At 65.4% G+C, this 51143-nt stretch carries 42 protein-coding genes and 1 pseudogene; 20 read left to right on the top strand and 23 right to left on the bottom strand.

The annotated features are described in order from the left end of the window. Positions 1 to 583: 583 nt before the first annotated feature. The gene (locus QZX93_RS09150; RefSeq protein WP_295385606.1) at positions 584 to 1981 is read left to right on the top strand and encodes a phospholipase D family protein; all 1398 of its coding nucleotides are present in this window, start codon (positions 584 to 586) and stop codon (positions 1979 to 1981) included. A gap of 258 nt (positions 1982 to 2239) precedes the next feature. Here the strand turns inward: QZX93_RS09150 and QZX93_RS09145 are convergent, their stop codons facing one another. After that, on the bottom strand, positions 2240 to 2530 hold the full coding sequence (locus QZX93_RS09145) for a hypothetical protein (RefSeq protein ID WP_295385604.1): 291 nt from the start codon (positions 2528 to 2530) through the stop codon (positions 2240 to 2242). A gap of 434 nt (positions 2531 to 2964) precedes the next feature. On the opposite strand from QZX93_RS09145, the gene QZX93_RS09140 reads away from it, so the two are divergent. Further along, positions 2965 to 4071 (top strand): hypothetical protein, encoded by a 1107-nt coding sequence (locus QZX93_RS09140; RefSeq protein WP_295385602.1) that lies wholly within the window; start codon positions 2965 to 2967, stop codon positions 4069 to 4071. Between the two features lie 707 nt (positions 4072 to 4778). Here the strand turns inward: QZX93_RS09140 and QZX93_RS09135 are convergent. The 9 genes from QZX93_RS09135 to trxC all read right to left on the bottom strand — a co-directional run bounded on the left by QZX93_RS09135 (position 4779) and on the right by trxC (position 14730). Next, the gene (locus QZX93_RS09135) at positions 4779 to 5396 is read right to left on the bottom strand and encodes a membrane integrity-associated transporter subunit PqiC (protein ID WP_295385600.1); all 618 of its coding nucleotides are present in this window, start codon (positions 5394 to 5396) and stop codon (positions 4779 to 4781) included. Next, a complete protein-coding gene (locus QZX93_RS09130) occupies positions 5393 to 7072 on the bottom strand; it encodes an MlaD family protein (protein ID WP_295385598.1) in 1680 nt (559 codons plus the stop codon). The genes QZX93_RS09135 and QZX93_RS09130 overlap by 4 nt, the downstream gene beginning before the upstream one ends. Further along, positions 7065 to 7703 (bottom strand): paraquat-inducible protein A, encoded by a 639-nt coding sequence (locus tag QZX93_RS09125; RefSeq protein WP_295385596.1) that lies wholly within the window; start codon positions 7701 to 7703, stop codon positions 7065 to 7067. Before QZX93_RS09125 ends, QZX93_RS09130 begins: the two co-directional genes overlap by 8 nt. Further along, complete coding sequence (locus QZX93_RS09120) at positions 7700 to 8365, bottom strand: paraquat-inducible protein A (protein ID WP_295385594.1); 666 nt, start codon at positions 8363 to 8365, stop codon at positions 7700 to 7702. The genes QZX93_RS09125 and QZX93_RS09120 overlap by 4 nt, the downstream gene beginning before the upstream one ends. Positions 8366 to 8723: 358 nt before the next feature. Beyond that, positions 8724 to 9200 carry a transcription elongation factor GreA gene (gene greA, locus QZX93_RS09115; protein ID WP_295385592.1) on the bottom strand — a complete coding sequence of 159 codons (477 nt, stop codon included), beginning with the start codon at positions 9198 to 9200 and terminating at the stop codon, positions 8724 to 8726. Between the two features lie 11 nt (positions 9201 to 9211). Next, positions 9212 to 12418: a carbamoyl-phosphate synthase large subunit gene (gene carB, locus QZX93_RS09110; protein WP_295385590.1), complete on the bottom strand. Its 3207-nt coding sequence runs from the start codon at positions 12416 to 12418 to the stop codon at positions 9212 to 9214. Positions 12419 to 12511: 93 nt separating this feature from the next. Beyond that, the gene (locus QZX93_RS09105; protein WP_295385588.1) at positions 12512 to 12925 is read right to left on the bottom strand and encodes a GxxExxY protein; all 414 of its coding nucleotides are present in this window, start codon (positions 12923 to 12925) and stop codon (positions 12512 to 12514) included. Then, positions 12922 to 14076: a glutamine-hydrolyzing carbamoyl-phosphate synthase small subunit gene (carA, locus tag QZX93_RS09100; RefSeq protein ID WP_295385586.1), complete on the bottom strand. Its 1155-nt coding sequence runs from the start codon at positions 14074 to 14076 to the stop codon at positions 12922 to 12924. The genes QZX93_RS09105 and carA overlap by 4 nt, the downstream gene beginning before the upstream one ends. 219 nt (positions 14077 to 14295) lie before the next feature. Continuing rightward, the gene (gene trxC, locus QZX93_RS09095) at positions 14296 to 14730 is read right to left on the bottom strand and encodes a thioredoxin TrxC (protein ID WP_295385584.1); all 435 of its coding nucleotides are present in this window, start codon (positions 14728 to 14730) and stop codon (positions 14296 to 14298) included. Positions 14731 to 14844: 114 nt separating this feature from the next. Between trxC and trxA the strand changes: the two genes are divergently transcribed. Then, on the top strand, positions 14845 to 15708 hold the full coding sequence (gene trxA / locus QZX93_RS09090) for a thioredoxin (protein WP_295385581.1): 864 nt from the start codon (positions 14845 to 14847) through the stop codon (positions 15706 to 15708). 372 nt (positions 15709 to 16080) lie between these two features. Here the strand turns inward: trxA and QZX93_RS09085 are convergent, their stop codons facing one another. The 3 genes from QZX93_RS09085 to QZX93_RS09075 all read right to left on the bottom strand — a co-directional run bounded on the left by QZX93_RS09085 (position 16081) and on the right by QZX93_RS09075 (position 20322). Next, positions 16081 to 17670 (bottom strand): aminotransferase class V-fold PLP-dependent enzyme, encoded by a 1590-nt coding sequence (locus QZX93_RS09085; RefSeq protein ID WP_295385578.1) that lies wholly within the window; start codon positions 17668 to 17670, stop codon positions 16081 to 16083. 281 nt (positions 17671 to 17951) lie between these two features. Next, entirely contained in the window at positions 17952 to 19340 is a 1389-nt protein-coding gene (gene tilS, locus QZX93_RS09080) for a tRNA lysidine(34) synthetase TilS (RefSeq protein ID WP_295385577.1), read from the bottom strand. A 25-nt stretch (positions 19341 to 19365) separates the two neighbouring features. Then, entirely contained in the window at positions 19366 to 20322 is a 957-nt protein-coding gene (locus QZX93_RS09075; RefSeq protein WP_295385610.1) for an acetyl-CoA carboxylase carboxyltransferase subunit alpha, read from the bottom strand. A gap of 144 nt (positions 20323 to 20466) precedes the next feature. Between QZX93_RS09075 and QZX93_RS09070 the strand changes: the two genes are divergently transcribed. Beyond that, the gene (locus QZX93_RS09070) at positions 20467 to 20874 is read left to right on the top strand and encodes a hypothetical protein (protein WP_295385575.1); all 408 of its coding nucleotides are present in this window, start codon (positions 20467 to 20469) and stop codon (positions 20872 to 20874) included. A gap of 221 nt (positions 20875 to 21095) precedes the next feature. Here the strand turns inward: QZX93_RS09070 and QZX93_RS09065 are convergent, their stop codons facing one another. After that, positions 21096 to 21836, bottom strand: a complete 741-nt coding sequence (locus QZX93_RS09065; protein ID WP_295385573.1) for a metal-dependent hydrolase — start codon at positions 21834 to 21836, stop codon at positions 21096 to 21098. Between the two features lie 6 nt (positions 21837 to 21842). Beyond that, positions 21843 to 22253 carry a hypothetical protein gene (locus QZX93_RS09060; RefSeq protein ID WP_295385571.1) on the bottom strand — a complete coding sequence of 137 codons (411 nt, stop codon included), beginning with the start codon at positions 22251 to 22253 and terminating at the stop codon, positions 21843 to 21845. A 144-nt stretch (positions 22254 to 22397) separates the two neighbouring features. Here QZX93_RS09060 and QZX93_RS09055 point away from each other — a divergent pair, with 144 nt between their 5' ends. Both QZX93_RS09055 and QZX93_RS09050 read left to right on the top strand, forming a co-directional pair. After that, positions 22398 to 22769: an Mth938-like domain-containing protein gene (locus tag QZX93_RS09055; protein ID WP_295385569.1), complete on the top strand. Its 372-nt coding sequence runs from the start codon at positions 22398 to 22400 to the stop codon at positions 22767 to 22769. A gap of 71 nt (positions 22770 to 22840) precedes the next feature. Further along, entirely contained in the window at positions 22841 to 23530 is a 690-nt protein-coding gene (locus QZX93_RS09050) for a hypothetical protein (RefSeq protein ID WP_295385567.1), read from the top strand. Between the two features lie 420 nt (positions 23531 to 23950). Here the strand turns inward: QZX93_RS09050 and QZX93_RS09045 are convergent, their stop codons facing one another. Then, on the bottom strand, positions 23951 to 24232 hold the full coding sequence (locus tag QZX93_RS09045) for a hypothetical protein (protein ID WP_295385565.1): 282 nt from the start codon (positions 24230 to 24232) through the stop codon (positions 23951 to 23953). A gap of 64 nt (positions 24233 to 24296) precedes the next feature. On the opposite strand from QZX93_RS09045, the gene QZX93_RS09040 reads away from it, so the two are divergent. Further along, positions 24297 to 24740, top strand: a complete 444-nt coding sequence (locus tag QZX93_RS09040) for a hemerythrin domain-containing protein (protein ID WP_295385563.1) — start codon at positions 24297 to 24299, stop codon at positions 24738 to 24740. A gap of 312 nt (positions 24741 to 25052) precedes the next feature. On the opposite strand, the gene glgC is transcribed toward QZX93_RS09040, so the two are convergent. Beyond that, the gene (glgC, locus tag QZX93_RS09035; RefSeq protein WP_295385561.1) at positions 25053 to 26324 is read right to left on the bottom strand and encodes a glucose-1-phosphate adenylyltransferase; all 1272 of its coding nucleotides are present in this window, start codon (positions 26322 to 26324) and stop codon (positions 25053 to 25055) included. A 135-nt stretch (positions 26325 to 26459) separates the two neighbouring features. Here glgC and glgB point away from each other — a divergent pair, with 135 nt between their 5' ends. From glgB to QZX93_RS08990, 9 genes are all read left to right on the top strand, one after another. Next, complete coding sequence (gene glgB, locus QZX93_RS09030) at positions 26460 to 28733, top strand: 1,4-alpha-glucan branching protein GlgB (RefSeq protein WP_295385559.1); 2274 nt, start codon at positions 26460 to 26462, stop codon at positions 28731 to 28733. Positions 28734 to 28783: 50 nt separating this feature from the next. After that, positions 28784 to 29242 (top strand): YaiI/YqxD family protein, encoded by a 459-nt coding sequence (locus QZX93_RS09025; RefSeq protein ID WP_295385557.1) that lies wholly within the window; start codon positions 28784 to 28786, stop codon positions 29240 to 29242. 476 nt (positions 29243 to 29718) lie between these two features. Beyond that, positions 29719 to 30645: a class I SAM-dependent methyltransferase gene (locus QZX93_RS09020; RefSeq protein ID WP_295385555.1), complete on the top strand. Its 927-nt coding sequence runs from the start codon at positions 29719 to 29721 to the stop codon at positions 30643 to 30645. A 55-nt stretch (positions 30646 to 30700) separates the two neighbouring features. Then, a complete protein-coding gene (locus tag QZX93_RS09015) occupies positions 30701 to 31354 on the top strand; it encodes an endonuclease (protein WP_295385553.1) in 654 nt (217 codons plus the stop codon). 9 nt (positions 31355 to 31363) lie between these two features. Next, entirely contained in the window at positions 31364 to 32995 is a 1632-nt protein-coding gene (locus QZX93_RS09010) for a SagB/ThcOx family dehydrogenase (RefSeq protein WP_295385551.1), read from the top strand. Positions 32996 to 33197: 202 nt separating this feature from the next. After that, on the top strand, positions 33198 to 33500 hold the full coding sequence (locus tag QZX93_RS09005; protein WP_295385548.1) for a hypothetical protein: 303 nt from the start codon (positions 33198 to 33200) through the stop codon (positions 33498 to 33500). Beyond that, complete coding sequence (locus QZX93_RS09000; RefSeq protein ID WP_295385546.1) at positions 33493 to 33933, top strand: PIN domain-containing protein; 441 nt, start codon at positions 33493 to 33495, stop codon at positions 33931 to 33933. Before QZX93_RS09005 ends, QZX93_RS09000 begins: the two co-directional genes overlap by 8 nt. A gap of 44 nt (positions 33934 to 33977) precedes the next feature. Then, a complete protein-coding gene (locus tag QZX93_RS08995) occupies positions 33978 to 34286 on the top strand; it encodes a hypothetical protein (protein ID WP_295385544.1) in 309 nt (102 codons plus the stop codon). Positions 34287 to 34575: 289 nt separating this feature from the next. Next, positions 34576 to 36870 carry a response regulator gene (locus tag QZX93_RS08990; protein ID WP_295385542.1) on the top strand — a complete coding sequence of 765 codons (2295 nt, stop codon included), beginning with the start codon at positions 34576 to 34578 and terminating at the stop codon, positions 36868 to 36870. A gap of 242 nt (positions 36871 to 37112) precedes the next feature. Here QZX93_RS08990 and QZX93_RS08985 read toward each other — a convergent pair whose 3' ends face one another. After that, positions 37113 to 37826: a response regulator transcription factor gene (locus QZX93_RS08985; protein WP_295385540.1), complete on the bottom strand. Its 714-nt coding sequence runs from the start codon at positions 37824 to 37826 to the stop codon at positions 37113 to 37115. A 244-nt stretch (positions 37827 to 38070) separates the two neighbouring features. Here QZX93_RS08985 and QZX93_RS08980 point away from each other — a divergent pair, with 244 nt between their 5' ends. The 3 genes from QZX93_RS08980 to QZX93_RS08970 all read left to right on the top strand — a co-directional run bounded on the left by QZX93_RS08980 (position 38071) and on the right by QZX93_RS08970 (position 46243). Continuing rightward, positions 38071 to 39783, top strand: coding sequence for an ATP-binding protein (locus QZX93_RS08980; protein WP_295385538.1), 1713 nt, complete (start codon positions 38071 to 38073; stop codon positions 39781 to 39783). 147 nt (positions 39784 to 39930) lie between these two features. Further along, positions 39931 to 41160 carry an EAL domain-containing response regulator gene (locus QZX93_RS08975; protein WP_295385536.1) on the top strand — a complete coding sequence of 410 codons (1230 nt, stop codon included), beginning with the start codon at positions 39931 to 39933 and terminating at the stop codon, positions 41158 to 41160. A 427-nt stretch (positions 41161 to 41587) separates the two neighbouring features. Further along, complete coding sequence (locus QZX93_RS08970) at positions 41588 to 46243, top strand: PAS domain S-box protein (protein WP_295385533.1); 4656 nt, start codon at positions 41588 to 41590, stop codon at positions 46241 to 46243. A gap of 55 nt (positions 46244 to 46298) precedes the next feature. On the opposite strand, the gene QZX93_RS08965 is transcribed toward QZX93_RS08970, so the two are convergent. From QZX93_RS08965 to glp, 5 genes are all read right to left on the bottom strand, one after another. Further along, a complete protein-coding gene (locus QZX93_RS08965) occupies positions 46299 to 46712 on the bottom strand; it encodes a nuclear transport factor 2 family protein (RefSeq protein ID WP_295385531.1) in 414 nt (137 codons plus the stop codon). 52 nt (positions 46713 to 46764) lie between these two features. Beyond that, the gene (locus QZX93_RS08960) at positions 46765 to 47565 is read right to left on the bottom strand and encodes a lytic transglycosylase domain-containing protein (RefSeq protein WP_295385529.1); all 801 of its coding nucleotides are present in this window, start codon (positions 47563 to 47565) and stop codon (positions 46765 to 46767) included. A gap of 351 nt (positions 47566 to 47916) precedes the next feature. Further along, a complete protein-coding gene (moaA, locus tag QZX93_RS08955; protein ID WP_295385527.1) occupies positions 47917 to 48909 on the bottom strand; it encodes a GTP 3',8-cyclase MoaA in 993 nt (330 codons plus the stop codon). Positions 48910 to 48928: 19 nt separating this feature from the next. Continuing rightward, positions 48929 to 49180: a molybdopterin converting factor subunit 1 gene (moaD, locus tag QZX93_RS08950; RefSeq protein ID WP_295385525.1), complete on the bottom strand. Its 252-nt coding sequence runs from the start codon at positions 49178 to 49180 to the stop codon at positions 48929 to 48931. A gap of 13 nt (positions 49181 to 49193) precedes the next feature. Next, entirely contained in the window at positions 49194 to 50453 is a 1260-nt protein-coding gene (gene glp, locus QZX93_RS08945; RefSeq protein ID WP_295394525.1) for a gephyrin-like molybdotransferase Glp, read from the bottom strand. 343 nt (positions 50454 to 50796) lie between these two features. Between glp and QZX93_RS08940 the strand changes: the two are divergent. Then, positions 50797 to 51143, top strand: a pseudogene (locus QZX93_RS08940) (transposase); the annotation flags it as partial.

Genomic DNA, 51143 nt, shown 5'->3' with positions numbered 1-51143 from the left:
GTTGACGCTCGCGATCGGTTACGAGGACAGGCGCAGGACGAAGCAAGGGCATCGAAAAAACCAGAGTAGATCACGAAGTTTGCATCTTACAACGCGCTCTTCAGAAACGGTATTAGGATTTTCATCCTGCGGTACTAGGTTTTCTGTTCCGTTGCGCCCTAGACCCCTTGCAGCAAATGGAGCGGCTGCAACACTGGTTGGAGCCCGTGCGGCACCCGGTGGTCATCGAATTGGGGGCCGGGACTGCGATTGCCACGGTGCGGCACTTCAGTCAGGAGGTGATTCATGACTGGGGCGGGAGACTCATTCGCATCAACCCGACAGAATGTCGAGTGTCGGGCGGGTTAGATGTAGGGCTGGCATGTGGGGGGCTGGAGGGCTTGAGTATGATAGATAAATACCGGAAAGGCTAAGTAAACCACGCGTCTATATTATGTCTTAACTGAGATCTGAGTAATTGATCTGAGTCTGGATATTTTCCTCTTCATCAATGGGGTCGCATGGGCGCTTTGAACTGCTAACAAGAGCAAGCCTCCGGACTTTTGGGGGTGGTTAACTCAATGACTGGTCTAAAGAGAAAAACATGGAACTGCAATCCTCGCAGCTAGTGAACAATACAAGTCATAGCATCGACGAACTGCTGGCAATCGCCGGCGCGGTGCGCAGCATTCTTGTGATATCAGCATACACTGACATTTATACAATAGATAGGCTTATTTCCTTTGCAAGGACAGCTCATGATAACCGAACTCTGCCGACCCTTCGTGTTTACATCGATTATTCGTCCAGCGGATTTACTACCAATCCTGAGATAGAGACTGCTCTGAAGCGTTGCGCTTTGAGAATCGAAAGGTATTGTGACGAGGATAGCGGCATCTATCTCGTACGCACTGGGGGCTTGTTCCATAGCAAATGCTATTTGGTGCAAGGTAACCTGGAGCAACGCCTGATTGTGGGGTCCATGAACGCTACGCATAAAGGGCTAACCGAAAACGAGGAACTCGTTTTCAATGGCGTCTCACGCATCGGCGCTAACGGCTATGTTGGTCATATGATTGAGTGGGTGAATCAGGTATATGTTCCTCGACTTACGGAGCGTTCCGATAAGATCACTCAACAATCAGAGATTTATCATTACCCAACTACGATGCGTCAACTGCTATTAGACGGCTGGCTCTATTACGAGACAAAAGAGCAAGATCCTTTTCGCTTTACCCTGAATCTGCCAGAGGAAATACTGGAGTCACGTGCGGCGCTTCATCCAATGCTTCCCGCAACGATTGTCGATGCAGTTTCTGTAGTGGATTTGATTACTGGAGAAATAGAAAATGGCGGGTTGGGCCATAGCTTTCGAGAAAAAGGGAAAAGCAAAGAGTCATGGCGTCGCTACTGCGTCGAAACCTGCTACGGTTTCTGGTCGCCGAGTTGGTATGAGGATGAGATAGAGCAAATTCTGAAAAATCGTTTCGATGCGCGAGAACCCTATTATTCTGATTTAAAAGACTACTTGGAGAACAATAAGGAAAAAGTCAGCACTCAGTTCAAGGCTTTTTCCGAGCAACTCCGCAATCACATAACGAGGGACTTCCATCAGGCTAAGTGGGATGCGTATGACGGCGGGCGACTCATGGAGAGCTGGTTGAAATGGTACGATACAATGCTAAGAAAGCTGAGTAACGAGCAGCATTATTTTCGTATGGTGTTGGGTATTTCTTGGGCATCGGTACCCGATGTTTGGAGCGACCCCATCGCTACCGATGAGTTTCAAAACTCATTTCTTGAATCGTTGAGGTATTATTGGTCAAAATCTTATGCTATGAAAACGTCAAAGGTGGCGGCATGCGCTATCGCGTCAAATCTTGAGATCGACATGCAAGATGCTGATGATATCGAAAACGCAAGACTAAAGAGTCGCATTGAAAGATGGTGTCGAAAAAATAGGAGTCATAGCATATTTGAATCCGCCCGTAGGGCGCAATAGCGCAGCGTATTGCGCTGAATGTCGGCAAAATGCGTCGGCTTGATCCTTGAAGTCGCCATGCGACGCAATATGGGTGTCGCCGACATCGGCGCCTGTCCTCATGCTCCTGGTGGGCGCCTTATTTCACCCTACGACAATCCAGGCGTTCGAGGCTTAGGGGGAGCAGGTTGAAACTCGCCGGAGTCGATAGATACTGCGTGGCCCAACGTCGTCCTCATCTAGAGATAGACAGCAATGTATCCACCTGTCCGGCTGGGTCTAAAATAGTCCTATTCTGACATAATGCGCTTCATCCCGCGGAAACGGATCTTGCTCTGTCCACCCTTCTTGCTTTAGGTCGGAAATGATATGTTGCCTTGCAACGGGGCCTGCTTCTTCACCAAACAGCCCGATTGCCTGTTTTATTCCTGCCTCGTGATGCCTGACTCGGCGGTGTCGCATCTTATATTGTTCGCTGGTATGGAATTCGTCTAACCAGCGATGCACTTCATCATAAGGCTTGCCGAAAAGCGTTATCGACTCTCTGCAATGCTCTTCAAATGTTGACATTTTTTCACCTTGACCTGAGCAGTGGGCAATGCTATTAAGTTAAGCCGTTCGTGGTTCGACAAGCTCACCACGAACGGCTTAAGCTCAGTGGGTTAAGGATTCGCCGTTCACCCTTCGACAAGCTCAGGGCGAACGGCGAATCCTTAACTTATTGGCATTGGGGCAGTGGGTGCATCGTAGCCTGTCGGTTGTGATCGCGCAACGTATTGCCCCGAAAGTTGGTAATGCGGAATTCGCTTGGTGATTAGCCTCGAAACGCAGCGGCCGGCTGCGAGATTGCCGGCCTTGGTCATCACACGGGCCGGTGCATCAACCGCGAGGTCGCTGGTCCGCACAGCGGACCCTACGGGCGCGGCGCAGGCCGTAGGGTCCGCTGTGCGGACCGATCGCCGCTGACAGGAACGATGAATAAGGTCCACGCTCGCGAGACAACCATGATGTTTAAGCTACCCTTTAAGTTGGCCTTGCTCTTGCTGGCCGCCGTCTCCGGCGGCGTACTCTGGCAACAGGGCCAACTGGCCGTGCTTGCGTTGAGCCGCATCGACCCGGTACCGGAAACCCGGGAGATGGTGGCCGTGGGGCACTATGCCGAAGCGGCAGGCTATCTCGATTTCTTCATGGAATACGACTACGTCAACCAGGACCCCGCCGCGCAGGCCCTCCACGCGCAGATCGAACAGGAGCGTGGTCGCGTCGCCTATCAGGCCGGAAAGTTGAAAGAGGGGCTCTTTGATGGGACGAGCGACGAGACCATCGGTCAGGCCGTCGGGGTCGCGAGCGACTTGTTTGTCATCGGCGATCTGCGTGACCTGACCAAGCAGGCGATCAACTGGGGGCAGGGTGGGGAGGTGGATGAGGTGGTTGCCGCGCTCGCCGGCATCGGTGTCGCTGCCACCACGGCGCAGGTGGTGAGTGCGATGGCCACCGTGGGGACCGGCGGGGCGGCGGCACCCGCAGCGGGGGCGACGACGGTGGTCAAGGGCGGGGTCATCATGCTGAAGGCCGCGAAAAAGCTCGGTAAGTTTCCGCCCTGGCTCGGTAAGGCGGTGCTCGATGGCGCCGCGGCGGTCAAGCGGTCCGGTAAGCTGGATCCGGTGTCCGACCTGTTCGGCAATGTCTATACGTTGGCGAAGACGCGCGGCGGTTTCGAGCTGTTGAGTCATACCATCGATGCCTCATCGCTGCGGCGCATGGCGACATTCACCGAGACTTTCGGCAACCAGAGTGCGACGCTCTACCGGATCGGCGGCGACCAGGCGCTGAAGGTCGCGCAGCGTGCCGGGGATCTGGGGGTCGCAACGATTAAACAGGCGGCGACCTTTGGCCAGGGCGGATTGCGATTGCTGGATAAGCTCGGTACCTTCCGCTTTATAAAGTTCTCGGCCCGCGCCGGGAAGATTGCCTATAAGGGCGATGCGATCCAATTGCTCGCGCGCCTGCTCATGGGGCTGCCCAATTGGCTGTTGTATCTGTTTGTTGGGGTCGGTGCCGCGGTCTGGGTTCCTTGGGGCTGGGTGGCAAGGCTGCATAAGCCTGGGTGATTGGCACTGAAACGCAGCGGGGCCTTGTACCTCAATTCGGCACGTTCGCCCTATTCTGCGAGCCCGCGACCGCCGAGAGGTTGCCTTCCCTGGACTGGATTCCGGCGTCCCGGCCGGAATGACGCCTCGCGGCCGCAATGATGATCCTAGAAAGAGCGGTTTGTCGCGCCAAGGCGCCAAGCTCGCCAAGGCTTGTTAGTGCGTTATCCGCGCTGCGACAGTCACCCGGGGGGTGAACTGGATAGTGGCTCTACGCGATTGCATTTCTTGGCGAGCTTGGCGCCTTGGCGTGAGCAATTCCCGGGTTTAGGATAATCAAGACCCTCAGCGGCCGGCTGCGCGGCGTTGGTCATCGTTCCGGCCACTCGCCCCAGAGACAAGCCAGATTTTAGCGTTCTCTGCGTCTCGACGCCTCTGCGTGAGACAGTATTGACTCACGCAGAGACGCGGAGGCGCAGAGGAAGATGAGAATGGCGGCGGCTGGCCGGAACGATGACCAAGGCCGGTTCATGGTGCCTGACGTCGGGGTCGCGAGCGATTCATCGGCGATTCATCATCTGGGTCCGTGGGAACCAACCCCGCTTAGTAACGGTGCAGAAACAAGTTATACACGATAATTCGACGCGAAACCTTGTAAAACAGTCTGTTGCGCTAAAGCAACGCGCCACTTGTTAGTGAACCGTCCCTTAGGGGGTGCCGGCCACCGCTTATTTCGCGTTGCCCGCGTCGCCCGCGGGGGCTGCGGCGATCAGCCGCCGCAGGGCGTCCGCAATGTCGCGACTCAGGGTCCCCAACGCGCGGCTGTGGGCGGCGGCGAGGGCCTCATAACCCGCCCCAGTGACCGGTTCGCGCACGCGGGTGCGCCCGGTCTCGCTGCGCCCGTCCTGGGTCCGGCGCACCGTCCAGACGGCCCCCAGGGTGGCCGCCTGGTCCGGGACCGAGGTGAATCCCTGCACATCGATCAGCACCCGATAGGCGGCCGCCATGTCGGTCGTCTGGGGAAAGCGCGTCACCCGCGCGGTGGCGAGCAAGTCGGCCAGATTCTCCGCCACCACGCGCGCAATGTTGTCCGCGAGCGGGGCGGCCCAGCGCTCGGTCTCCTGCGGGCGTACCCGATTCGCTCCCTCGCTGACCAGGATCTCGGGGCGGTCCACCTGCGCCGGGATGGACACGGGCCCCACCGCCACGGCCACCCCCCCGGACGGAGGGGCAACCCCAGCACCAGGGGCCAGGGCGCTGCTCAGGGTGTAGAAGTGCGACGGCGGCGAGGCACAGCCGGCGATGAAGAGCCCCAGGGCGGCGAGTGCGATGCGTGGACGGGTCATTGGTTCTCCTGGCCCTTGCCCCGGATCAGGGCCTCGGGGTGGCGCTCCAGATAGTCGGTCAGGACCCGCAGTGAGCGCGCCGTGCGGGCGACCTCCTGTAAGGCGTCGCGCAACTCCTGCTGGCCCGGGGCATCCGGACTCAGCAGGGTCGCATTGGTATCCTTGAGCACGCGCTGCGCGGTGGCGAGCGTGCGGTCCAGGCCGGCCAGGGTCTGGCTCACCTCGGGCAGGGTCTTGGTATCCGCCGCCTTCAGCACGGCGTCCAGCGTCTTGATGGTCTTGTTCAGTTCGTCGGCGATGCCATCCAGCGGCATCTTGTCCACCTTGACCAGGATCTTGTCGACCTGAGCCAGGACGCCCTGCACCTGCGCCTCGATCGCGTCGAAGCCGCCCGCCAACACCGGGATCACCAGGGGGTCCTGGTCCCAGTCGAGCTTCTCCCGGGGGGCCTCGGGGTGATAATCGAGCGACACAAAGCGCTCACCGGTCAGCAGATTGCCGCTCTGCACCTGGGCGCGCAGCCCCAGGTCATCCACCTGGTGGCGGATCAGCTCGAGCCGCGCCGCCGGCCCCGCGTCCATGAAGGCCCGGCCCGCGCCCGCCTGGGCCCCGGCCAGACGGGCGAGCAGTCGCTCGGGAAAGAAGGTAATGAGCACGCGCGGGCGAAACTTCCGGGTCTTGGGGTCCAGGGCGACGCCGATCTCCGACACCTCCCCCGCCGACAGACCCAGGAGCTTCACCGGTGCCCCCACCCTGAGCCCCGCCGCCGACTCGGGGTAGAGTAGATAGCGGCGGGCGACCGGGTCGGGCTGCCGCATGGCCGCGGCGCGGGAGCCGTAGAGGGTAAAGACGGCATTCTCTGAGGCCGGCTCGCCGCCGGTCGCGAAGGCCGGTGCGTCGAAGGCCAGGCCGCCGGCCAGGATCGACACCAGGGACTGGGTACGCAGTTCCAAGCCCTCGGCGTTCAGGGTCAAGTCGATGCCGCTGGCGTCCCAGAAACGGGTCTCGGTGGTGACATAACGCTCGTAAGCGGCGTTGATGAAGACCGTGACGTCGATCCCGTCGCCGTCCGGCGCCAGGGCATAGGCGGCGATCTCGCCCACCGTGAGTCGGCGGTAGTAGATCGGTGCCCCGATCCCGAGCGAGCCCAGGTCATGGGCCTTGAGCAGGAACCGCCGACCCGGTTGATCGGTAATGGCGGGCGGGGTCTCCAGCCCGACGAACTGGTGCTGTTCCCGGGTGGACCGCCCGACCTGCATCCCGATGTAATTGCCCGAGAGCAGGGTGCCCAGACCGGAGACCCCGCTCAAACTGACGCGCGGCGCAACGATCCAGAAGCGGGCATCCTCCACCATGAGGCCGCGCGCGCTGCGGTCCACCTTGACCGTCACGGCGACCTTCGAGAACTCCTGGGCCAGTCGGACCTCAGTCACCTGGCCGATATCGACGTCCTTGTATTTGAGCACGGTCTTGCCGGCCGCCAGACCGCCCGCCGCGTGGAACAGGATGGTGATGGTCGGGCCCTCGGTCAGCACCCGCTGGACGGCGATGCCGATGGCCACCGCGGCGGCCAGGAGCGGGACGATCCAGACGAACGCGACCCGCCGCCGCGGCGGCTCCACGATGGCCTGCGGCAGGTCGCCGGCGTTTAAGGGTTGTTCCGCGGGTTCAGTCATGGGTGGATTCCAATGGGTTGCGATCCCAGAGCAGCCGGGGATCGAAGGACTCCGCCGCCAGCATGGTCAGGACCACCACGGCCCCGAAGAACACCACCCCGAGGCCGGGCTGCACCGACATCAGGGGCGCGAGTTGCACCAGGGCCACGGTGAAGGTATCGACGAAGATATCGAGCATGGACCAGCGCCCGATGAGACGCACCAGCCGGATCGTCCGCATCCGCGCGCGTTCGCCCCCGAGCGCGCGGCGCTGCACCGCGATCAGGAGCCAGGCGATCGCCAGCAGCTTGCCAAGCGGGATCAGCACGCTCGCAATCAGCACGATCAGGCCCAGGGGCCAGGAGCCCGAGGTAAAGAGAAACACCACCCCACCCATAATGGTGTCGGGGGTCGCGCTGCCCGCGACGGTGGTGATCATCACGGGCAATGCGTTGGCGGGGATGTAGCAGATGGCCGCGGCGATGGTCAGCGCCCAGGTGCGCTGGATGGCGTCCGGGTGCCGCCGGTGCAGGCTGGCACCGCAGCGTGGGCAGTGACCCGGCACCGTGTCGCTGGCCGGACGCGACAACAGGCCACAGGTGGCGCAGGTGGTCAGGCCCAGGTGGGCGGCAGTGAGGCCGGCGCTCGTCACCGTGGCGCTATCCGGGGCGGCGTCTCGTTGCCGACCCAGGTCACCCGCTCCCAGATCGCGCCGGGGTCGAAGCTGACCGCGATGGCCGCCAGCAGCACCGGCAGGGCGCCGGCGGCATAGAGTCCGACCCCGGCGGTCACCGTTGCCAGCTCCGCGATCTTGACCAGCGCCACCAGCAGGCCGAGCAGCATCACCTCCGGCATGGCCCAGGGTTGCAGGTGTCCAGCCAGTCGCAGCAGGGTGCCGACCCAGGGCGGGGCGGGCGGGCGCCGGACGGCGGTCAGGACCGCGAGCATGAACAGCAGGTAGGCGCCCGGGGCGATGGCAGCGCAGATCGCCACCAGGGCGCCGGTGAGCGCCTGACCCTGGCTCCACATGGTGAGTGCTCCGCCAAGGATGGTCGTCTGCGCGGCGCGTCCCGCGACCGCGAGCCCCATCAGGGGCGTGGTATTGGCGACGATCAAGACGATCGCCGCCGCGACCGTGAGGGCGAGCGGTCGCTCGATGGGATCGACCGGCGCGGTGGCGAGGACCTCACCGCAGCGCGGGCACCGGACCCGGGCGCTGGGCCCCAGCCTGGGCAGGCATTGGAGCAGGTCGCAACCCGGGCAAGCGACCGCCGGTTGCCTTGACGCCGACGCCGCCCGGTCGGCGTCGTCCAAGCGAATTTTCCCATCGGTTCCAAGCATCGCGGTCTGTTCGGGGTTGTCTTAGTCAGCGATCGTCTGCGCTAGTTTGCCGGACTACACAGGCCTTGTACAGACGTCGAGCGGATCGCTCCCGCCGTCCGCCTTGGAGCAAAACCTCATGCATCCGCCTGCCATCGCCTCCCGGGCCTTGATCAATATTCCGGCCACTTGGGCTCGCCGGCTGCGTGGTCAGGCCATCTTGGCCTGACACCGTCAGGGCTGGAAGCCCTGACTACGCACGCCACTGGCCGGGATTATGATCGACGCTGCCTCCCGCACCTCCGCGGATCGTCGTGAGGCGTGACACGCGGGGCGGCGGACGCAATGCGGGCTAGATGTACTTCACTTCCAGGATTTCCAACTCACGCTTGCCGCCGGGGGCATCCACCAGGGCGACATCGCCCTCGCTCTTGCCGATCAATGCGCGGGCGATGGGTGAGTTGATGGAGATCATGCCTTGCTTCAAATCGGCCTCGTCTTCGCCGACAATCTGGAAGGTACGCTCCTCATCCTTCTCGACCTCCAGCACCTGAACAGTGGCACCGAACACCACCCGCCCGGTGGGCGGGAGTTGGGTGACGTCGATGATATGGGCGTGACTGAGCTTGCCGTCGATGTCCTTGATGCGACCCTCGATAAAACTCTGCTGCTCCCGGGCGGCGTGGTATTCGGCGTTCTCCTTGAGGTCGCCGTGGGCGCGCGCCTCACTGATCGCCTCGATCACCCGCGGGCGCTCGATGCGCTTGAGCCGCTCCAATTCATCACGCAATTTCTCAGCGCCCCGCGCCGTGAGAGGTACCTTACTCATCAGTGCAATCCTCAGTGTAGATCTTGTAACCGATTGACGCTCAAGATGTCCAATTGTTTCAGGGCCAGGCAGGTAGCCTCTGCACCGGCAATCGTCGTCGTATAACTGACCTTGTGCTGAAGCGCGGCGCGGCGAATCTCGGCCGAATCGGCAATCGCCTGGGCGCCCTCGGTGGTGTTGACGATAAAACTCACCTCACGATTCTTGATCATATCGACGATGTGAGGGCGCCCCTCCATGACCTTGTTGACAATGACACAGGGCAGTCCGGCCTCATGCACCGAGATGGCCGTACCGCGGGTGGCATAGAGGGTGAAGCCCAGGGCCAACAGGTCGCGGGCGACCCGGATCAAGCGCGGCCGGTCGGCCGCCCGTACGCTCAACATCGCGTTGCCCTTGACTGGCAGCAGGGTGCCGGCCCCTTCCTGGGCCTTGGCATAGGCCTCGCCGAATGACTCGCCGACCCCCATCACCTCGCCGGTGGACTTCATCTCCGGACCCAGCACCGTATCGACGCCCGGGAATTTGATGAAGGGGAAAACGGCCTCCTTCACGAAATAGTGCTTGGGCTTGATCTCCTTGGTGCAGCCCTGCTCCGCCAGCGACTTACCCGCCATGCAGCGGGCGGCGACCTTAGCCAGCGGCAACCCGATGGCCTTGGAGACGAAGGGTACGGTACGCGAGGCGCGGGGATTGACCTCTAAGATATAGATGTCGTCCCCCTTGATGGCGAACTGGGCATTCATCAGCCCCACCACATTGAGCCCATGCGCCATCTGCGCCATCTGCACGCGCATCCGGTCCTGCAGCGACTGCGATAGGGTATAGGGCGGGAGCGAACAGGCGGAGTCGCCGGAATGCACGCCGGCCTGTTCGATATGCTCCATGATGCCGCCGATCAGCACATCCTTGCCGTCGCAGATAGCGTCGACATCGACCTCGATGGCATCATCCAGAAAGCGATCCAGGAGCACCGGCGACTCATTGGAGACGCGCACCGCGTATTTCATATAGCGGTTCAGCTCAGTCTCGTCGAAGACGATCTCCATCGCCCGCCCACCCAGGACATAGGACGGTCGGACCACCAGCGGATAGCCGATGCCGGCGGCCTTCGCCACCGCCTCGGCCTCGCTGCGGGCAGTGGCATTCGGCGGCTGCATCAGCCCCAATTGGTGGATCAACTGCTGAAAGCGCTCACGGTCCTCGGCCCGGTCGATGGCGTCCGGGGTCGTGCCGATGATGGGCACCCCATTGGCCTCCAGGGCGCGGGCGAGCTTCAACGGCGTCTGGCCGCCGTATTGGACGATGACCCCCAGGGGCTTCTCCTTGTCCACGATCTCCAGCACGTCCTCCAGGGTCAGCGGCTCGAAATAGAGCCGGTCGGAGGTGTCGTAGTCGGTGGAGACGGTCTCCGGGTTGCAGTTGACCATGATGGTCTCATAGCCGTCCTCGCGCATGGCGAGCGCGGCATGGACACAGCAATAGTCGAATTCGATCCCCTGACCGATCCGATTCGGGCCGCCCCCCAGGACCATGATCTTTTGCCGATCGGTCGGGCGCGACTCGCACTCCTCCTCGTAGGTGGAATACATGTAGGCGGTGCTGGAGGCGAATTCCGCGGCGCAGGTATCCACCCGCTTATAGACTGGGCGCACCCCCAATGCGCGGCGCAGGTCGCGGATCGCCTGCTCGGTGTCCCCGATGAGGCGCGCCAGCCGGCGGTCGGAGAAGCCTTGACGCTTCAGCGCCAGGAGACGGTCGGCATCCAGTGCCGGCAGACCGGCCGCGCGCACCTGCGCTTCCGTCTCCACCAGGTCTTCAATCTGGGCGAGAAACCAGGGATCGATCTGGCACAGTGAATGGATCTCGTGGCAGTCCATACCGAGACGGAAGGCGTCCGCCAGATAGAAGATGCGCTCGGCCCCGGCCTGACGCAGCTCGTGTTTGATGATCTTCCGGGCATCCTGGTGCTTGAGATCGACCACCTCATCGAGCCCGTAGCGGTCGGTTTCCAGCCCCCGGAGGGCCTTCTGTAACGACTCCTGGAAGGTCCGCCCGATCGCCATGACCTCGCCCACCGATTTCATCTGGGTGGTGAGCCGCGCGTCGGCCTGGGGGAATTTCTCAAAGGCAAAGCGCGGGATCTTGGTGACCACATAGTCGATCGACGGCTCGAAGGAGGCCGGGGTCGCCCCGCCGGTGATGTCATTGCGCAGCTCATCGAGCGTATAGCCCACCGCCAGCTTGGCCGCGACCTTGGCAATGGGGAAGCCGGTCGCCTTGGAGGCCAGGGCGGAGGAGCGTGAGACGCGCGGATTCATCTCGATGATGATCATGCGCCCGTCGTCCGGATTGATGGCGAACTGGACGTTGGAGCCGCCGGTATCCACCCCGATCTCGCGCAATACCTTGAGCGAGGCGTCGCGCATGATCTGATATTCTTTATCGGTCAGGGTCTGGGCCGGGGCCACCGTGATGGAATCACCGGTATGGACCCCCATAGGGTCGAAATTCTCGATGGAACAGATGATGATGCAATTGTCCGCATGGTCGCGGACCACCTCCATCTCGTATTCCTTCCAGCCGAGGGCCGATTCCTCGATCAGCAACTCATGGGTGGGCGACAGGTCCAGGCCGCGCCGACAGATCTCCTCGAACTCCTCCTGATTGTAGGCGATGCCGCCGCCGCTCCCACCCATGGTAAAGGAGGGCCGGATGATGGACGGGAAGCCGATGGGGGCCTGGACCTGGATCGCCTCCTCCAGGCTGTGGGCAATGGCCGAGCGCGGCATATCGAGCCCGATCTTGCGCATGGCCTTGCGGAAGAGATCCCGGTCCTCGGCCTTGTCGATGGCCTCGCGCGAGGCCCCGATCAGTTCCACCCCGAAGCGTTCCAGCACGCCCTGGCGCACCAGATCGAGTGCGCAATTGAGCGCGGTCTGCCCGCCCATGGTGGGCAGCAGGGCGTCCGGCCGCTCCTTCTCGATGATGGCGGCCACCGCGCGCCAGGTGACCGGCTCGATATAGGTGGCGTCCGCCATCTCCGGATCGGTCATGATGGTGGCGGGATTGGAGTTCACCAGGATGACCCGAAAGCCCTCCTCGCGCAGGGCCTTGCACGCCTGCGCCCCCGAGTAATCGAACTCGCACGCCTGGCCGATGACGATCGGCCCGGCGCCGATGATCAGGATACTATGAATGTCGGTACGTTTTGGCATTCTGGATTTATTGTCCGCAAATGAACGCGAATGAACGCAAATTTAAGAGAAGAATGCCTTTCGCTCGGCTGCTTGGTTGGCATGGACAGGCGATCAAACGCAGTCAGCGTCGTCATGACGCCAAACCAGCCGCCGCATTTCCAGTTTCGGCGCACCGAAATTGAGCAATAGACCGACACTCAGCCCAGATGCCCGCAGATAATTCATGACCTGCGCCTCATGATCGGCTGTCAATAGCTTCAGGGCCTTGAGTTCAACCAGCAAGCGGCCTTCAACTACCAAGTCGGCAATGTAGTTGCCAACCAGCCGACCCTTGTAACTCACTTTCAGCGGGGCTTGGCGCTCGAACCGGATACCTTGGTCTGCCAACTCGATGCAGAGGGCATTTTCATAAACAGCCTCCAAGAACCCGACGCCCAACGTATTACTGACCGCAAATGCACACCCGATGACACGTCTGGAGATGGGCACGGGAATGCCGCTGCCCCCCTCCCCATTTGCGTTCATTTGCGTTCATTTGCGGACACTATTTTATCTTTCTGCATCAACGCGATGAAGTGGTCAAAGACGGGCGCCACGTCGTGCGGTCCCGGGCTGGCCTCGGGATGGCCTTGGAAGCTGAAGGCCGGGCAGTCGCGGCGCTGGATGCCTTGCAGCGAGCCGTCGAAGAGCGAGCGATGCGTCGCCTCCAGACAGTCCGGCAGGCTCGACTCGTCCACCGCAAAACCGTGGTTCTGGCTGGAGATCATGACCTGCCCGGTGCGCAGGTCCTGCACCGGGTGGTTGGCCCCGTGGTGGCCGAACTTCATCTTGACGGTTCGCGCCCCACTCGCCAGCCCCAACAACTGGTGCCCGAGACAGATGCCGAAGACCGGGATACCGGTGGCGAGCAGTTCGCGAATGGCGGCGATGGCATAATCGCAGGGCTCCGGGTCACCGGGTCCGTTGGACAGGAAGACGCCGTCCGGCTGCTGGGCCAGCACCGCGTCCGCCGGCGTGCGCGCCGGCACCACGGTCACCCGGCAGCCGCGGGCCACCAGCATCCGCAGGATGTTGCGCTTGATACCGTAGTCATAAGCAACGACATGGTAGGGCGGCTCACCCTCCGGATCGCGATGTCCATGCGCCAGGCTCCAGACCCCCTGGGTCCAGACATAGGGCTCGGTGGTGCTGACATGCTGGGCCAGGTCCATCCCCTTGAGCCCCGGGAAGGCGCGCGCCGCGGTGAGGGCGGCGGCCTCGTCGACCCCCTCGCCGGCCATCAGGCAACCGCTCTGGGCGCCCTTCTCACGCAGGATGCGCGTCAACCGGCGGGTGTCGATGCCGGCGATCCCCACCACCCCCTGACGGAGCAGATAGGCATCCAGGCGCTCGCACATCCGGAAGTTGCTGGGCAGGATCGGCAGGTCACGGATGATGAGTCCGGCCGCCTGCACCCCCGGGGACTCCTCGTCCTCCGGGTTCACACCGGTGTTGCCGATGTGCGGATAGGTCAGGGTCACCAGTTGGCGCAGGTACGAGGGATCCGTCAGGATCTCCTGATACCCACTCATGGCGGTGTTGAAAACGACCTCGCCGACGCTCGAACCGTCGGCGCCGATCGAGGTTCCCCGGAAGACTGAACCGTCTTCCAGGACCAAAACTGCGGGCTTTTTCAAGGGTTTCTCCGAACCGGGAGACGGCGTGGCCGGCGCTAAAAGGGGGCCGCGGGGGACCACCGGGACTACAGCGCATACACGCGCAGAAGATTCGGACAAAGAGGCACCGAATCCGCGGGGATTCTAAAGGTCTGGCGCCCGACTGTCCATGCGCAGGGGCCGGGCGAATGCCGACCCGCTCGCGATCCGTTACGGCGAGGCAGTCACCGCGGTCTGACCTTAGCCATGTTGCCTGGCCCAAGCGACGATGCTGCGGGCATCCATGGCCCCAGCGCTGCGGGCCACCTCGGCACCGCCACGGAACAGCGCGAGCGTGGGGATGCTGCGAATCCCCAGACGGGCACCCAACCCCTGCGCCTCCTCGGTATTGACCTTGGCCAGGCGGAAGGCCGGCTCCAGGGCGCGGGCGGCGGACTCAAAGGCGGGGGCCATGGCGCGGCAGGGGGCGCACCAGGGCGCCCAGAAATCCACCAGCAGAAGGAGTTCGTCGCGACTCAGGAAGCGGGTAAAGCGGGCCTCGTCCAAGGCCGCCGGGGTGCCGCTGAACAGGGGACGGTGACAGTGACCGCACTTGGGGTCGGCACCCAGACGCGCACGTGGCACCCGATTGACCCCGTCACAGGCAGGGCAGATGATGTGAAGACTGTCGGACATGGGGTCATACCTCGGGTGAAGGGTCGGGCGGTGCGGCGCGCGGGTTGATTCCCCACCCGCCAGCACCTATTTTGCGGCCAAGTTATCGATCACCAAGCCCCGGAGTGTCAGTCCATGGCCCTTTCGCCCTATATCGTCACCGTCACCGCCGAGAATTTTGAGTCGGTGGTGATCGATGGTTCATTCGACCGCCCGGTACTGGTGGACTTTTGGGCCGACTGGTGCGCCCCCTGCAAGGGCCTGATGCCGGTACTGGCCAAACTGGCGGAGGCCTACGGCGGCAAGTTTATCCTGGCCAAGGTCAACACCGAGGAGGAGCAGGCACTGGCCGCGCACTTCGGCATCCGCAACCTGCCGACGGTGCAGTTATTCAAGTCTGGGGAAATGGTGGATCAGTTCATGGGCGCCCTGCCGGAGTCCCAGGTGCGGGAGTTTCTGGAGCGCCACCTCCCGCGCGCCGGTGACGGGCTGCTGGCGCAGGCGCAGGGGCTGATGGCGGCCGGCGACCTGGATCGGGCCGCGACCCTGCTGGAGCAGGCACGCACCGAGGACCCGGACAACGCCCGGGTGGCGCTGGCCGAGGTGCAACTCACGGCGGCGCGGGGCGACATTGCGGGGGCGACGGACGGGCTTGAACGGCTGCCGCTGGAACTCGCACACGACCCGGAGGTGGCCTCACTGCGCGGCCAGTTGCGCTTCGCCGCGGCCCTGGTCGGGGCCCCGGCGCCCGCCCAATTGGCGGAGCGCCTGGCGGCCGACCCCAACGACAGCGAGGCGCGCTATCGACTCGCCGCCCACCGGGTGCTGGCGGGCGATATCGAGGGCGCCCTGGAGGACCTGCTGGCGCTCATGAAGCGCGACCGCAAATACGGTGAGGACGCCGGACGCAAGGGGATGGTCGCAATCTTCGACCTGCTAGGCGGACAGGGTGAACTGGTCAGCCGTTACCGGGCGAAGATGATGACCGCACTGTATTAGCGAAGGCCCCGGACGGGACGAAGGCTCGTCCGGCAAGCGCGGCGGCCTTGATCAAGATTCCGGCCACTTGGGCTCGCCGGGTGCGTAGTCAGGCCATCTTGGCCTGACACCGTCAGGGCTGGAAGCCCTGACTACGCACGCCACTGGCCGGGATTATGATCGACGCCGGCGCGGCGGTCGCCCCGAAGGGCGACCTCACAGATCAACCTAGAAAGAGCAGTTGTCACGCCAAGGCGCCAAGCTCGCCAAGGCTTTTCAGCGCGTTATCAGTGTTGCGCCAGTCACCCGGAGGGTGATCTGCATAGTGGATCTACCCGATTGTATTTCTTGGCGAGCTTGGCGCCTTGGCGTGAGCAATTCCCGGGTTTAGGGTCAAGGATGCGGCACGACCATCAGCAGCGCATCGATCACCCGGTCCACGTCCGCGGGAGAGTGGAACAGGTGGGTGGAGATACGCAGCGGCGCGGAGAAGGTCCCAGGGGCCGCGTTCTGGGTCGGGTTACTGCGCAGCGCATGGGGCACCGAGTTGTTGCGGATCACGATCTGGTGGTCGGTCTTAAGCTGGGCCACCGCGGCCGCAGAGGCGGCACTCTGGGCACTCGACTGGGCGGCGGTCAGGTCCGCGTTATAGTCGAAGCCGGGCGAGAAGGGATTGAACGAGGTGAGCCCGGTGCGTGCCGAAGCGTCCGCGAAGCCCGCATAGGGGATCGAGAGCGCGTCGAAGCCCCAATGGTCGACGATGCGCGAGCGCAGGTATTGGGCGAGCGCAACGACATAGTCCTCGATCGCCTGCCGGCCCCAGGCGTCCCACAGTTGACAACACTCGACCAAGGCGTTCTGGCTCGGCCGGCTGCCGTTGCCGATGAGTTGTAGCACCGCGGCGATATTGTGGTTGGGGTCGCGTACACCGTTCGCCAGGATGCCCGCCGCACCATAGATCAGGGTATTGGTCGCATAGTAGGTGGGCAGCGGGTTGGTATTGGTGTAGCCGGGGACCGGGATGTCCACCATCGGCGAGGGCACGCCGAAGGGGGCGTAATCGCTGGTCGGGCGCTGCAACACCTGGGGCGAGGGATCGAAGCCATTGCGAATATACATAAAGCCGGTCTGCCCCGGCCCACACTGCCACTTGTGTCCGGAGCCGGAGAAGAAGTCGCAGCCCATGTCGTGCAGGTCGAGCGCCACCATCCCCGGCAGGTGGGCGCCATCCACGATAGAGATGATCCCTTTCCTGGCCGCCCATTTGCAGAGCCGCTTGGCGGGCAGTCGTGCGCCGGTCAGATAGATCGGCGAGGAGAACAGGATCGCCTTGGTCTTCTCGGTGTACTGGGCCTTGAACCGGGCCAGCACCTCCGCGTCGCTGTAGGCGTCGTTGGTCGGGATATTGACGGTCTTGATGACGACACCAAACCGCTCCGCCAACATGTTGTAGACGGAGATGCCGGCGTCCTCCTCCATGTTGGTCGTGATCAGCTCGTCGCCGGGCGCAAAGGGGATGCCCATGACGATGCGCCACAGACCGTCGGTGGTGTTGAAGCTCAACACCAGCTCATAGGGATCGCAGCCAAAGCCTTGGGCGATGGTGTTGCGCATCGCCTGCTGGCCAAAGAAATAGGCGGTCGGGTTGCCCGCAATCGCCTTGTAATCCTGATTGGCGTTCTTGACCACCTGGGTGGGGGAGGACCCGGTGGTGCCGATATTCATGTAGAGCAGGCCAGGGTCGAAGCCGAAGGCCTTCTCGTAGGGGCTCTTGCCGGCGGCGGCCGCCGCCTCAGGGATGAGCCCGGGCAACCCGTCCTCACCGATCGAGAGTCCGCCCAGCATCAGGCCGGCGCTCCCGTAGCCAAAGAGCTTCAAGAAATCGCGACGGGCCGTCTGGACCCGCCCGGCGGCGTCCTCGACGGCCGCCTTGGCGGCGGCAACATCGCCCACCGCCGGGCCAGCATTGATCGATTCGTTCACGAGTATCCTCCGTCGGGCGATAGTCTTGGATGCACGTGAGAGTGTACGTGCCCAGCGTTACAGTCGAGTGCCTTACCGTGAAAGTCGCGCCGGGAGCGCGGTCCAATCCCCCCCCCCTCGGGGGGGAGGGCGGGGAGGGGGAACGGCCAAGGCGCCCGCCACTTTCATCTTGCGGGGTGGTGCGAGCGCCATGGCCGTTAGCGTTTGTAAAGCCGGTTAACGGTAACAGATCCAGTGCAAGAGAATGAGCCGCCCGTCACGAAAACAAGAGCCCGGATAGGCTAACAAAAAAAGCCAAGCAGCTCCCAAGGGTGCCCGCTCCAGCGCACGGCCGGCAGTAGCGGCGGGAGTGCGGTGAGGGGCGTCTCGGCGGAGGCGGCATCCGCCTCCGGCGCCGCGGCGTCGGCAGCGGTACACCGACAGACCCCGGCAACCGCCACCAGGTCATCGCCGTCGAACACCAGGGGGACATAGGGCCGCAACCAAGGCGGTACCCCGGCATCCTGAAACAGCTTCTTGAGCGGACGGTTGCAGGCGCCCCCCGCGGGCCGACAACTGAGCTCGGAGACCCCAAAACGCACCCGCCACGGCGGCAGCGGAGCATCCCGCCGACCCGGATCGCAAACCCGTTCCAGGGTGCCCAATCCGTGCGGCAATTCCAGCACCGCGCCCGCCCACGCCAACGTCTGCCCAACCGACACCGGGGGCGATGGGCGGAGCGCAAAGAGGTCCTGGCGATAGCGGCGTATTTCACAGCCCCGCCAGGCGACCAGGGGGTCGGCGTCCGGGCGCGCCGGCAGGACCTCCGCGAGGATGCGCCCCAGGTGTGTGGTGTCGGGCACCATAAAACTACGCCGTCGCAGCCACAGGCGCAGCACGGCCTTGCACAGCTTGGGCTCCAGCCGCACGAGCCCGGGAATCGACAGGGTCCCCGGACGCCCGCCGCTCAAGCCCGCCAGTTCGCGCCCCGCCGCCAGGTCCACCAGGTCCGCCGCCTCCGCGCAGTGCGCGGCGCTGCGCGCCAGGGTGGCGGAGACCGCCGGCCAGCGCTCACGCACGAGCGGCAGGACCAGATTGCGCAGATAGTTGCGATCCATGGCCGGCTCGCGATTGGTCGGGTCATCCAGCCAGGTCAGCCCCAGGGTGCGGGCATACTGCTCCAGGGCCGCACGCGGGTAGTCGAGCAAGGGGCGCACCAGCCGGCCGAGCCCCAGGTCGGCCACCACCGGCATGGCGGCCAGACCGTGAACGCCGCTGCCGCGGATCAGTGCGAGCAGCAGGGTCTCGGCCTGGTCGTCCTGATGATGGGCGGTGAGCAGCAGGTCGCCGGGGGCCAGCAGGGAGGAAAACTCACCGTAACGCGCCGCCCGGGCCGCCGCCTCGGGGCTCTCACCACGCCCCGGCTTGGCCGTCACGCGCCGGGTCAGCAGCGGGATGCTGAGATCCTCGCAGGTGACCCGGCAGTGCTCGCCCCAGCGCGCGGAGTCCGGATGCAGGCCGTGATCGATATGCACGGCCCACAGCGCCCCGGGCAGGCGCTCGCGCACCGCGGCGGCGGCGCGCAGGAGCGCGGTGGAATCGAGCCCGCCACTATAGGCGATCCAGACCCGCCCGACCGGATCGAAGCCGGCGAGGGTCGCGACCAGTGCTTGCGGAGCGAAAACCGCCATGGCAGATACCCCCCGGTGAAGCGAACTATTCCTTGAACTTGCCGTAGCCCATCAGACGCGTGTAACGCTCGGCAATCAGTTGATCGAGATCGATCTCTTGGAGTTGTTCCAACTGCTCGGAGAGCGCCGTCTTCAGCGCCAGGGCAACCGCGTCCGGGTCCCGATGGGCCCCGCCCAGGGGCTCCGGGATGATCTGGTCCACCAGCCCCTGCTCCCGCAGCCGCTCGGAGGTGATCGCCATGGCCTCGGCGGCGAGCTGGGCCTTGTCCGCGCTCTTCCACAGGATGGACGCGCAGCCCTCGGGTGAGATCACCGAGTAGGTGCTGTATTGCAGCATCAGCAGCCGATCGCCAACCCCGATCGCCAGCGCCCCGCCCGAGCCGCCCTCCCCCACCACTGTACACAGGATCGGGGTACGCAGCCCCGCCATGACCTGGAGGTTACGAGCGATCGCCTCGCTCTGACCGCGCTCCTCCGCGCCGACCCCCGGATAGGCCCCAGGGGTGTCGATGAAGGTCAGGATCGGCAACCGGAAGCGCTCGGCCATCCACATCAGACGCAGGGCCTTGCGATAGCCCTCGGGGCGCGGCATGCCGAAGTTGCGGTAGATCTTCTCCTTGGTGTCGCGCCCCTTCTGGTGGCCGATCGCCATCACCGCTCGGCCATCCAGGCGCGCCAGACCGCCGACCATGGCGGGGTCGTCCGCGTAGGCGCGGTCCCCGTGCAGTTCGTGGAACTCATCGAACAGGCGCCGGGTGTAGTCCAGCAGGTAGGGCCGCTGGGGGTGGCGCGAGAGTTGCGAGATCTGCCAGGAGGAGAGTCCGGCGAAGACCGACTCGGTCAACGCCCGACTCTTCTTCTCCAGCCGCTCGATCTCCTCGGCGATGTTGATCTCATTGTCGTGCCCGACGAGGCGCAACTCTTCAATCTTCGCCTCGAGCTCGGCGATGGGTTGTTCGAAATCGAGAAAGTTCAGATCCATAGCCGCGATCACATCATCGAAGTCTGAAAAATTGGGCCGGTTGGGGTCGGGCGGCGCCGCACGCTGCCTCACCGGCTCACCGCGGACTTGCCGCGGCGCGCCGGTTAGGCACAATAGCGGAACCCTTCCTCAGGATACAGACCCATGTGCAAACATCTGAAGACCGTCGCCCTGGTCGGCACCCTCGCCGCCCTGCTCCTGCCGGCCGCCGCGCCCCAGGCCGAGCCATTTGGCTGCCTGCCGCTCTACGGCAACTGGTGCGGTCCCGGCCACCCGGCCGGCCCCGCGCTGCCGCCGGTGGATGTCTTCGACGCCGCCTGCATGCGTCACGACCTCTGCACCGCGGGGCCGTGGGCGGAGACCGCCTGCGATCGCGCCTTCGTCGACGAACTGCACCTGCTCGCCAACCAGACCGGTTGGCTGCCGCGCCCCCTCCAGTGGGCCGAGTACCTGATCCGGGTCAAGGCCGGCGGCGGCTGGGGCGGCATGCCGATGCCCATGCCGGGGGATGCCATGGGCGTCATGTCGAGCGTGCTGACGCCCTGCTGGTGATCCCCTCGGCAGCCGCAGGACTGCGCCTCAGGCCAACCAGACCTTGCCGCAAGCGCCCTCGTTCGAGATCGCGGCCGGCGGCTGGAAATTGGACAGGATTAACAAGATTTTTTAGGATTAACAGGATGACGAAGCGTAGGCAGAAGACCGGCAATCCTGTAAATCTTGCGAAATCCTGTTAATCCTGTCCGTTTACCCGCAGGCGGTTGGCACGCCCAGGGTCAACGCAGCCAGGTCCGCACCGCCGCGACCCCCACGTCCAACCAGCCGGTCAGTTGCACCAAACCCTGGTCCGCCCAGGCCACGACCTCGACCCGCGTCGGGAGCTGAGAGAACTCCGCTGGCGGGGCGAACCACGCGAGCACACCCACCGCCGCGGCCATGGCCAAGCTGCTGAGGGGGTCATTGAAGCTGAAGGGCTTGAGCGCGGTGCCGAAGGAGCGGCGAATCCGCTTGTTGAACAGGTCCACGCTATAGACCTCGTCCAAACACAGGTGCGTCAGATAGCCCAGACCCAGCATCAGGCCGCCCACCCAGGCGGCACGCGGCGGCTGCTCCAGGAGCCGCTGCTCCAGATGGACGGTCGCCAGGGTGACGAAGGCGACGGCCAGCCAGGAATGCCAGATGCCGCGATGCACGGTGAAGCGGGCGAAGGTCTCGAACAACAGAAAGCGCACGGCGAGGAAGAGCGCGAACCAGAGCACCGCGAGATCCAGCGACCGATAGTGCCCGACCAGCGGCAGGGTCCAACCAAAGGCCAGGGCCGCCCCCAGGGCACCGAAAAAGGCCCGCCCGGTGGACGAGATGTCCGCGTCGATGTCCGGCAGCACGCTGCCGGTCACCCCCAGGCCAAACAGCACCAGGGTCTGGCCCGGGGGCACCAGGTCGAGCCCCTTGACGGCCAGGACGGCACCGCCGCTGACGAAAATACCTACATAAAAATGTGTTTTGAAATTGGCCATCCGACGTCAATACCCATCCTCGAAACGGGCACAATTCGATCCCAAGCGGAACTGATAGCTGCGCCGCGGCTCGATGAAGGCGACCCGCCGACACTCGTTGAATCCAATAGTGTAATAAAAAAGATAATTGCCGGGATCGAGCTGGAAGCTGAATTGCTGATTGACCCACAGCCGGAACATCCGGTGGCCGTCGATCCGCAGGATGATGGGGCCGACGAAACCCGTCCAATCGTCACGGTAGACGGTCACGTTAGACGCGACCGCGGGCTTGTTTACCGGCGGCAATTGACCGATGAGGCCCCCGGCACAGCCGGCCAGAAGGGCGGCGACCACGAGGGCAAGGAACGCCGCCAGCCGGGTCCGCGGCGCGCCGACGAAGGGTGCGGTACGCGGCCGCCTGGCGATAATCCCGTTCATAAATACCCCACTGACCCTACCCGCTGCACCGTGCCCTGTGGCGCCCCGCGGCCGCGGCGGCGCCGGGCCGGATGATGCCCGCCCGGGTCGGCGAGCGTCAACCGGCGCTTGTCCAGAGCGGGGCCAATCCGGTATGGTTGAGTCATGCGATTCGCAGAGACAGACGACAGCGGCGGCAACCTGATCCAAGCCTATGGCCCGGAGGGGATCCGTATCGGCGCTCGAACCTACCGCGGCGGCCTGATCGTCACCCCCGGGCGGATCATCGCCGACTGGGGACCGATCGACTCCGCCGGTCTGAGCGCCGAGCACCTTCAGGCGCTGATCGACCTGAACCCGGAACTGATCGTGCTCGGCACCGGGGCGACCCAGGTCTTCCCCGACCCGTCGTTCTACGCCGCCGCGCTGGAGCGACGGATCGGGCTCGAGACGATGGACACCGCCGCCGCCTGCCGCACCTACAACATCCTGATGGCCGAGGGTCGTCTGGTGGTCGCCGGACTGCTGCCCCTGTAAGGTCGAACCGCTCGCGCCGCCCGCGCGGCCACCCTAAGCCCGCCTGCCATCCCCTCGGAGTCGTCCCAGTCATGGACCGTAAATACATTATCACTATCTTGGTTGCCGGCCTGCTCGGATTCGCCGGCGCCATGCTCCTGATGCCGCCCACCATCAAGGACGAGACGGTGCGCCTGCCCTGGCGCGTGACCACCGACCAGGCCGGGCGCACCCGGGTCTTCGGCTTCACCCTGGGCCAGACGCCGCTCGCCGAGGTCAGCCGGTTCTTCGGTGAGGACGGCACCATCAATCTGTTCGAGACCCCCGGCGCGACGCAACCCCTGGGGGTCGAGGTCTACTTTCAACAGGTCTACCTGCAGAGCCTGCGGGCCGACTTCATCATCACCCTGGACGTCGACCAGGCGACCCTGCGGCCCATGTACGAGCGTGGGTTGCGCATCAGCCAACTGGAGAGCGGCGACAAGAAGATCAAACTGGACCCGGCGGACGTGGCGACGCTGATCGAGCGTCCGATCCGCACCATCACCTACCTACCCCAAGCACGCCTGGACGAGGCCACGATCGAGAAACGCTTCGGCACCCCCACCGAGCGCCGCCTCGACCCCAGCAACGGCATCATCCACTGGCTCTACCCCGCGCGCGGTTTCGACATTGCCCGCAACACCAACGACAAGATAGTCATCCAGTACGTCAACCGCTCGGACTTCCATCGCCTGGCACTGCCGCTGGGCCAACCCGCCGCCGGCCCCACGCACCCCTGAACTTCGCAGGGAGTCACGTCCCAGCCGGCCGCAAGATTCTCTTTCCGGCGGGGACGACGGAATCCAGGCCAGGGACGGCAACCTCTCGGCCGCCGCGGACTCGCAGACTATTGCGGGCCGCCCGGAGCGACGATCAAGGCCCTCTTTCCACTCTATCTGCGCTGGTTAGCTAGAGTGGCTCTTCCGAGCCCCTAGCAGCCTGTCGGACTTGATGGCGTAACCGATTGATTAAACAGGAAAACGACTTTTTGGCGCAAAAGATGAAACTCTTTGCATTCAATCGGTTGCATCACTAAGTCCGACAGCCTGCTAGGCATACCTGCGAACTATCGACCGGCAGCCTGCATTAGAAGCCAATGAATCTTTATATCAATTGGTTACTGCACACTCATGTTCCCGTTCCTCAGGTTCAGCGACCGCTCAGGCGTGTCTTGAAACAGCGGCAGCGCCAATTTCGTTCATGACTCCATTCTTGACGACACGTTGATTTTGGGTTAAACCGCTATACAGGTTTTCGACCGGATTCACTTGGCCGATAATGGTGCAATGCAACATAATGATGCAATGCAGCAATTGAGCGAAATGGTGCATTGCAGCATCGAGCTGGAATGGAGCAATGCAGCAATTTGAGGCCCCGCCGCGGCCTTGGCCAGTCAACAAAATCATTACAATCAGGTGAAGACCGAGCGGCCGGTCGATCACGGATCGTCGCTGAAGGCGCTGTCCTTTCGGTGATATCCACCAACGAGAACGAGGAGGATTGTCCATGCCTACGTTAGACGGTTACCGCAGCACCCACTCGGATCTGCGCCAGATGATCGACGACCTGCGCTCGCTCCTCACCATGGAGCAATTGCGCATACGCCCGAACGCCAGGACCGCGTATGAACTATTGTGCGACCTGGGTGAACGGGTGCGTCGACACCTGACCGAGGAGGATCGTGGTCTATATCCCAGCCTGCTGATCCATGATGACCCCAAGGTGAAGTCACTGGCCTGGGGCTTTATCAGCGGGGAGAAGCCACTGCGCAAGACCTTTGACGATTACCATAGTCGCTGGCTGAAGAACTGCGACTTCAATTTCAGCGACGACTTCCTCGAGGAGACCCAGGAGGTATTCGCCATGGTCGCGCAACGGCTGGATCGCGAGGAGCGGGTCCTCTTCCCCAAGCTGGTGGAGATCGGCCTGTTTCGCGAGATGCGTCTGTGACTCAGCGGCCCAAGCGGGGGCGCCTTCCGCGTGCTCCCCTTGAGTCCCAACCGATGCCGAATTTGGCCGACGCCGCGCTGGCCAATCCACCACCAAGCGCCTGCGGGGACGGGACTCTGACAGCCCCTGCACACTGCATCCCATCGACATTGCCCTGGCCGAGCACATCCTCGCCACCCTGCAAGGAACCATCGCGCGGGCCTGGCCCCCCGCCGTCTACACCATGGCTAGCTCGCCGGGCCACTAGGCGGCACAAGGCCGACGTCCCGTCCGGGCAGCCCATGCCTGCCCGGAACGCGGGACTCGCCCGACTCAACGAATATAATTGACTTCCTGGCCGAGCATGTCGGGAGAGACCAGGGTGACACCGAGATCGGTCACGTAGTAACCGGCTTGCCGATCGGCCGCCGCATCGAAGCCGATCACGGTGCCCTCCGGGATCTGACAGGAGCGGTCGATGATGGCGTTGCGAATGCGGCAACTGCGCCCGATGGTCACGTCCGGCAGGATCACCGAGTCCTCAACGCTGGCATAGGAGTTGACCCGGACGTTGGAGAAGAGGAGCGAATGCCGCACCTTGGACCCGGAGATGACACAACCGCCGGAGACCATGGAGTCCACCGCCATGCCGCGCCGGTCATCGTCGTCGAACACGAACTTGGCGGGCGGGAGCTGCTCCTGATAGGTCCAGATGGGCCATTGCTCGTCATAGAGATTGAGCGGCGGCGTAACCCCGATCAGCTCCAGGTTGGCCTCCCAGAAGGCATTCAGGGTGCCCACGTCACGCCAATAGGCCTGCTCGCCGCTGCGCGAGTCGCGGAACGGGTAGGCCATGACCCGATAACGATCGAGTACCGCGGGGATGATGTCGTTACCAAAGTCGTGCGAAGACTCCCGCGTATCGGCATCCTTGATCAACTGCTCGAACAGGAAGCCGCGATTGAAGACATAGATCCCCATGGAGGCCAGGCAGTGGGTGGGACGGCCCGGGATGGTCTCGGGGTCCCGCGGCTTCTCCTGGAAGCCCCTGACCCGCCCGTCCGCATCCGCGGTCATGACACCGAACTCCAGTGAGCGTTCCTTCTCCACCTCAATGCAGCCCACCGTCATGTCCGCGCCGGTTTCGACATGGTGGGCGATCATGGTCCCGTAGTCCATCTTATAGACGTGGTCACCGGCCAGGACCAGGACATACTCCGGATTGTGATTGCGGATGATGTCCAGGTTCTGAAAGACCGCGTCGGCCGTCCCCGCGTACCAGGCGGTCTCCACCACCCGCTGCTGGGCCGGCCACAGCTCCACGAACTCACCGAACTCGCCCCGCAGGAAGCCCCATCCCTTTTGGATGTGCAGGATCAACGAGTGGGCCTTGTATTGGGTGAGCACGCCGACCTGGCGGATGCCCGAATTGATACAGTTGGACAGCGGGAAGTCGACGATGCGGAACTTGCCGCCGAAGGGGACCGCGGGCTTGGAGCGCCAGGCGGTCAGGTGTTTGAGTCGTGAGCCCCGCCCACCGGCCAGGATCAGGGCCAGGGTGTTGCGGGTCAAACGGCTGACGAACCGCGGATTCGATGCCGGCATGGGTCCTCCTCCAGATTGTACAAGTCGGCGTTTGGCGTTCAGGGGTGCCTACCGACGGGCTTATGGTACCATCTGACAGGTTCCGGGCATCCCTTGCCTACACCAAATAATCCCCTCGCGGAGGACAGAATACCGATGGCCGCCCCCAACAGCCCCGCACCCACGCTGCCAGAGCCGCTCGCCCGTATCGTCGAGGCCCGTCACCACGACCCCTTCGAGGTCCTGGGGCGGCACGTCACCGGCAGCCGCGTGACGGTGCGCGCCTTCCTGCCCGAGGCCGAGCGGGTCAGGATCATGGAGGCGAACGCGGAGATGATCCGCACCGAGGGGACCGATCTGTTCACCTGGGAGGGTGAGGCAGCCGCCGTCCCTGAACGCTATCGCCTGGAATGGGAGGACAAGACGGGCCATCGCGGCAGTACCCACGACCCCTATTGCTTCCCGCCCCAACTGCGCGACTTCGACCTGCACCTCTTCGGTGAGGGCAAACACTGGGACGCCTTCCGCTTCCTGGGCTCGCATCTGTGCGCGGTCGACGGCATCGACGGGGTCCAGTTCGCGGTCTGGGCGCCGAACGCCGACCGGGTGAGCGTGGTGGGCGACTTCAACCGCTGGGACGGGCGCGCGCATCCCATGCGGGTGCGCGGTGCCACCGGGGTCTGGGAGTTGTTCATCCCCGGCGTCGAGTCGGGCGGCTATTACAAATACGAGCTGCGCGACCGCTCCGGCAACGCCCATGTCAAGATCGACCCCTACGCCAACGCCTTCCAGGAGCGCCCGGAGACCGCCGGGCTGATCACCGCCCCGAGCGCCTACGAGTGGGGCGACGCCGACTGGATAGAGGCGCGGGCGGAGCTCGACTGGCAGCGCCAGCCCTTCTCCACCTACGAGGTCCATCTCGGCTCCTGGCAGCGCGACGCCGCCGGCGACTTCATGAATTACCGTGAGTTGGCCGTCCAGCTCGCCGCCTATGCCAAGGAGTTGGGCTTTACCCACGTCGAACTCCTGCCGATCACCGAGCACCCGCTGGACGCCTCCTGGGGCTATCAGTGTACCGGCTATTTCGCGCCCACCAGCCGCCATGGCACCCCGGACGATCTGCGCTTCTTCATCGATCACCTGCACCAGGCCGGGATCGGCGTGCTGCTCGACTGGGTCCCCGCCCACTTCCCGAAGGATGCCTATGCACTGGCACGCTTCGACGGCTCGGCCCTGTACGAACACGCGGACCCGCGCCTGGGCGAACACAAGGACTGGGGCACCCTGATCTTCAACTTCGGCCGTAACGAGGTGAAGAACTTCCTACTCTCCAGCGCGCTGTATTGGCTCTCCGAGTTCCATATCGACGGGCTGCGGGTCGACGCGGTCGCCTCCATGCTCTATCTGGACTATTCGCGCAAGGCTGGCGAGTGGATCCCCAACAAATACGGCGGCAACGAGAACCTGGACGCGGTGGACTTCATCCGCCAGTTGAACATGGTCACCCACGAGCAGCACCCGGGCACGCTCATGATCGCCGAGGAATCCACCGCCTGGCCGGCGGTCTCCCGCCCCACCTATCTGGGGGGGCTGGGCTTCAGCATGAAGTGGAACATGGGCTGGATGCACGACACCCTCTCCTATATGGAGAAGGACCCCATCTATCGCCATTATCACCACGACCTGCTGACCTTCGGCCTGCTCTACGCCTTCACTGAAAACTTCGTCCTGCCCTTCTCGCACGACGAGGTGGTGCATGGCAAGAAGTCGATGCTCGACAAGATGCCCGGCGACCCCTGGCAGCGCTTCGCCAGCCTGCGCCTGCTCTATACCTTCATGTTCAGCTACCCGGGCAAGAAGCTCCTGTTCCAGGGCTGCGAATTCGCCCAGGGCAAGGAATGGGACTTCAACGAGGCCCTGGATTGGGAACTCCTGGAGCGCCCCCAGCATCAGGGAATCAAGAAGATCGTGGCGGATCTCAACCGGCTCTACCGGGATCAGCCCGCGCTGCACGAGGTGGACTTCGACGGCGCCGGGTTTGAATGGATCGACTGCCATGACAGCTCCCAGTCGGTGTTGAGCTATATCCGCAAGGACAAGGCTGGCGGGCGTCTGGTGGCGGCCGTCTTCAACTTCACCCCGGTCCCGCGCAACAACTACCGCATCGGGGTACCCAAGGCCGGCTTCTGGCGCGAGGCCGTCAACTCGGATGCGCTCATCTACGGCGGCAGCAATGTCGGCAATCAGGGCGGGGTCCTCTCTGAAGAGGTCAGCTGGATGGGTCGACCGCACTCCATCCCGATCGCCCTGCCGCCGCTCGGCGGCCTGATCCTGGTCCACGAACCCAAGCACGAGGAAGCGCTCGTCAAGGCGTTGGCCACGGAGGCCGCAGAGGTTCCGGCGGCCGAGCCGGCCGCGGTCAGCGCCTAAGTAACGCCCCCCCGGGCCCCGCGTGGGGCCCGGGGAGCACCGCGCCCGCCATGCAAATTTGGGTCGACGCCGACGCCTGCCCCAAGGTGATCAAGGATATCCTGTTCCGTGCCGCGGAGCGGGTCGGCATGCCTTTGACCCTGATCGCCAACCAGCCCATCCCCACCCCGCCGTCCCGGCTCATCCGCGCCATCCGTGTCGCCCCCGGTTTCGACGTCGCCGACAACGAGATCGTGCGCCTGCTGGAGCCGGGGGACCTCGTCATCACCGCCGACATCCCCTTGGCCGCCGAGGTGATCGCCAAGGGCGGCCACGCGCTCAACCCCCGCGGCGAGCGCTACACCCCGGACAACATCCGTGAGCGCCTGACCATGCGCGACTTCATGGACACCCTGCGCGGCAGCGGCATCGCCACCGGCGGCCCGCCGCCCTTAGGACCGCGCGACCGCCAAGCCTTTGCCAATGCGCTGGATGCGTGGCTGGCGCAGCAGCCGTCACAGGAGCGTTGAGCACCAGCGTCGTCCTGGCCGGAATGCCAGGACACGCAACAGTTCGCTGGTCTCGCCCAACGGCCCGCTGCTCTCCCGAAACGCTTAATCAGCCGCTGCTCACCCGGGTCCGCGGGCGTGCCCTTGGCCTGGGGGGACACGGCTCGGACGTCCGTGCCCCGGCCGCGATTAGGATAATACGCTTCGGCCATTCACGGCACTCAACCGGCGGGCTGCCGCCTCAATCGGTCGGCCAGCCGCGACGGACAGCCGCGAAATCAGTGACCGGAATCCGGGCACTGGTTGCCATCCCGCGGACAGTGCAACATACTAGCCATTGCAAGAGTCTTTGTCGCACGTGGCTGCGTTTCTCGCTTGTAGAAAGCGGGCAGAGGATTGGATACCCCAGTCTATCCGATTGGCTTTCCTATCTCTAAAGTTTGCACCCGAGCGACTCGCTAACGAGCATAGATCGTAACCGCCAGGAATTGGATCCCATGGGGAAGTCACTGTCCAACCGCGTCCGGACCTACCTGTTCGACCGCCTGCTATCCCTGGCCGCAACCCGCGGCTATCAGGTAACGAAACGCCACTACTATTCCCCCGTTCCAGACGCGGGCGACTGCTCGTCACCGGGATTCTGGGACGCTCAGTCGGCGCTGACCGGGGTCGATCTAGGGGCGCAGCGTGGGCTTGACCTGCTGGATCGGGTGTTCCCACCCTATCTCGCTGAGTTCCGTTCACGCTATGGTCTGCACGCGCAAAACAGCCAGGGGCGCTTCTACCTGATCAACGGCATCTACATGGCGGTCGACGCCCACGTCTATTATTGCCTGGTGCGCCACCTAAAGCCGAAGCGGATCATCGAGATCGGCTCGGGCCAATCAACCCGGGTCGCGCTCGATGCGTTGGCCGCCAATCGCGACCTGGATGGTGTCAGCAGTACCCTGACCGCCGTCGAACCCTATCCCGCACCCGTGCTGAAGGCGCTCGCCGCCGACGGGCGGCTCGAACTGCTCGAGACCAAGGTCCAGGACTTGGGGACTGGGTTCTTCGCTTCACTCACGAGCGGCGACCTACTTTTCATCGACAGTACACACGTACTTAGGGAGGGCAACGACGTCCAATTTGAATACCTCGAACTGCTTCCGCGACTGCCCACGGGGGTCTATGTTCATATCCACGACATCAGCCTCCCGCGACGCTACCCCAAGGTCTATTTCGACCAGGGTATCTATTGGAACGAGCAATATCTACTCCAGGCATTCCTCGCCTTCAATACCCGATTCGAAACCATGTGGGCGGGCAATTTTCTACTGCTCAGTCATCCTGAGCGGATGCACGCGGCCTTCCCCGAGATCGCCGCCATGCGCGAAGAATATCCGGGATCAGAGCCCAGCGCTTTCTGGATGCGCACCATTTGATCGCCAGTAGTACCGCCTCATTTGCCCGATCGGGGACGATCGAGGTCTTGATAGAATGAACCCAGAGCGCTGTCGCACCGTCCACGCGACCCTGGAGGCCGCCTATGGCCCCCAAGGCTGGTGGCCGGCGCAAACGCCGTTCGAGGTCATGGTCGGCGCGGTACTGACCCAGAACACCGCCTGGACCAACGTGGAGCGGGCGCTTGAGCGGCTGACGGGGCGCATCGAGCTCACGGCCGAGGCGATCCTGGCGCTCGACGAGGCCGCGTTGGCGGATGCGCTGCGCCCCTGCGGCTATTTCAATATCAAGGCCAGGCGCCTGCGCACGTTCTGCCAGGGCTTTCTCGCGGGAGGCGGGCTCGCGGGGCTCGCCGCACTGGATACCCCGGGCCTGCGCCGCCATTTGCTGGACATCCCGGGTGTCGGCCCGGAGACCGCGGACGACATCCTGCTCTATGCCTTTGAGCGCCCCGTGTTCGTGGTCGACGCCTATACGCGGCGGGTCTTCGCCCGGTTGGGGCTCCTGCGCGGCGATGAGGGTTATGAGACCGTCCGCGCCGCCTTCGAGACCGCCCTGGGCGCCGACGTGCCGCTGTTCAACGCCTATCACGCGCTGATCGTGCGCCACGGCAAGGAGGTCTGCCGCACACGGCCGCGCTGCCAAACCTGCTGCCTGAGTGCCGGATGCCCGGCTGCCGCGGTGACATGAGGACCGGAGATGACCGACCTGGAACGCGTCTACGACTATCACCGCGCGAGCAAACACCAGAGCGAGCGCTATGCACCAGGGCCGGGCGGGCTGGACTGGGCCAATCAACCGGACCCCTTCCGGGTCTTCGCGGGTACCCCGTCCATCGAACTCCCCTTGGGGGCGGACGCCCAGCAGGTGCTGTTCGACCGCATCCGCACCGGTGAGCGGCCGGGCGCGGTGCCGGTCGACCTTGCACACCTGGGCGTGTTCCTGGAACTGGCCCTGGGGCTCTCGGCCTGGAAGTCCGCGGGCGACACCCGCTGGGCGCTGCGCTGCAACCCCTCCAGCGGCAATCTGCACCCCACCGAGTGCTATCTGATCGCCGACCCGCGACCCGATCTGGCGGGCGGCGTCTGGCACTATGTGAGCCGCGACCACCGCCTCGAGTACCGGGCGCGGGATGCCCAGGCGCAACCGACCGCCCCGTCCAGGGCCCCCGTGGTCCTGGCACTGACCAGCATCCACTGGCGGGAGTCGTGGAAATACGGTCTACGCGCCTACCGTTACTGCCAGCTCGACCTGGGTCACGCACTGGCCGCGGCGACCTATGCCGCTGCCGTGCTGGGCTGGAGGGTGGGCGTCCTACCCTGGGGCGACCGGGACCTGGCCCGGCTGCTGGGCCTCGATCGCCGCGACGATTTCGACCCTGGCCAGGGCGAGACGCCGGACCTGGCACTCTGGGTCGGCCCCCAGGCGCCGGCAGCGACGCAACTGACCCGCCTGGCCGCGGTCGAGCGACACTTCAGCGGGCAGGCGAATCGGTTGAGCGGGGACTATCGACACTGGCCAGGCATCGAAACGGTCGAGGCGGCCGGTGAACGCCCGGCCGCAGCCAGTCCCAGACCGACCGCGGACCCGCCCCCGGCCCTGCCGCCACTGCTGTCCAATCATTGCGGACTCACCGCGGCCGACCTGATCCGCCAGCGGCGCAGCGCCCAGGACTTCGACGGCATCAGCCCGCTGCCGACACAACGCTGGTTCGCCATGCTGGACGCCCTGCTGCCGCGCCCCGGGGTGCCGCCACTGGACGCCTGGGCCGGGCGCCCCCGGGTCCACCTGGCACTCTTCGTCCACCGGGTCACGGACATTACCCCCGGACTCTATCTGCTGGTCCGCGACGGCGCGGCACTCCCCGCGCTGCGCGCCAGCCTGCGGCGCGACTGGCGCTGGGACCCGGTGCCCGGCGCACCCGCGCACCTGCCACTCTACGCCCTGGCCTTGGGCGAGACCCAGGTGGCGGCGCGCCAGCTCGCCTGTCACCAGGACATCGCCGCCGACAGCGCCTTCGCGGTGGGGATGTTGGCGGACTTCGACACCGCGCTGGCGGCGGGTCCCTGGCACTACCGGGAACTCTTCTGGGAATGCGGCCTGCTCGGTCAGGTCCTCTATCTGGAGGCCGAGGCGGCCGGCGTGCGCGGCACCGGCATCGGCTGCTTCTTCGACGACGCCATGCACCGCCTGCTGGGCATCGCCGACACCCGCTGGCAATCGCTCTATCACTTCACCGTCGGCACCCCGGTGGACGACCCACGGCTGCGCACGCAGGCGCCCTATACCCATTGGGAGACCCGAGACCATGCCGCTCACCATAGCGCGTAAATCCTCTCACGGAGACACCAAGACACAGAGAAGAGCCGCTCAACGACAACATCAAAGGTCGCAACCCAAGCGGCAGGAAGCAATACCCGAGGTGGTCAGCCACACGCCCGATCCCTAATGCACGTCCCAAAGGCTTGAGGCAGAATGCCCACTTATCCGTTGCCCCCCTATCCCTCGTTATCAACCGGACCGAGAGACGCGCATGCAGACGTTTACCTTCGATTGCGAAATCGACGCCCAACACGGCGTCGTACTGCGCTTGCCACGCAGCGTAGCACCTGGCCGGCACCGGTTGGCGGTGATCGTCGATCCGCCAGCTTCCGCAGTGGCGCCGGATATACCCTTGCGCCCGGTCGACACGCGCACGGCGCCACGCACCGATCTGTGGCGGCGACTGGAAGCCCTGCGCGCTCAGGCCGAGGAAACGGGTGCCCTCCCCGCGCCCATGGCCTGGGACGCGGTACTGGAGGAGGCCGAGCGACGGCGGGGCGAGCGCGATGACTAGACGACGCACCTATCTCGACGCCAATGTCTTGATTGCCGCGTGGAACGGCGACGACGAGTCGCGGGCGTGGGCACGTGCCGTACTGGACGATCCGGAGCGTCACTTCCTCACCAGCGATTTCGTCCGTTTAGAGGTTCTGCCCAAACCCGGCTACTGTCGTCGCCCAGTCGAAGTCGCCTTCATGCAAGCCATATTGTCGATCGCTGAGGATGTACCAGTGACCGGTGCCGTGGCCCAACACGCACTTGTGTTGGCCGCACGCCATGATATCGCTCCCCTTGATGCGCTGCATCTGGCGGCAGCCGCGGCGGGCGCCGCAGACGAGGTTGTGACCTTTGAAAGACCCGAGAAACCCATGTGCCGACAAACCGAAATATCCGTTATATCGCTGCGTGCCATACGCGATGAGGCACACGTCGGCGGGGCAGACTAGAAAGATCTGGTGCATTTCTAATAGCAGAAGAAAACGTACGAAAAATGCTCCTTGAATATTGCCGTCCGGATTCGGATGACGCCGAACTGGTACGTGTGATTGTTGTGGGACCCTACCCCACACGAGAGTTTTTTCAGACAATTGCGGAATCACTCTTCCCAAAAAACATTACGCTATACGCCGACGATGGGTGGCCATTGGATCAACTGGAAGATATTGAAAAATATCTCAATACAGCGCAGATCACTTATGGCGACGACATTTTAAATGCCGACAGCGGCGAAAAGCTCTACGAGATTCTTTCACAAAATTGGGGCCAGTTTAGTGGCTTAATGCTTGATTACCACCTCTAATAGCGCGCACATAAGACTCGCTGAGCCACTAACAACAAATGCTCTCCCGCAACTCTTGCGCCCCCCGATCATGCAAGCCGCGCCGTCATGGCCGACGACCTGGCCTGCTGCATCATCCCGCCCACGCCGGTCGGGACGCCCCGCCACCGGGTCGACAGGCACTGCGCCGGCCGTTGGGCCATAATGGCCCCGGAGCCCCACCGCGTCCGCGCGGCTGGAGCTAACCGGTCAAGGTCTTGCGACCATCGTCCAGTGCCGCGCCGACGCGGGAACCCCCGGACCCCAACCCATGTTTGAGCCCCACGACCAAGCCCCGCCGACCCGCCCCTCGACCCTGGGCACGGACCAAGACCGGCAAGTCCAGGCCGATCTCACCCGCCTGCTCTACGATCAGGTACGCCCGGGCATTGTCGTCACGCTGGTCAATGCCGTCCTGGTGGCCGGCGCCATGAGTCTGGTCGCGAGCCCCGCGGCGGTCTGGACCTGGTTCGGCTCGCTCGGGCTAATCCTGGCCGCCCGCGCACTGCTGGTCGCACGCTTCCACCAGGACCGCGCCGCGGTCGCGGATCGGGTTTGGGCCCAGCGCTTCACCCTGGGTGCCGGCGCCACCGGGCTCGCCTGGGGGTTGTCGGTGCTGCTCCTGCCAGTGAATGCATTGTCCTATCAGGTCTTCCTGGGGTTCGTGATCTCCGGCATGGTGGCCGGGGCCATTCCGACCCTGAGTCACCACCTCCTGGCCTACCGGGCCTACCTGCTCACCGCCCTGGTCCCCTTCGGCGTGCGCATGGCGGTCCTGGGCGACCAACTGGCGTACACCTTTCTGTTCCTGGTGACGCTCTTCGGGCTCTTTATGTGGGTCAACGCCGGGCGCTACCACACGACCCTGCGCCGCTCACTGGAGCTGGGTTACGCCAACCTGGACCTGGTGGCCGATCTCACCCGGGAGAAGGAGCAGATCGACGGCTTGAACCAACAGTTGGCGCGCGAGGTGGATGAACGGCGCGCCGTCCAGCAGGCGTTGGTCAGTGCCAAGGAGGTGGCCGAATCCGCCAGCCTGGCCAAGAGCCAGTTCGTGGCCAACATGAGCCACGAGATCCGCACCCCTATGAACGGTGTGCTGGGGATGCTGGAGATGCTCGCCCAGTCGAATATGGACACCACCCAGCGGGGCTATCTGGAGATCGCCCGCAGCTCGGCCGAGGGGCTGCTCACCATCATCAACGACATACTCGACTTCTCCAAGATCGAGGCCGGCAAGCTGGACCTGGAGGCCATCCCCTTCGACGCCCGCCTGCTGGCGGAAGACGTGGCCTCACTGTTCAGCGCCAGCGCCCAGAGCCGGCACATCGAGCTGGCCTGCTTCGTGGAGCCCCAGGTCCAGACCCGGGTCCTGGGGGACCCGACCCGCCTGCGCCAAATCCTTACCAACGTCCTTGGCAATGCAGTCAAATTCACCCACCAGGGGGAGGTACTGCTGCATGTAAGCGAATGCGCCGAGGCCGCTGCGCCCGTCACCCTGTGTTTCGCCATCAGCGACACGGGCATCGGCATGACCCCGCAGCAGCGCGAGCGGCTTTTTACCCCCTTTGTGCAGGCCGACGGTTCCACCACACGCCGTTTCGGCGGTTCCGGACTGGGACTCACCATCAGCAAGAACCTGGTGGAATTGATGGGCGGCACCCTGGAGGTCGAGAGCACCATGGACCAGGGTTCGCGCTTCCTGATCCGTATCCCCTTCCCGCCCCAAACGGACACGGGGACGCCGCCGGCGGCGGACGGACTCGATGGGCGGCGCATGTTGGCGGTGGACGACCACCCGACCAACCTGGAGATCCTGGGCCACTACCTGCGCGGCTGGGGCGTGCGCTTCACCTGCGTCACCCACCCCGCGCAAGCCCTAGAGCAGCTGCGCGAGGCCGCCCGCGAGGGGCAACCGTTCGAGGTCGCCATCCTGGACATGCAGATGCCGGACATGGATGGATTGGCATTGGCCCGGGCGATCCGGGCGGACCCCGCCATCGCCACCACCCGGACCATCCTCTTGAGCTCAGTCGGCCAGCCGGCCGCGGCGGACCTGCCGGGCATCGACCTGGCACTGAACAAGCCGGTGCGACTCGCCCTGCTGCGCGACGCCCTGTTCCAGTTGGTCCACGGCCGCACCCCGGAGCCGCCCCCCCGTGCGCCGCAGCGCGCGACCGGGCAGCTCACCGGGCGCGTCCTGCTGGCGGAGGACAACCTGATCAACCAGAAGGTCGCCTGCGGGATGTTGCGCAAGCTGGGACTCACCGTGGAGGTGGCAGACAACGGCGCGGCGGCCCTGGAGCTGATCGCGCAGCACGCCTATGACGCCGTGTTGATGGATGTGCAGATGCCGGTGATGGATGGATTCGCGGCGACCCAGGCGCTGCGCAGCCGTGAGCAGGCGAGCGGGGGACCACGCCTGCCGGTCATCGCCATGACCGCCAACGCCATGTCCGGAGACCGGGACCTGTGCCTGGCGGCAGGGATGGACGACTACATCCCCAAGCCGGTGCGACTCGCCGAATTGCACCGCGTGCTGGACCAGTGGATCGCGGCAGCCTGAGAGCGCTAAGGCGGTTTCCCCAGAAGTCTCACGCCAAGGCGCCAAGATCGCCAAGAAGACAGTCGATTAGTCGACAACCCTGGAAAGAGCGGTTGTCACGACACGGCGTGATTGCCCAAGGTTTTTCAGTGCGTTATCTGCGCTGTGCCATTCACCCGGAGGGTTATCTGAAAAATCCACATACCCTTTCGTATTTCTTGGCGAGCTTGGCGCCTTGGCGTGAGACTCTTAAGATCTTCGGGCTAGCCGGCCAAGTCGCCCGCCTCCTCGCCCTTGAGTAACAGGACATAGCCGCGGCCGCGCGCGGCGGCGATCACCAGGGAGTCGATCCCGGCCTCTTCGAGCTTGCGACGGATGTGCCCCACATGGACATCGGCGGCGCGATTGCCCGGCCCCCAATGGACGCTGTTGAGCAGGTCGCCGCGGCCGACCGGACGGCCGGCGTGGCGCATCAGTTGGGCGAGGATACCGGCCTGGGTCTCGGTCAATTCCACCGGCGGCCCGCCGCCATCGGCACACACCTCACGGGTGGCCAGATCCAACACCACCGGACCGACCCGCAGCCGCCCCTCCGGATTGGACGCCGGATGACGACGACGCAGCACGGCGCGCACCCGGGCGCGCAGTTCGCCTGACTCGAATGGCTTGGTCACATAGTCGTCGGCGCCCGCGTCCAGGCCGCGGATACGCTCGTCCGGGTCATCGCGGCCGGTGAGGATGATGACCGCCACTGGGGTGGTCGACCCCAGCTCCCGGGCCAGGTCCATCCCGTCGTCGGCCCCTAGATTCAGGTCCAGGAGCACCAGGTCGGCCCCCGTGTTGCGGTAGATGCGGCGAAACTCAGCGGCGCTGGGCGCCAGCGCGGTGTGGTGACCGTCGATTTCCAGACAGCGGGCAAGCCCCCGCGCCAGCGGGAGATCGTCCTCGACGATGATGATGCGGGCAGAGTCGGTCATGGTCGGTCCTGGCGGTCGGCGGCGCGCGGGGGCTGGCCCGACGCCCGATCCGAAACGCCAATAGGAGGCTACAGACAGCGGCGAGCGCGCGTCGTACCCATCAAACAGAGACTGTTAGGGCATTCTTACATCTTCCGAGCGATTTACACAAATTCACTTCCGGGTTCGGCTGGTCGGACATTAAGCTGATCGCCGGGAGGCGTTGTTATGGCCCTACCCGCGACATCGACACGCTGGAGGCCCCATGCACACGAAACGACCGACCAAGAACGCCCAGCCCTCGGCCCGAGCACTGCGGCGTTACAACGCCGACCTGAAAGACTTCGCCGACCTGATGGCCGGCTACCGTCCGCCCCATGATCAGATCCGCGCCCTGCTCGACTTCGCCTGTCGCCGCCTGGAGGCGAGCGGGGCGGCCTTGGGGGAGCTCCAGGGCGCCAACTATCGGCTGCTCACCAGCTGTGGCGCCGCGGCGGCCGGCCTGGGGCCGGTCCTGGCGCCGGGCGTGGTCCTGGCCCTGGGGGCGGCGGAGCTGGCCGCCATCCACGCACTGGAGCAGGCGGATACGGCCGCGCCGGACGCGCCCGAGCCCCCCGCCTGCGCCTTGCCGCCACACAGCGCCTTCACGGCCGCCGCCCTGCTGCGCTGGACCGACGCCGAGGACCTGCCACACCTGGGAGCGCTGTCCTTCGCCCCCGGTCAAGCAGTGTGTACGACCAACATCGAGAAACTCGAGCTCATCCAACTCGTGGGCCAGGGCATCGCCTCCAGCCTGCGGGAACGGGCGGTCCTGGACGGACTGCTGGCCGCCCGGAGCCGCGAGATCGTCGGCCACCTGGCGAGCGGTGTCGCACACGACTTCAACAACCTGCTGGGGGTGATCGACATCAACCTCGATTATCTCACCGACCTGCTGCGCACCCGTGCGCTACCGGCGGAAGTGGGCGAGGTACTGGAGGAGACCCGACTCGCCGCCCGCCACGCCCAGATGGTGACCGCCGGCCTGCTGTCGTTGAGCCGCGGGCGCCGGCTGGCCACCGCGCCGACGCCGGTCTCCGCCGTGGTGGAACGCTTCACCCGCACCCTGGCGCGCATCCTGCCGGCCGAGGTCCTGCTGAGGACCCAGGTGACCCCAGGGCTCGTCGCCCTGGCGGACGAGGCCCTGTTGCAGACCGCCCTGCTCAACTTGTGCATCAATGCCCGTGATGCCATGGGGGGCCGCGGGACCCTGGGCATCGAGGTGGCGCGCATCGCGCGCGCGCGCACCAACACCCTGACGCTGACCCTGGGGCGCCTGGAGCCTGGCGACTATGTGGAGATCGCGGTCGCCGATACCGGGGTCGGCATGTCGGCGGAGGTGCTGGGGCACATCTTCGAGCCACTCTTCTCCACCAAGTCCAGCGGCCGGGGCACCGGTCTCGGGCTCTTCATGGTGCGTGAGTTCGCCGACCGCTGCGGGGGGGCCGTGGGGGTGGAGACCCGGCCCGGGCGCGGCAGCCGCTTCACCGTCTACCTGCCGGTCGCCAGCGCGCTGCCCCCGCCGCCGTCCGACCGAATCCCGACGGCCGTGCCGCTGCCGCCGCTGGCGGCACGGGTGCTCCTGGTGGACGACGACCCCGGCATCCGTGCGGTGCTGCACCGGACCCTCCAGGCCCATGGGCTGCGGGTGGACCAAGCGGCGAACGGCGCCGAGGCCCTGGCCTGGCTGGAGGGCGGGGCGCCCTGCGACCTGGTGCTGTCCGACATCGTTATGCCGCAGATGGACGGGATCGAACTACACCGGCGTCTCGCCCGTGCCATCCCGGGCCTGCCGGTGCTCCTGATGACCGCCGACGAGCACCAGAGTGTCCAGGCCGCCGGGTTGCCGGTGGACACGGCGATCCTGTTCAAACCGCTGGTAACCGAGATGCTGTTGTCACGCATCCAGGAGCGTTTAGCGCGGAGGGATGAAGGATGAAGGATGGAGGGTGAAGGCGAGTTTTACAGTTTTTTACTGGCCGAATCGACTGGCGGTGGCGATAGTTGGCCAGTTATCGGCCCGGCTACCAGGTCGCCGCCGCACCCCGAACCCAGTCTATCCACGGCTCGCAGGGAGTTGTCCACGATGAACCTGATCTGCCTCGACGATGACCCCCGGATGGAACCCGCCCTGCGACGCTTCGCCGTCGGTCTGGGCCATGGCGTGCGTTTCCACACCGCCACCGCCAGCTTCAAGCTGGATGTGCAGGCGCAACTGCCTGACATGATCTTGCTCGACCTGGAGCTCGGGCAGGAAAACGGCATCGACGTGATCCACTGGCTCGCCGAGCGCGCCACGGCGGCACCGCTCATCCTGCTCTCCGGGCACGGGGACGACCTGCTCGACACCGCCCGGCGCATCGCCCGGGCCAGCGGGATGACCGTGGCGGGGGCCATCAACAAGGGCCAGATCGTCCGCGACCTGCCGGCACTCCTGGGTCAAGGCCGACGACCGGACCCACCACCACGGCCAACCCCAGACGCCGCGCTGCCGACACTGACCGCCGCCGAGCTGGCGCGCTTCATCCGGGAGGATCGCATCGAGCCACACTTCCAGCCGATCGTGGACCCCCACGACGGACGGCTGCGCGGCGCCGAGGTCCTGGCCCGGCTGCGCCTGCCCTCCGGGGCGCTCCTGGGCGCCCCCGCCTTCATTCCGCTGGCGCAGTCCACTGACCTCTTGCTGGCGCTGACCGAGGCGCTGTTCGCCCGCCTGATCGGGCTCAAGGCACAGCTGCGGCCGCTCGCGCTCGACTACCTGTCGGTCAACCTGTGCGCCGCCGCGCTCGACCGGGACCTGGAGCGGGCCGTCACGCTCGTGCGGGGGCTCCTGGCCGGGTTGGGCGACTGCTGCGGGCTGCAGGTGGAGTTGACCGAGACCGCCGCCATGGCCGATTCCCAGCCGGCCCGGGAACTCACCGCGCAACTGCGCCTGCTCGGGGTGCGGCTGGCGATGGACGACTTCGGCACCGGCTATTCATCGGTGCGGGCACTCACCGAACTGCCCTTCGACACGCTGAAGATCGACCTGTCGTTCGTCTCGGAGATGTTTGACTCCGCCAAGGCCCAGAAGGTCTTGCAGGCGATCGTCAACCTCGGTCACAACCTGGGACTCACCGTCGTGGCGGAGGGGGTGGAGACCGACGCCCAGCGACGCTTCCTGATCGAGCACGGCGCCGACCTGGCCCAGGGTTATCTGTTCGGCCGCCCCATGGAGATCCAGACGCTGGTTCGCACCTATTTCCCGGTCGCCCCCGCCGGCGGCACTGCACGCCTGGGGGACCCCTTCGCGTTGCTTGCCGACTCTCTAGCGTGAAAGTCGCGCCGGGAGCCCGCTCCACTGCTCCCTCCCCGATTGGAGGAGGGCGGGATGGGGGAACGGCCAAGGCGCCCGCCACGCTCATCGTTCAGGCTGGTGCGGGCGCCATGGCCGTTAGTCCGCACGCGCGGGTCGCCCGTCGTCCTAAGTCCGGCAATTGCTCACGCCAAGGCGCCAAGCTCGCCAAGAAATACAATAAGATGGACCAGACATCCAGATCACTCGTCGGCTGAATGACCCAACGCCGAGAACAGACTGAAAAACCTTGGCGCGCTTGGCGCCTTGGCGTGACAACTGCCCTTATCCAGGTTCAGGGCGACCGACACCTGCCCGTGGCCGGAACGACGAGCGCGGCCGCGGCGCGAGTACTATGCTTGGCGTCTTGGCGTGAACACTTAACGCATTCATTAACAGCAAAACCGCCATGGACACCACCCAGACCGCCGCGCCGGACCCGGGTACGCAACCCACCCTGGCCCGTACCCTGATCGCCACCGGCGTGCTGGCCCTGTTCGCCCTCGCCGGCAACCACTTCAATCTGTCGCTCATGTTCGGGGTCGATATCCTGTTCGGCTCGGTGGCGGTGCTGTTGGCACTGGTATGGCTCGGGACCTGGCCCGGACTGCTGGTGGCCCTGATCGGGGGCAGCTATACCTGGATCATCTGGGACCACCCCTATGCCATGCCGATCCTGCTCGCCGAGGCGGGCGCGGTGGCCTGGCAGCGGCAACGGGCGCGGCGGCGCGGCCTGGCGCCGCCACCGCTGGCGGTCTCGGTGACCCTGTATTGGCTCCTGATCGGCATCCCGCTGGTCCTGCTCTGCTACCGCCGCGGGCTGGGGATGACCTGGCCCCAGACCCTGCTGGTCGCCTTCAAACAGGCCCTCAACGGCATCCTCAACGCCGGCCTGGCGGGTCTGGTGCTGCTGATCGCCGCGACCCTGAGTCGGCGGCGCGCCGCCCTGCCGATCGCCCAGGTCCTATTCACTACGTTGCTCTCCGGCCTGTTGGCACCGGCCATCCTGTTGACGGACTGGCAGGCCCGGGACCTCAAAGACCACCTGGAGTCGGACCAGGCCGAGCAGTTGCGGCTCTCCGCCCAGTTCGCGATCCGTCACCTGGGCCCCCGATACCACCCGGAGGGTCTGAGCGCGAATGCATTGGCATTAGAGCTCAGCGACCTGAATCGCTTTCTCACCGCGGCCCTCCCGGCCGGAAGCAGCCCCCGGGTCTGGCTGGCGGCAGCGCCGAGCGCGGCCGGACCGCCACCCCAGGGGGGTAGGGGCATCCCCACGAACGCGGCCGGTCTGCAACTGGTCCTGCCGAGCGCCCACCTCCCCTCCCGGATGATACGGTGGCGCCAGGCGCATTACCGCATGGAGGTCCCGGCGGACCTGGTGAGCCCGGGAGACCGCCTGACGGTGGAGTTCAGCGCGGCACCACTGATCGACCGCGTCCAGCGTAGCGCGATCCGGTTTTTGCTCATGCTCCTGATCTTGACCGCGCTGGCGGTGGGCCTCGCGCACGTGTTCAGCCGGCGCCTGGTGCTCCCCCTGCAACGGCTGGTGGCGGCCACCCGCGCCCTGCCCGCAGCGATCCGCGAGGACCGTCCCTGGCCCGCGCCGACGACGGGCCTGTTGCAGGAGACCGGGCAGTTGGAGGACGCGGTGACTGAGATGGCACAGTCCCTGGCCGCCAGTTTCCGGACACTGGCCAACCAGGGACAACGGCTGGCGAACATCATCGCGGCCACCCGGGTGGGCACCTGGGAGTGGGAGGTCCAGACCGGCGCCGCCGTGGTCAACGAGCGCTGGGCGCAAATGGTCGGCTACCGCTTGGCCGAGTTGGCACCGATCAGCATCCAGACCTTGATCGACCTCACCCACCCCGCCGACCTGCGGCGCAGCATGGACCTGGCCCAGGCGCATTTCAGGGGTGAGCTGGCGGACTACGAGTGCGAACTGCGCATGCGCCACCGTGACGGACACTGGGTCTGGGTCCTGGACCAGGGCCGGGTCATGGAATGGGAGGCCCCCGGGGTCCCGCGGCTCATGACCGGTATCCATCAAGACATCACCGAGCGCAAGCAGGCCGAGCTGGCGGTGGCCGGGCAGGAGTCCATGCTCAACGAACTGCTGGCCCTGGCCACCGAGTTCGTCAGCGTGCCCGACCTGGAGATCGCGGACCTGACCGAGCGCACGCTCGGGCGTATCGGGCGCTTCTGCGGCGTGGACCGCAGCTACCTGGTCCGGTTCGATCGGTCCGCGCGTACCTTCAGCAATACCATGGAATGGACGGCGGCGGGGGTCCCCCCCGCGCTAGTGCTCAACCGGGCCATCCCCTGTGCCGAACTGCCGGCCCTCATGGAGCGGCTGCCACTCGGGGAGCCCATCGTAGTCCCCCGGGTCGGGGGGCTGCCCCCGGACTGGTCCCGGGAGCAGGCGATCTGCGTCGCCCAGGGCATCCAATCGATCCTCATCGCCCCCCTCGCCGTCGGCGAGGTGTTGCTCGGCTCGATCGGCTTCGACGCCGTGCAGACCCCGCGTGACTGGTCGGCGATGGAGGTGCGTTTCCTCCAGGTCTTCGCCAGCCTCCTGGCCGGGGCACTGGAGCGGGCGCGCACGACCGGGGAACTGCGCGCGAGCAACCTCCGCTACGAGCAACTCGCCCATCAGAGCCGCTCCATGAGCTGGGAGATCGACCCCGAAGGCCGCTATACCTATTTAAGCCCGGTCTGCGAGCAGGTCCTGGGCTTCCGGCCGGAGGAGTTGCTCGGCGGCCATTTCTACGAGCACCTCGCCGGGGCCGACCGGGAGCAGGTCAAGGCCGCCATCTTTGCACTCATGGAGCGCCGTGAGCCGATCCGCGATTTCGACCGACTCTGCCTGGGGATCGACGGCTGGCGGGTCTGGCTGACGACCAACGCGGCGCCGCTGTTGGCCGCGGACGGCACCTATCTGGGCTACCGCGGTATCGACACCGACATCACCGATCGCCACCTGGCCCAGGGACTGATCCGGGAGAGTGAGGCGCGCCTGAACGCGGTGTTCGAGAACGCCCCCATCGGCATGGCCCTGATTGCACCGGATCGGCGTTTCACCCTGGTCAACCGGGCCTTGGCGGCCTTCCTCGGGCGGGCGCCGGAGGAACTCTCGGTACTGCGCGTTGACGATGTGACCCATCCGGACGAGTTGGGCCACAACCTGGCCCTCTTCGCCGAACTGCAGGCCGGGCGGCGCAGCAACTACCGCATGACCAAACACTATCTGCGCCCGGACGGCGCGACGGTGTGGGGCGACGTGCGGGTCACCCTCCTGCCGAGCCACCCCGGCGCACCGCCGACCCCCTTGGCGATGATCGAGGACATCACCGACCTGCACGCCGCCACGCAACGCCAGCGGGTCCTGGAGGAGGCCCTGAGCCGCCATGCCGCCCAGCTCGAACAACTGGTGGACCTGATCAACCAGCCACTGCCGCCGGCGCAGAAGGATCGCACCCTGCTGGGGCTCGGCTGCCGGAGCCTGGGGGTTGCGGCGGCGGTGCTGGGGCTGGTGGGGGCGCAAGGCGAACACCAGGTCCTGATCGCGGTCGCTGGTACTGACGCGGGCCCGGACGCGGGCCAGGCACAACCCCAGCCGGCCCAGCTCGCGGCGGTCCTGTCGGCGGCCCTGGCGCACCGGGGCAGCCCCTGCGTGCTGGACGCTGAACGCTTGCCGGGGACCCAGGTGAGCACGGGCTTTCGCTCCTGCGTCGGTCTGGCCTTCGACGGCCCGCAGTTGGACGGGCAGACCGAGACGCTCATCCTGTCACTCTGGGGGCTGCAACCCTGCCTGGAACTGGGGGACCCCGAGCGCCAGATGCTCCGGCTGATTGCCCAGCGGCTCGCCGCGGTCCGTTATCAGGAGCAGATCCAGCGCGACCTGGTGGCCTCCCGGCAGCGCGAGACCATCGGGCACCTGGCGAGCGGGGTCGCCCATGACTTCAATAATCTATTGGGGGTCATCGACGCCAACCTCTATTTCCTCGGCAACGCCTTTCCGGGCGCGGATAGCGACCCCGAGATCCGTCAGGTGTTGGAGGAGACCCGCAGCGCCCTGGGGCAGGCCAAGGTCATCACCGCCGGAATGCTGTCACTGAGCCGCGCCGGGGGGGTCCCACTGGGGCCGATCGACCTGGCGGAGACCATCGCCGAACTCGCCCGCATCCTGCGGCAGGTCCTGCCCCCCACCATCCGCCTGACGGTCGCCATCCCACCCGGGCTCAAGGCCTGGAGCAACGCGGGCTTTCTGCAGGCGGCCATGCTCAATCTCGCGCTCAATGCCCGGGACGCCATGCCCGCGGGGGGCGAGCTGCGTCTGGAGGCCGCGCCACAGCATTGGACCGGCCAACCCCCGCTGGCGGTCGGGACCCTGGCACCCATGGATTGCGTGGAGTTGCGGGTGACCGATACCGGCAGCGGCATCGCCCCCGCCATCATCGAGAGCATCTTCGATCCGCTGTTTTCCACCAAGGCCAAACAGCGTGGTCATGGGCTCGGGCTCTTCATGGTGCGTGAGTTCATCGCCCGCTCCGCGGCCGGGCTGACGGTCGAGTCACACCCGGACCAGGGTAGCCGCTTCCGGCTGCTGCTGCCGCCCGTATCCGCGGATTCGGCCGCATCCCGAGCCGTCCCCGCGGCGGCCGACGCCGCACTGCCCCCGGGACTGCGGGTCCTGCTGGTGGACGACGACCCGCGGGTACGCGAGGCGGTGGCCCGGCTGCTGGCCCTCGAAGGGATGGCACTGGAACAGGCGGAACACGGCGAGGGCGCGCTCGCGCGCCTGGCCCAAGACGACGGGTTCGACCTGGTGCTGTCGGACATCGCCATGCCCGGCCTCGACGGGATCGGCCTCTACCGGCAACTGGCCCGGGAGCGCCCCGGGTTGCCGGTCATCCTCATGACCGGCCAGGACAGCACCCTGGCCGCCACCGACGACCTGCCCGAACACCCCCTGGTGCTGCGCAAACCGCTCGAGCCGGCGGCCCTGCGCGAGGCCATCCGCATGCGGGTCGGCCCGACGCGAGGATCGGAGCGCGTATAATCGCCCCCCAGGCTGGAGTCGAATGCGGACGAACTACTCGCTCAAAGATGAATGTCTAAGTGAGCGTGGGACCGGGAAACAGTTCGCGATAGATCGAGGCATCGAATAGCGTCTGGATGCGCAGGATACGGCCGTTTTCAACGTGCGACCACTGGGCGGCGTCCACCGACAATTTCTCGGAGATCTGGATGCGGTAGGTCAGGAAATGACAGACGTCCGGACCATCCACGAAGACCTTGCGGACCTGCTTCGATTGGACGATCCCGCTGGAGTGGGCGCCGTACTGGATGAACTGGTCGGCGCTGTCGAACACCGCGATGGGACTGCGAAAACTGAACCCCTGGTCGGCGAGCAGTACACGCGCCCGCTCGAAGTCGAAGGCATCGAGGGCCGCGAAAAAGGCCTCGACGACAGAAAGCGGGGCAGCGGACACGTTGAGACTCCCGGGGTCAGAGGTGATGTCGGCCATGGTGCAGGGTTTTCCCCCATCCGTCCAGCACCCGCAGCGCCGCGGCCCGTTCTCAGCGCATCGAGCGCTGGTCCAGCTCGAACATCGGGCGGCTCTCCGGACCGACCGCGTGCAGGGCGGGGCTCAGTGAGTACAGGGCCAGGGTCGGCTTGACCTTGAGCGACAGCAGCGAGGGGTCGAGGTACTTCTTGAGCAGGCGCCTGGCCTGGCCGCGGTTGCGCATGCCGCGCAGCAGGCGGACCTTGGTCAGCGCCCCCGCGGTGGGCGCGGCGCCACCGCCGCGGCGATAGTTGCCGATCACCGCCTCGGTGTAGTCCAGGGTTTCCTGATAGGTGACATTGCTGTTGGTACGGTCCACCACACCCTCGCCGGCGTTGTAGGCCATGATCACCCGGCCATAGTCGCCCTTGTACTTGTCCAGCAGTCGCTTCAAGTGACGGGTGCCGGTGCGCAGGTTGGTCTTGGGGTCGAACAGGGCCGCGGTGGAGGTCACGCCGTAATCGCCCGCGGTCGCCGGCATCACCTGCATCAGCCCGACCGCGCCCACGCGCGAGACCGCATGGGCATTGAAATTGGACTCGGCGCCGACCACCGCGCGCACCAGCTCGCGCTCTACCCCATACTGCTTGGCCACCTCATCGATCATGGCCCGCACCTGCTCGCGGCTCGGCTTGGGTCCGCTGGGCGGACTGGGCAGCGGCGCCCGGGCCGGGGCCGCGGGGAGGTCGGTCGGCGGGGCGGCGACCGGCTGCGCGGTGGCCTGCGCCTTCGCGGCCTTCTCGGCCGGCGCGGCCGGGCAGACCAGGGGGAGCAGGACCAACAGCCACAGGGGGCGGATCGCGACAGGGTTCATCATGGCTCCGGCGGGATACTTGACTGGGCTTAGGCTCGGTAGGGGCGGCAGTGGACCGGCGGGGACGAACCCCGGCGCGGATGGCCGCCGCGCCGATGCGAATCAGACGACAATCGGGCCATCAATTCAAGTACCTTGATGCAAGAGTTATCAGGCGACCCGAAGGCGGTGGGTGCGCCCGCTGGCCGCATAAACCCTTAAACTCTAAATCCGGCAGTTGCTCACGCCAAGGCGCCAAGAAAAAACAAAACAATGCACGCAGCATCGGCATCACCCTGCGGGTGAGTCGCCGAACGCCGATAACGTTTTGAAAAACATTGGCGAACTTGGCGTGAGAACCGCTCTTTTAGGTTAACCCCCGGTCGCGGCCATGCACCGCACCGGCTGTTCTGCCTGGTCGTCGAAGCGATGACGCTCGGGCTTCAGGCGCACGGCGGCCCGCAGGTGCTCGGCCAGCTCCGCCGCGGTGGCACCGGCGCGCAGCAGTGGGCGCAACGGGACACTGTTCGTCTGGCCCAGGCAGAGGTGCAGGGTCCCGTCCACGCCGAGACGCACCCGGTTACAGGTCGCGCAAAAGTGCTGGGAGAGCGGGGTAATGAAGCCGATGCGAGTGTCACTCCCAGCCAGCCGGTAATAGCGCGCCGGGCCGCCGCCGGGCATCAGGTCCGGGATCAGGTTGAAGTGGGCTTGCAGGCGGCTTCGCACGGTCTCCAGGTCCAGATAATGGTCGCGTTGGGCCGCGCGCCCGGCGGTGCCCATGGGCATGGTCTCGATCAGGCGCAGGGTGAATCCGTGCGCGGCGCAGAAGGCCAGTATCTCGGGGAACTCGTCCTCGTTGACTCCGCGCATGGCCACCGTGTTGACCTTGATCGGGGCAAAGCCGGCGTCCTTGGCGGCCATGATGCCGGCCATCACCTGCGACAGGCGACCACCGCCGGTGAGTTGTGCAAAGCGCTCGGGCTTGAGGCTGTCGAGGCTCAGGTTGAGGCGCCGCACGCCGGCCCGGAACAGTGGCACCGCCTGCGCCTGCATCTGGGTGCAGTTGCTGGAGAGCGAGAGGTCGTCGAGTCCGGGCAGGGCGGCCAGACCCGCGGCCAGTTCGGGCAGTCCGCGGCGCACCAGTGGCTCGCCGCCGGTGAGCCGCACCCGCCGCACCCCAAGGGTCACGAAGGCGGCCACCACCCGGACGATCTCATCGAAGGTCAGCCAGTCGGCCGGCGCCTCGAATGACTTGGACCCCTTGGGCAGGCAGTAGCCGCAGCGCAGGTCGCAGCGATCCGTGACCGAGAGGCGCAGATAGTCGATACGGCGCCCAAAGGGGTCGGTCAGGCTGGTTGGAATCACCGATCGTCTCCGATGGCCGTTAGCCGCCGGTGACTGGCGGAAAGAAGGCGACCTCGTCGCCATCCGCGATGACCGTATCTGGGGTGGCCATCGTCTGGTTGATCGCGACCATCACCCGCCGGTCGCCCCCCAAGGCCGCGGCCCAGGGCTCGCCCCGGGCACGCAACTGTTCGAGCAAGACCGCCGCGGGCCTGGGCGCGGGCCAGTCGAACCGCTCGCGGTCGCACCTCAACGCCTCGCGCAGGCTGGCAAAATACAGGATCTCGATCATCGGTGTGGCGATCCTAGGCCTGCAGGCGGGCGAGCGACCAGTAATTCACGATAGTACCCCGTTTGGGGGTAGCGTCCGGCGGAAGTTCAAGCAGACCGTCGGCGTGGGCAACCCCGGTGAGCACATCCGAGCCCTGGCGCTGCGCGGGCTCGGCCCAGGGCAACTGCCCGGCCTCGTAAACCAGCCGTGCCCGCAGAAACTCCCGGCGCGGGCGGGCCCGCGGCCAGTCGTGAGCCAAACGCGCAGACTCAGGCTCAGGAAACAGGGGGCCGTCGCGCCCCTGCAGGCGCCGCAACAGGGGCAGCAGAAACAGCAGCGCGGTCACATAGGCCGACACCGGATTGCCCGGCAGCCCGATCAGGTGCGCCGCCTGGATACGGCCATAGAGCAGGGGTTTGCCGGGCTTCATGTTGACCCGCCACAGCGCGATCTGACCGCAGGCGGCGACCGCCGCCTTGACATGATCCTCGTCGCCCACCGAGACCCCGCCGGTCGAGACGATGAGGTCCGCAGTCGCGGCCGCCGCACGTAAGGCGGCCTGGGTTGCCTCGAGCGTGTCGGGCACCGGCCCCGGATCGATCAACTCGCAACCCTGCTCCCGGAGCAAGGCCGCCAACAGGTGGCGATTGCTGTTATAGATCCGGCCCGGCGCCAAGGGCTCGCCGGGCTCGGTCAGTTCGGCCCCGGTGGTCAGCAGGGCGACACGTAGCCGCGGACGGACGCTCACCTCCCGGTGCCCGATCGAGGCCAGCAGCCCCAGATGGCGCGGGTCCAGCCGTGTCCCCGCCGCCAGGACCTCCTGTCCCGCGGCGATGTCGTTGCCGCGCGGGCGGATATTGCCACCGCGCTGGGGCGCACGCCGCAGCCGCAGCCAGCCGGACGCGATCTCGCACTCCTCCTGGATCACCACCGTGTCGGCACCGTCCGGGATCGGCGCGCCGGTGAAGATCCGCGCCGCCGTGCCCGGGGGCAGCGGCGGGGGCGACTCACCGGCGGCGATGCGCTGGGCAATCGGCAGCCGCCAGTCGGCACCCAGGTCGTCGGCGCGCAGGGCATAGCCATCCATCGCGCTATTGTCGTGCGGCGGCACATCGATGGGCGAGCGGATCGACTCGGCCAGCACCCGACCCAGGCTGTCAGCGCAGACGATCCGCTGGGTCACGCGCGCCACCGGATCGGCGGCAGCCAGAATGGCCGCGCGCGCCTCCTCGACCGTCAAGAGCGGCGCGCCATTGGTCGGGCTGGGATAACAGTCAGTGGTTAAGTCAGTCATCGATTCCTCTGCGAGCAAAACCGGTCGATTCAGCGCCGGCGCGCGGGCTTGATCATAACGCCGGCCACCCCGCGGATGATATTCGTCGCGGCCTGGGGGCCGCTCCTACCCCCGTAGGCGCGGCCCCCAGGCCGCGACCGGTCGCCCGAAGCGACTCACCAGGCCCTTACCTGGCGCCCTTGATCGCAAGCTGCGAAGGGTCGAATGCCCGTTTAGCGACCCGTGTTGAGCGTCCAGATGCAGGCCGGGCATTCGTTGATAGGCTGGACCAGCCCTTTTAAGGTGTCGTCAAAATATTGTAATATAAGGAGATATTTAGCGCTACCTGAGTGAAACAGCAGCCATGTTTGGCGAGATCCTCCAGAAATTTTCCGAAAAAAGCCCTTCTACTGTCATGGTTCGGGCGCTGCTGGAGCAGTTGCTCAACACTGAGAAACTGGACCAGTGGTTCGAGGTCACGCGCCAGACCCAATACACACGTGACATTCTGTTCTCGTCGCTCGTGGGACTGATGCTGCAAGTCGTGTGTAAGACGCAAGCCAGCGTTCATGCAGCGTACCGACATGCCGACATCGCGGCCTCGATCGTCGCGGTCTATGGGAAATTGAAAGGGGTCGAGCTGACCACCTCCCAAGCGCTGGTACTCTACATCGCCCGAGAGGCCCAGGCCTTGATCCTCACGATGAATGG

Origin of the sequence: uncultured Thiodictyon sp. (assembly GCF_903946935.1) — a bacterium.
Classification (GTDB): domain Bacteria; phylum Pseudomonadota; class Gammaproteobacteria; order Chromatiales; family Chromatiaceae; genus Thiodictyon.
The sequence above is the reverse complement of the archived record's forward strand: the minus strand, read 5'-3'. Positions and strand labels throughout refer to the sequence as shown.

Excerpts from the sequence above, each read along its gene's own strand:
- QZX93_RS09150 (WP_295385606.1), top strand. The coding sequence starts at position 584 with ATGGAACTGCAATCCTCGCAGCTAGTGAACAATACAAGTCATAGCATC.
- QZX93_RS09145 (WP_295385604.1), bottom strand. The coding sequence starts at position 2,530 with ATGTCAACATTTGAAGAGCATTGCAGAGAGTCGATAACGCTTTTCGGC.
- QZX93_RS09140 (WP_295385602.1), top strand. The coding sequence starts at position 2,965 with ATGATGTTTAAGCTACCCTTTAAGTTGGCCTTGCTCTTGCTGGCCGCC.
- QZX93_RS09135 (WP_295385600.1), bottom strand. The coding sequence starts at position 5,396 with ATGACCCGTCCACGCATCGCACTCGCCGCCCTGGGGCTCTTCATCGCC.
- QZX93_RS09130 (WP_295385598.1), bottom strand. The coding sequence starts at position 7,072 with ATGACTGAACCCGCGGAACAACCCTTAAACGCCGGCGACCTGCCGCAG.
- greA (WP_295385592.1), bottom strand. The coding sequence starts at position 9,200 with ATGAGTAAGGTACCTCTCACGGCGCGGGGCGCTGAGAAATTGCGTGAT.
- carB (WP_295385590.1), bottom strand. The coding sequence starts at position 12,418 with ATGCCAAAACGTACCGACATTCATAGTATCCTGATCATCGGCGCCGGG.
- QZX93_RS09105 (WP_295385588.1), bottom strand. The coding sequence starts at position 12,925 with ATGAACGCAAATGGGGAGGGGGGCAGCGGCATTCCCGTGCCCATCTCC.
- trxC (WP_295385584.1), bottom strand. The coding sequence starts at position 14,730 with ATGTCCGACAGTCTTCACATCATCTGCCCTGCCTGTGACGGGGTCAAT.
- trxA (WP_295385581.1), top strand. The coding sequence starts at position 14,845 with ATGGCCCTTTCGCCCTATATCGTCACCGTCACCGCCGAGAATTTTGAG.
- tilS (WP_295385577.1), bottom strand. The coding sequence starts at position 19,340 with ATGGCGGTTTTCGCTCCGCAAGCACTGGTCGCGACCCTCGCCGGCTTC.
- QZX93_RS09075 (WP_295385610.1), bottom strand. The coding sequence starts at position 20,322 with ATGGATCTGAACTTTCTCGATTTCGAACAACCCATCGCCGAGCTCGAG.
- QZX93_RS09070 (WP_295385575.1), top strand. The coding sequence starts at position 20,467 with ATGTGCAAACATCTGAAGACCGTCGCCCTGGTCGGCACCCTCGCCGCC.
- QZX93_RS09065 (WP_295385573.1), bottom strand. The coding sequence starts at position 21,836 with ATGGCCAATTTCAAAACACATTTTTATGTAGGTATTTTCGTCAGCGGC.
- QZX93_RS09060 (WP_295385571.1), bottom strand. The coding sequence starts at position 22,253 with ATGAACGGGATTATCGCCAGGCGGCCGCGTACCGCACCCTTCGTCGGC.
- QZX93_RS09055 (WP_295385569.1), top strand. The coding sequence starts at position 22,398 with ATGCGATTCGCAGAGACAGACGACAGCGGCGGCAACCTGATCCAAGCC.
- QZX93_RS09050 (WP_295385567.1), top strand. The coding sequence starts at position 22,841 with ATGGACCGTAAATACATTATCACTATCTTGGTTGCCGGCCTGCTCGGA.
- QZX93_RS09040 (WP_295385563.1), top strand. The coding sequence starts at position 24,297 with ATGCCTACGTTAGACGGTTACCGCAGCACCCACTCGGATCTGCGCCAG.
- glgC (WP_295385561.1), bottom strand. The coding sequence starts at position 26,324 with ATGCCGGCATCGAATCCGCGGTTCGTCAGCCGTTTGACCCGCAACACC.
- glgB (WP_295385559.1), top strand. The coding sequence starts at position 26,460 with ATGGCCGCCCCCAACAGCCCCGCACCCACGCTGCCAGAGCCGCTCGCC.
- QZX93_RS09025 (WP_295385557.1), top strand. The coding sequence starts at position 28,784 with ATGCAAATTTGGGTCGACGCCGACGCCTGCCCCAAGGTGATCAAGGAT.
- QZX93_RS09020 (WP_295385555.1), top strand. The coding sequence starts at position 29,719 with ATGGGGAAGTCACTGTCCAACCGCGTCCGGACCTACCTGTTCGACCGC.
- QZX93_RS09015 (WP_295385553.1), top strand. The coding sequence starts at position 30,701 with ATGAACCCAGAGCGCTGTCGCACCGTCCACGCGACCCTGGAGGCCGCC.
- QZX93_RS09010 (WP_295385551.1), top strand. The coding sequence starts at position 31,364 with ATGACCGACCTGGAACGCGTCTACGACTATCACCGCGCGAGCAAACAC.
- QZX93_RS09005 (WP_295385548.1), top strand. The coding sequence starts at position 33,198 with ATGCAGACGTTTACCTTCGATTGCGAAATCGACGCCCAACACGGCGTC.
- QZX93_RS09000 (WP_295385546.1), top strand. The coding sequence starts at position 33,493 with ATGACTAGACGACGCACCTATCTCGACGCCAATGTCTTGATTGCCGCG.
- QZX93_RS08995 (WP_295385544.1), top strand. The coding sequence starts at position 33,978 with ATGCTCCTTGAATATTGCCGTCCGGATTCGGATGACGCCGAACTGGTA.
- QZX93_RS08990 (WP_295385542.1), top strand. The coding sequence starts at position 34,576 with ATGTTTGAGCCCCACGACCAAGCCCCGCCGACCCGCCCCTCGACCCTG.
- QZX93_RS08985 (WP_295385540.1), bottom strand. The coding sequence starts at position 37,826 with ATGACCGACTCTGCCCGCATCATCATCGTCGAGGACGATCTCCCGCTG.
- QZX93_RS08980 (WP_295385538.1), top strand. The coding sequence starts at position 38,071 with ATGCACACGAAACGACCGACCAAGAACGCCCAGCCCTCGGCCCGAGCA.
- QZX93_RS08975 (WP_295385536.1), top strand. The coding sequence starts at position 39,931 with ATGAACCTGATCTGCCTCGACGATGACCCCCGGATGGAACCCGCCCTG.
- QZX93_RS08970 (WP_295385533.1), top strand. The coding sequence starts at position 41,588 with ATGGACACCACCCAGACCGCCGCGCCGGACCCGGGTACGCAACCCACC.
- QZX93_RS08965 (WP_295385531.1), bottom strand. The coding sequence starts at position 46,712 with ATGGCCGACATCACCTCTGACCCCGGGAGTCTCAACGTGTCCGCTGCC.
- QZX93_RS08960 (WP_295385529.1), bottom strand. The coding sequence starts at position 47,565 with ATGAACCCTGTCGCGATCCGCCCCCTGTGGCTGTTGGTCCTGCTCCCC.
- moaD (WP_295385525.1), bottom strand. The coding sequence starts at position 49,180 with ATGATCGAGATCCTGTATTTTGCCAGCCTGCGCGAGGCGTTGAGGTGC.
- glp (WP_295394525.1), bottom strand. The coding sequence starts at position 50,453 with ATGACTGACTTAACCACTGACTGTTATCCCAGCCCGACCAATGGCGCG.